45 protein-coding genes (2 of these 45 only partly in view) are annotated in these 57,671 nt (G+C 45.6%); 22 read left to right on the top strand and 23 right to left on the bottom strand.

The annotated features are described in order from the left end of the window. Together ABDW33_RS02780 and ABDW33_RS02775 are read right to left on the bottom strand one after the other, a co-directional pair. Positions 1-424, bottom strand: the 5' portion of a protein-coding gene (locus ABDW33_RS02780; protein ID WP_343688543.1) for a C4-type zinc ribbon domain-containing protein. 332 nt of this gene lie to the left of the window's left edge; the window shows 424 of its 756 coding nt (coding positions 1-424); it begins with the start codon at positions 422-424; the stop codon falls past the left edge of the window. Between the two features lie 9 nt (positions 425-433). Further along, on the bottom strand, positions 434-1,528 hold the full coding sequence (locus tag ABDW33_RS02775; protein ID WP_343688542.1) for a Nif3-like dinuclear metal center hexameric protein: 1,095 nt from the start codon (positions 1,526-1,528) through the stop codon (positions 434-436). Positions 1,529-1,578: 50 nt separating this feature from the next. Here ABDW33_RS02775 and ABDW33_RS02770 point away from each other — a divergent pair, with 50 nt between their 5' ends. Continuing rightward, positions 1,579-3,087, top strand: a complete 1,509-nt coding sequence (locus ABDW33_RS02770; RefSeq protein ID WP_343688541.1) for a carboxypeptidase M32 — start codon at positions 1,579-1,581, stop codon at positions 3,085-3,087. Positions 3,088-3,215: 128 nt separating this feature from the next. Here ABDW33_RS02770 and ABDW33_RS02765 read toward each other — a convergent pair whose 3' ends face one another. Beyond that, positions 3,216-3,842, bottom strand: coding sequence for a rhodanese-like domain-containing protein (locus ABDW33_RS02765; RefSeq protein WP_343688540.1), 627 nt, complete (start codon positions 3,840-3,842; stop codon positions 3,216-3,218). Between the two features lie 248 nt (positions 3,843-4,090). On the opposite strand from ABDW33_RS02765, the gene ABDW33_RS02760 reads away from it, so the two are divergent. From ABDW33_RS02760 to ABDW33_RS02745, 4 genes are all read left to right on the top strand, one after another. Continuing rightward, positions 4,091-8,956, top strand: coding sequence for a PKD domain-containing protein (locus ABDW33_RS02760; RefSeq protein WP_343688539.1), 4,866 nt, complete (start codon positions 4,091-4,093; stop codon positions 8,954-8,956). A gap of 38 nt (positions 8,957-8,994) precedes the next feature. Next, a complete protein-coding gene (locus ABDW33_RS02755; protein ID WP_343688538.1) occupies positions 8,995-10,026 on the top strand; it encodes a PorP/SprF family type IX secretion system membrane protein in 1,032 nt (343 codons plus the stop codon). Positions 10,027-10,074: 48 nt separating this feature from the next. Then, positions 10,075-10,545, top strand: a complete 471-nt coding sequence (locus ABDW33_RS02750; protein WP_343688537.1) for a redoxin domain-containing protein — start codon at positions 10,075-10,077, stop codon at positions 10,543-10,545. Between the two features lie 251 nt (positions 10,546-10,796). Further along, positions 10,797-11,114 carry a T9SS type A sorting domain-containing protein gene (locus ABDW33_RS02745; protein WP_343688536.1) on the top strand — a complete coding sequence of 106 codons (318 nt, stop codon included), beginning with the start codon at positions 10,797-10,799 and terminating at the stop codon, positions 11,112-11,114. A 99-nt stretch (positions 11,115-11,213) separates the two neighbouring features. Here the strand turns inward: ABDW33_RS02745 and ABDW33_RS02740 are convergent, their stop codons facing one another. Then, on the bottom strand, positions 11,214-12,386 hold the full coding sequence (locus tag ABDW33_RS02740; RefSeq protein WP_343688535.1) for a class I SAM-dependent rRNA methyltransferase: 1,173 nt from the start codon (positions 12,384-12,386) through the stop codon (positions 11,214-11,216). 296 nt (positions 12,387-12,682) lie between these two features. Here ABDW33_RS02740 and ABDW33_RS02735 point away from each other — a divergent pair, with 296 nt between their 5' ends. The 4 genes from ABDW33_RS02735 (at position 12,683) to ABDW33_RS02720 (ending at position 16,868) form a co-directional block, all read left to right on the top strand. After that, complete coding sequence (locus ABDW33_RS02735) at positions 12,683-13,240, top strand: nucleotide exchange factor GrpE (protein ID WP_343688534.1); 558 nt, start codon at positions 12,683-12,685, stop codon at positions 13,238-13,240. A gap of 66 nt (positions 13,241-13,306) precedes the next feature. Then, positions 13,307-14,467, top strand: a complete 1,161-nt coding sequence (gene dnaJ / locus ABDW33_RS02730) for a molecular chaperone DnaJ (RefSeq protein ID WP_343688533.1) — start codon at positions 13,307-13,309, stop codon at positions 14,465-14,467. A gap of 130 nt (positions 14,468-14,597) precedes the next feature. Further along, positions 14,598-15,542, top strand: a complete 945-nt coding sequence (locus ABDW33_RS02725) for a class I SAM-dependent methyltransferase (RefSeq protein ID WP_343688532.1) — start codon at positions 14,598-14,600, stop codon at positions 15,540-15,542. 279 nt (positions 15,543-15,821) lie between these two features. Further along, a complete protein-coding gene (locus ABDW33_RS02720) occupies positions 15,822-16,868 on the top strand; it encodes a glycosyltransferase (protein ID WP_343688531.1) in 1,047 nt (348 codons plus the stop codon). Here the strand turns inward: ABDW33_RS02720 and ABDW33_RS02715 are convergent. From ABDW33_RS02715 to tgt, 13 genes are all read right to left on the bottom strand, one after another. Then, entirely contained in the window at positions 16,855-17,976 is a 1,122-nt protein-coding gene (locus ABDW33_RS02715) for a glycosyltransferase family 4 protein (RefSeq protein WP_343688530.1), read from the bottom strand. The two genes, ABDW33_RS02720 and ABDW33_RS02715, sit on opposite strands and share 14 nt — an antisense overlap. 182 nt (positions 17,977-18,158) lie before the next feature. Further along, positions 18,159-19,952, bottom strand: a complete 1,794-nt coding sequence (locus tag ABDW33_RS02710) for a von Willebrand factor type A domain-containing protein (RefSeq protein WP_343688529.1) — start codon at positions 19,950-19,952, stop codon at positions 18,159-18,161. A gap of 123 nt (positions 19,953-20,075) precedes the next feature. Continuing rightward, entirely contained in the window at positions 20,076-20,618 is a 543-nt protein-coding gene (hpt, locus tag ABDW33_RS02705) for a hypoxanthine phosphoribosyltransferase (protein ID WP_343688528.1), read from the bottom strand. A 22-nt stretch (positions 20,619-20,640) separates the two neighbouring features. Then, the gene (locus ABDW33_RS02700) at positions 20,641-22,413 is read right to left on the bottom strand and encodes a glucosaminidase domain-containing protein (protein WP_343688527.1); all 1,773 of its coding nucleotides are present in this window, start codon (positions 22,411-22,413) and stop codon (positions 20,641-20,643) included. Positions 22,414-22,531: 118 nt separating this feature from the next. Next, the gene (locus tag ABDW33_RS02695) at positions 22,532-23,185 is read right to left on the bottom strand and encodes an O-methyltransferase (protein ID WP_343688526.1); all 654 of its coding nucleotides are present in this window, start codon (positions 23,183-23,185) and stop codon (positions 22,532-22,534) included. A gap of 194 nt (positions 23,186-23,379) precedes the next feature. Continuing rightward, a complete protein-coding gene (locus ABDW33_RS02690; protein ID WP_343688525.1) occupies positions 23,380-24,078 on the bottom strand; it encodes a TIGR00730 family Rossman fold protein in 699 nt (232 codons plus the stop codon). A 540-nt stretch (positions 24,079-24,618) separates the two neighbouring features. Continuing rightward, positions 24,619-25,194 carry a hypothetical protein gene (locus tag ABDW33_RS02685; protein ID WP_343688524.1) on the bottom strand — a complete coding sequence of 192 codons (576 nt, stop codon included), beginning with the start codon at positions 25,192-25,194 and terminating at the stop codon, positions 24,619-24,621. Between the two features lie 142 nt (positions 25,195-25,336). Further along, positions 25,337-26,359: a PorP/SprF family type IX secretion system membrane protein gene (locus ABDW33_RS02680; protein ID WP_343688523.1), complete on the bottom strand. Its 1,023-nt coding sequence runs from the start codon at positions 26,357-26,359 to the stop codon at positions 25,337-25,339. 5 nt (positions 26,360-26,364) lie between these two features. After that, positions 26,365-30,036 carry a PKD domain-containing protein gene (locus ABDW33_RS02675; protein ID WP_343688522.1) on the bottom strand — a complete coding sequence of 1,224 codons (3,672 nt, stop codon included), beginning with the start codon at positions 30,034-30,036 and terminating at the stop codon, positions 26,365-26,367. Between the two features lie 312 nt (positions 30,037-30,348). Beyond that, a complete protein-coding gene (gene recG / locus ABDW33_RS02670) occupies positions 30,349-32,466 on the bottom strand; it encodes an ATP-dependent DNA helicase RecG (protein ID WP_343688521.1) in 2,118 nt (705 codons plus the stop codon). 186 nt (positions 32,467-32,652) lie between these two features. Further along, positions 32,653-33,972, bottom strand: a complete 1,320-nt coding sequence (locus ABDW33_RS02665; protein ID WP_343688520.1) for a citrate (Si)-synthase, eukaryotic — start codon at positions 33,970-33,972, stop codon at positions 32,653-32,655. A gap of 196 nt (positions 33,973-34,168) precedes the next feature. Beyond that, positions 34,169-35,251, bottom strand: a complete 1,083-nt coding sequence (locus ABDW33_RS02660) for an LptF/LptG family permease (protein WP_343688519.1) — start codon at positions 35,249-35,251, stop codon at positions 34,169-34,171. A 22-nt stretch (positions 35,252-35,273) separates the two neighbouring features. Next, positions 35,274-36,404, bottom strand: a complete 1,131-nt coding sequence (gene tgt, locus ABDW33_RS02655; protein WP_343688518.1) for a tRNA guanosine(34) transglycosylase Tgt — start codon at positions 36,402-36,404, stop codon at positions 35,274-35,276. 176 nt (positions 36,405-36,580) lie between these two features. On the opposite strand from tgt, the gene ABDW33_RS02650 reads away from it, so the two are divergent. From ABDW33_RS02650 to ABDW33_RS02630, 5 genes are all read left to right on the top strand, one after another. Continuing rightward, a complete protein-coding gene (locus ABDW33_RS02650; protein WP_343688517.1) occupies positions 36,581-37,714 on the top strand; it encodes a glycosyltransferase in 1,134 nt (377 codons plus the stop codon). 110 nt (positions 37,715-37,824) lie between these two features. Then, on the top strand, positions 37,825-38,448 hold the full coding sequence (gene rsmG / locus ABDW33_RS02645) for a 16S rRNA (guanine(527)-N(7))-methyltransferase RsmG (protein ID WP_343688516.1): 624 nt from the start codon (positions 37,825-37,827) through the stop codon (positions 38,446-38,448). Positions 38,449-38,592: 144 nt separating this feature from the next. Beyond that, entirely contained in the window at positions 38,593-39,141 is a 549-nt protein-coding gene (locus ABDW33_RS02640; RefSeq protein WP_343688515.1) for an RNA polymerase sigma factor, read from the top strand. Between the two features lie 10 nt (positions 39,142-39,151). Beyond that, positions 39,152-39,568 (top strand): hypothetical protein, encoded by a 417-nt coding sequence (locus tag ABDW33_RS02635; protein WP_343688514.1) that lies wholly within the window; start codon positions 39,152-39,154, stop codon positions 39,566-39,568. A 49-nt stretch (positions 39,569-39,617) separates the two neighbouring features. Further along, positions 39,618-39,827, top strand: a complete 210-nt coding sequence (locus ABDW33_RS02630) for a hypothetical protein (RefSeq protein WP_343688513.1) — start codon at positions 39,618-39,620, stop codon at positions 39,825-39,827. A gap of 126 nt (positions 39,828-39,953) precedes the next feature. On the opposite strand, the gene ABDW33_RS02625 is transcribed toward ABDW33_RS02630, so the two are convergent. The 5 genes from ABDW33_RS02625 to ABDW33_RS02605 all read right to left on the bottom strand — a co-directional run bounded on the left by ABDW33_RS02625 (position 39,954) and on the right by ABDW33_RS02605 (position 45,517). Beyond that, complete coding sequence (locus tag ABDW33_RS02625) at positions 39,954-41,849, bottom strand: M1 family metallopeptidase (RefSeq protein ID WP_343688512.1); 1,896 nt, start codon at positions 41,847-41,849, stop codon at positions 39,954-39,956. A 156-nt stretch (positions 41,850-42,005) separates the two neighbouring features. Beyond that, entirely contained in the window at positions 42,006-42,704 is a 699-nt protein-coding gene (gene rsmI, locus ABDW33_RS02620) for a 16S rRNA (cytidine(1402)-2'-O)-methyltransferase (RefSeq protein ID WP_343688511.1), read from the bottom strand. Positions 42,705-42,835: 131 nt separating this feature from the next. Continuing rightward, entirely contained in the window at positions 42,836-43,081 is a 246-nt protein-coding gene (purS, locus tag ABDW33_RS02615) for a phosphoribosylformylglycinamidine synthase subunit PurS (RefSeq protein WP_343688510.1), read from the bottom strand. 208 nt (positions 43,082-43,289) lie between these two features. Next, a complete protein-coding gene (locus ABDW33_RS02610; protein ID WP_343688509.1) occupies positions 43,290-44,057 on the bottom strand; it encodes a CDP-alcohol phosphatidyltransferase family protein in 768 nt (255 codons plus the stop codon). Between the two features lie 167 nt (positions 44,058-44,224). After that, on the bottom strand, positions 44,225-45,517 hold the full coding sequence (locus ABDW33_RS02605; RefSeq protein ID WP_343688508.1) for an aminopeptidase P N-terminal domain-containing protein: 1,293 nt from the start codon (positions 45,515-45,517) through the stop codon (positions 44,225-44,227). 280 nt (positions 45,518-45,797) lie between these two features. Here ABDW33_RS02605 and pckA point away from each other — a divergent pair, with 280 nt between their 5' ends. The 4 genes from pckA (at position 45,798) to ABDW33_RS02585 (ending at position 51,411) form a co-directional block, all read left to right on the top strand. After that, a complete protein-coding gene (pckA, locus tag ABDW33_RS02600) occupies positions 45,798-47,399 on the top strand; it encodes a phosphoenolpyruvate carboxykinase (ATP) (protein ID WP_343688507.1) in 1,602 nt (533 codons plus the stop codon). Between the two features lie 361 nt (positions 47,400-47,760). Beyond that, entirely contained in the window at positions 47,761-48,648 is an 888-nt protein-coding gene (gene folD, locus ABDW33_RS02595; protein ID WP_343688506.1) for a bifunctional methylenetetrahydrofolate dehydrogenase/methenyltetrahydrofolate cyclohydrolase FolD, read from the top strand. Positions 48,649-48,761: 113 nt separating this feature from the next. Then, complete coding sequence (locus ABDW33_RS02590; RefSeq protein WP_343688505.1) at positions 48,762-49,388, top strand: 7-carboxy-7-deazaguanine synthase QueE; 627 nt, start codon at positions 48,762-48,764, stop codon at positions 49,386-49,388. A gap of 127 nt (positions 49,389-49,515) precedes the next feature. Further along, positions 49,516-51,411, top strand: coding sequence for an OmpA family protein (locus tag ABDW33_RS02585; RefSeq protein WP_343688504.1), 1,896 nt, complete (start codon positions 49,516-49,518; stop codon positions 51,409-51,411). Between the two features lie 69 nt (positions 51,412-51,480). Here ABDW33_RS02585 and ABDW33_RS02580 read toward each other — a convergent pair whose 3' ends face one another. Further along, positions 51,481-52,269: a 5'-nucleotidase, lipoprotein e(P4) family gene (locus tag ABDW33_RS02580; RefSeq protein WP_343688503.1), complete on the bottom strand. Its 789-nt coding sequence runs from the start codon at positions 52,267-52,269 to the stop codon at positions 51,481-51,483. Positions 52,270-52,315: 46 nt separating this feature from the next. Here ABDW33_RS02580 and dprA point away from each other — a divergent pair, with 46 nt between their 5' ends. The 4 genes from dprA to ABDW33_RS02560 form a co-directional block, all read left to right on the top strand. After that, on the top strand, positions 52,316-53,419 hold the full coding sequence (dprA, locus tag ABDW33_RS02575; protein ID WP_343688502.1) for a DNA-processing protein DprA: 1,104 nt from the start codon (positions 52,316-52,318) through the stop codon (positions 53,417-53,419). A gap of 212 nt (positions 53,420-53,631) precedes the next feature. Continuing rightward, positions 53,632-55,104, top strand: coding sequence for an IMP dehydrogenase (guaB, locus tag ABDW33_RS02570; protein ID WP_343688501.1), 1,473 nt, complete (start codon positions 53,632-53,634; stop codon positions 55,102-55,104). A 328-nt stretch (positions 55,105-55,432) separates the two neighbouring features. Then, a complete protein-coding gene (gene lnt, locus ABDW33_RS02565) occupies positions 55,433-57,028 on the top strand; it encodes an apolipoprotein N-acyltransferase (RefSeq protein WP_343688500.1) in 1,596 nt (531 codons plus the stop codon). Between the two features lie 92 nt (positions 57,029-57,120). Beyond that, positions 57,121-57,671, top strand: partial view of an alpha/beta hydrolase gene (locus ABDW33_RS02560; protein WP_343688499.1) — the 5' portion only. Its footprint extends 241 nt past the window's final position; 551 of the gene's 792 nt are visible here — the first part of the coding sequence; its start codon is at positions 57,121-57,123; its stop codon lies off the right edge, out of view.

Raw genomic sequence — 57,671 nt, 5'->3', positions numbered from 1 at the left:
CAATCGTTCTTTTTGCAGCTTCCAGGGTACGGCTCTTGTCCTTTACCTCGTCATTTGCATCACGAATGTGTTTCTCAGCCAGCTTGATCTCCAGAGACTGCATTTCCAGCTCTTTGGTGATAGCTTCGAACTCACGGTTATTTTTTACGTTATCCTGTTGCTTCTCGTATTTCTTAATCAGGGCTTCTGATTCCTTGATCTGATTTTTCTTGTTAGAAATGAAGTCCTGAATGCCACGGATTTCGTCTTCCACATGGGACAGACGTGTGTTTAACCCTTCGATCTCGTCTTCCAGATCTTTAACTTCCATCGGCAACTCCCCCTTCAACACCTGGATCTCATCCAGTCTGGAGTCCATCTTCTGTAGTCTAAGTACAGACACCAATTTTTCCTCTACGGAGTAATCTTTATTTACAGTAGCCATGTAATGTGTTTATAAATAATTTACCGGGTTTGTTCGAATGGTAGATTTAAGAGGCGCAAAATTAGGGAATTTTTCAGTCAATATATGAAAAAATAAGTCAACCGTAAACTGCTCACTCTCGAAATGTCCAACATCCGCTATAACTATTTGATTTTCAGCGTCAAAAAACTCATGATATTTAAAGTCTGCCGAAATATAAGCATCGGCTCCTGCCCCAATTGCCCTTTTCAGGAGGAAACTTCCGGCTCCGCCACAGAGTGCCACCCGTTTTACCGGCCTGCCCCTGAGGGGGGTATACCGAACACAACCTGTATCGAACTGTTGCTTTACGAATTGCAAAAAGGCCATCTCGTCCATCGGCGCTTCCAGCTCTCCTATTAAACCGGAGCCTACCTGCTGGTACTCATTTTCCAGTTTCACCACATCGTAGGCCACTTCTTCATAAGGATGGCTGGCTAATAGTGCCTTGATCACATATTGTTCCAAATATAAGGGAAAAATAACCTCCACTTTCGTTTCTGCCTCAGAATGACGGCTTCCTATCTCCCCAACATAAGGCTGGGTGCCCGTTCCGGCCTTGAAAGTACCCTCTCCGGCCCCATTAAAACTACATTCGCTATATGCGCCAATATGGCCGGCACCTGCTGCAAATAATGCAGATCTGACCTTTTCGGCAGCCGCCTGCGGTACAAAAGTGTATAATTTCCTTAATAATTCCTTTTTAGGTGCCAGTACCCGGGTATTTTTCAGGCTCAACCGCTGCGCCATCCTATCACATACCCCGTTTCTTACATTATCCAGGTTAGTATGGGCAGCATATATGGCGATATCATGCTTGATCGCCTTGATGGCTACCCGCTCTACATAGTTATTACCATTGATCTTCTTTAATCCTCCAAATACAATAGGATGGTGTGCTACTATCAGGTTGCAACCCTTGCTGATGGCCTCTTCTACCACAGCTTCGGTAGTATCCAGGGACAGTAGCACCCCGGTTACCTCCCAATCGCCATTGCCGAACAGTAAACCGGCATTGTCATAGCTTTCCTGGTATTGCAGTGGTGCAAATGCGGCAATTGCCGCTGTGATCTCTTTGATTTTCATGACAAGCAAATATGATGGGAATTATTTAAAATTGCAAAAAACTAACAGGCATGACGACACAATCCTCGGGAGACTTGTACGGATCGTACAAAACGAAAATGCAACAGATCGCCGATATACGCAATGCTATTGCTGTGCTGGGATGGGACCAGGAAACGCACCTGCCCGAAAAGGGAGCTGCTTTCAGGGGTCAGCAGATCACTACGCTCAGCACCCTTGCCCACGAGTTATTTACAGAAGACAAGCTGGGCGATTTGCTGCAAGACCTGCATACCCGCCAGGACCTGGACATCATTGCTACCAAAAACGTTGCCCTCTCCCTGGAGGACTACGAGAAAAATAAAAAGTACCCGGCCAGCTTCGTTGCCGAACTGTCTACCACCACCAATGAATGTTACCATGCATGGATCAAGGCCCGGAAAGCAAACGATTACAAGATCTTTGAACCCGTACTGGCCAAAATGGTGGCGCTCAAAAAACAGGAAGCAGCCCTCCTGGGATATAATGGTCATCCCTACAATGCCCTGCTGAATGAATACGAAAAAGGTGCTAACACCGCTATGCTGGATACCATCTTTGCCGATGTAAAGTCAGCACTGGCCCCTTTATTAAAGAACATCGAATCCCAACCACAGATCAATAAAGACTTCCTTCATCTTCATTACGAACGGAATGCTCAATGGGAATTTGGTATCGAAATACTGAAAGCAATGGGTTATGATATGAATGCCGGCAGACAGGATATTTCAGAACATCCGTTTACGACCAGTTTCAATCCACAGGATGTGAGGGTCACCACCCGGATTGATGAGAAAGACTTCGGTAACATGACCTGGAGCTGTATTCACGAAGGTGGCCATGCTTTATATGAGCAGGGCCTGCCGGTATCTGAATATGGATTACCCTGTGGAGAAGCTGCCAGCTTAGGTATCCACGAATCACAGTCAAGGCTCTGGGAAAACAATGTAGGCCGCAGCCTTCCCTTCTGGCAGCATCATTATGCTGCGCTGCAGGCACGCTTTCCTGACAACCTGCAAAACGTATCGCTGACAGATTTTTATAAAGCGATCAACCAGGTACAACCTTCCCTGATCCGCACGGAAGCCGATGAACTGACTTATCACTTCCACGTGATGATCAGGTATGAAATAGAAAAAGGATTACTGGATGGTACTTATTCCACCAAAGACCTGAACGAGGTATGGAACAGATACTACCGCGAATACCTGCACGTGGAGGTGCCTGATGATAATCAGGGAGTACTGCAGGATATTCACTGGTCACATGGTAGCTTTGGTTATTTCCCCACTTACTCGCTGGGCAGCCTGTATGCTGCACAATTCTTTTCAGCAGCACAACAGCAGATCCCTGGATTGATTGAGCAGATCACCAAAGGAGATTATAAACAATTACTGGCATGGTTAAGAGAAGAGATCCATCACCACGGCAGGTACTACACCAGTAATGAACTGTGTGCGAAAGTAACAGGGGAACCATTGGCATTCAAATACTTCCTTGATTACGCAACTCAAAAATACCATCACATTTACAACGTATAAAAAAACAAAAAGCTTTTGCCAGGTGGCAAAAGCTTTTTTGTTTGGATAATGGCTTGCTGGTATAGGGATACGGTCCAGCTAATAGCAATAAAATGAATTCAATTGGCTTCGGCCTGCCATAGATGACATTAGTTTAATGCAACGATGCCTGTTTTTCTCCAGACTTCCTGCCCTTCCTTATAAAGGATAAATGTAGGTAAGGTTGTAGCACCCAGGGTTTTAATTACGTTAGTATCCTTGCTACCGTCTACTTTCAACAGTTTTATACCAGGATTTGCTTTTAAGTAACCAGCTACAACCGGCTCCATTTTTTGACATGGAGGACACCAGTCAGCCCCGATTTCGATGAGTACATCTCCTTCAGAAACCTTCCCGGTAAAATCAATTAATGTAAGTTGTGGCAGGTTATTGCCGCCTTCAACCGTGAGTCCTGCGCCTTTCCAGGCAGTCAGACCACCATCCAGTTCGACTACATTAGTGAACCCCTGGTCACGCATTTGCTTTGCAGCAGCGCTACTACGTGGACCACTCAGGCAATACACATACACGGGCTGGTTCTTATTCAGGTCTTTAATTCTCTCATTAAATTCCTCTTCCCGTGCAAAGTCGGCCTGCATAGCATGCGGCAGATGCCCGCTGCTATATTCGGCTAAGGTACGTACATCAAATACCTGTACTCCCGCTTGCTTAATTCCTGTCTCAAAAACGTCAGGTTTTACCACATTGTTATTTTGAGCAAATACAGCAGTACTCATGCATAAAAGGAAAATGCATATAATAAATTTACACATCGTAAATTTGCCGTATATTGTTGAGCTCGTGCCAACAGATAAAGCTGGAATAACTTTTGTGTGATTTTCTTTTCTACTCTGAACCATTAACAATTTGTTTACGTTTACTTAACGTTGTGTGGATGCCAGACTAACGTTAAAAAATTGAACCTTTATTATTTAAAAACCTATGCTACTGTCGAATGCCGAACGACATTAGCCATATCCGGAGAATGAAACACCAACGCCTAAGCCCTTATGTCCGCACATGGTATGCCCTTGCATACACATGTGTGATCGTCCTGCTCTCTGCCTTTAGAGCCCAGGCGCAAAATACAGCAGCATTTACTGCTGATAACTTTACAGGATGTGGGACTGCCTATGTACAATTTATCAATCAGTCTACTACAGGAGGCTCTGCTTCCTGGGATTTCGGGGATGGAGGAGCCAAATCGACCCTCTGGAACCCCACTCGTTCCTTTACAAAACCTGGTACATACACTGTAACTCTTACAGTTACGTTCACCGATGGTACGAAAGGGACTGCTACCCACACTGTAAATGTATATAAAAAACCAACAGCTCAGTTTACTACCAATGTAACCAGCGGTTGTACTCCCCTGCCAGTACAGTTTACAGATCAATCATCTGCCAACGACGGAACGATTACCAGTGTGAACTGGGACTTTGGTGATGGTAATGGTGCCACCGGGAGTACGGCTAACTATACATATGCGATTGGCGGCGATTATTCAGCCACCACTATTGTAACCAATAGTTATGGCTGTACTAATAGCTACTCCCAGATGATTCACGCCAATGCCACTCCTGAACCGGCATTTACGAGCAATACGCAGGGAAGCTGTAAAGCGCCACTCACCGTGAATTTCACCAACAATACCACCATTAAGACAACCGGAAATCCGGCTGTTACCTACCTCTGGGATTTTGGAGATGGTAGTACCAGTACTGACCTGCATCCGATTCATACCTATACAACTGAAGGAAAATTCACAGTTACTTTAACAGCAACGTCCGGCGGCTGTTCAAAGACGATTACGCAAACAGCCTATATACAGATCGCTACGATCGATGCCGATTTCACCATTTCTGAGAGCCCTTGTGTTGGTACGACTCTTCACTTTGTCAATAAAACCCAGCCAGCGCCTCAGAGTGCTACCTGGACTTTTTCTGACGGGGACGTGCAAAATACGATTGACGCAGTCAAGACTTTTGCTACTACAGGCACTTATACCGTTACCTTACAGGCATTGACACAGGATGGCTGCCAGGCAAACGTAACCAGGACATTTACCATCTCTGATATTCCTACTGCATCTGTTACCGTCGCTCCTACTACGGCCTGTACCGTGCCTGCGACTTTCAACTTCGGCGGGGTAACTACCGGCGCTACTGCATGGAAATGGGATTTTGCGGACGGTACCTCTTCCAACGTACAGAACCCAAGCCATGTCTATAATGCAGAAGGTGCATTCACTGTATCTCTTGTAGCTACCAATGCTGCAGGCTGCCAGGCTGTTGCCAACAATACTATCAGGATACAAAAACCTATCCTGAGCATTGATGGTATACCAAACGGTTGCGTCCCCCTGGTGGAAAATTTCACGCCTGTTATCTCCAGCGTTGATCCGGTGATAGACTGGGCATGGAATTTTGGCGATGGCAGTACTTCTACACAAAAAACCCCTACACATACTTTTACAGCACAGGGCGATTACATCGTGACCCTGACAATCACTACAAGGGGTGGTTGTACTCAAACGGCTACCTATCCTGTTAAAGTGGGTAATCCTGTTAATGTGGATTTCACTGTAGACAAGACTACTGGCTGTCAACCGACCAACTTCCAGTTTACCAATACCTCTACCCCTGCAGGTACTGAATGGGAATGGACTTTCGAAGAATCCAACGGCAATAACGGCTCTTCTTCTCTCGAAAATCCAACACATGTATGGACAACTATCGGTACACATGATGTGATTCTGACAGTGATCAATAATGGTTGCCGGCAGACGTTGACAAAGACGGATCTGATCACGATCTATCCACCATCAGCAGCATTCGTTGTAGCCACACCTAGTTGTACGAATGTTTATGAAAGGGTATTCACAGACAAATCTGATTTTGGAGCCAGCACTACAAAGCTCTGGAACTGGGATTTCGGGGATAACCAGACTTCCAACGTTCAAAATCCTACTCACGTATATGCTGCGAGTGGTACATATACTGTAACGCTCACTGTTGATAATGGTAGCTGTCAATCTAAATTCACAACGACGGTTACCATCATTGATGAGAATCCACATATCTATGCTACTCCAACTACTATCTGTAAAAACGGTAGTGTTACACTGACCCTGGACCCTATGATCGCCACTCATTTTACGGGCTTTCTGTGGAATTTTGGGGATGGTGTTACCTTTCCAATGAAAGGTCAGGGACCAGCTGTTCATGAGTATACTGCACCAGGTGATTATATCACCAGCCTGGTTGCTACAGATATCTATGGCTGTCAGCATACTTCCAATACTATTCCGGTCACTGTGAATGGTGCAAATGCTAAATTCGACATTCAGACCAAACAGTGTAAAGGCATCGCGATCACTTTCACCGACCAGTCTACCACCAGGACGGGTAACACCATTGTATCCTGGACATGGGATTATGGAGATGGCAGTGCACCTGAAGTATTTACGACTGCTCCTGTAAGTGTAACGCATACTTATTCAGCGATCAACGACTATCCTGTCACCCTCACTGTAAAAGATAATACCGGTTGTGAAGACAGTTATACAGCTACTGCACGTGTAGCCAATATTATTGCAGCCTTTGGTGGTCCGGATAGTATTGCGTGTCTGAACGTACCTTACCAGTTTTCTAATTCTTCCATCACCACACCACTGACTTACCAGTGGGATTTCGGTGATGGTACTACAAGTACAGATGCAACCCCGGCACATACTTATACAGCGCCTGGTAAGTATACTGTATCACTGATCATAGAAGGTAGTACTGGTTGTCGCGATACAGTTACAACAGTTGACTACCTGCGTGTACCGAATCCGGTTGCAGATTTCAGTTTCCCTCCTGTTGCTGCAGATGTATGTCCGCCGGTAAAGATTCAGTTTACCAACAACTCTTCTGATTATGTAAGTTCTGCATGGAGTTTTGGGGATAACAGTTCATCGACAGAGCAGGATCCGCTGCATAACTATATCAAAGCAGGTAGTTTCGACATCACCCTCACCGTTTATTCGCAGGGTGGTTGTGCAAGTGCTGTGGCAGGGCCTAAAAATATCACTATAAATGGACCGAATGGAACCTTCTCTGTAACACCTGAAACAGGTTGTTACCCGCTAACGGTGGGCATGACGGCCAGCTCAAACGCTGCTATCAAATATATCTGGGACTTTGGAGATGGTCATTCAGTAACCACTACGACGCCTGCTTCGCCTGCCTACACTTATCCACAGGAGGGCGTTTACTTCCCGGTTGTATTGCTGGAAGATAACAGGGGTTGCCGGGTAGCCGCAGATGGTGATGCAAAAGTAATTGCAGATAAAGTAACGGCGAACTTTGGTACTGACGTTACACAGGCCTGTGATGGAGGTACTGTCTTCTTCTCAGACTCGTCTCACAGCGTATCGTCAGAACTGGGTATGGCAATGACTTATGCATGGGATTTTGGTGTCACTACCAAATCTGATGATGTGAGTACAGCGCAGACACCATCGTATGTCTATGACGCACCAGGTACTTACAATGTGACATTGACCACGACCACAACTTATGGTTGTGTCAACACAATTGAGAAAAAGATTGTAGTAGAGCCTAAACCAGCGGCATCTATAGATACCCTGGGGCCACTGTGTACCGGAGCTACCGTACAGGTGAAAGGCCATGACGGGAAGAACATACCAGGGACCAAATGGAGCTGGCAGATACTGGGGCAGAACTACCTGGTGCAGTCACCGCCAGCTATCAGTTTCAACCAGGCAGGTAACCAGCTCGTCTCACTGACCATTACGACTGCCAGCGGTATTTGTAGCAGTACAGCTACCCGTGTGGTGGGTGTATTTGATTACCCGGCATTGCATCCTACTCCTGCAAGTGCATCTATCTGCCGTGGTGCCAACCTTACACTCAATGCCAATACAGATGCGGGTGTAACGATCGATTGGACCGACTATAAGATCAATGATATACATAGTGCAACGCCGGTAGTAAGTCCGGATATAGATACCACCTATCATGTAAAAGTGGCAAATGCGGCGGGTTGTATTACAGAAGGAGATGTTTCGGTAATGGTTTCTCAACCGTTCCAGGTAGCAGCTTCAGATACCTTTATCTGTAAAAATGGTTCAGCACAGCTGCATGCTTCCGGGGCGGTGACCTATTCCTGGTCGCCGACTACAGGCCTGAGCAATCCTACTGGTCAAAATCCAATGGCTTATCCTGATACTACTACTACTTACACCGTAACAGGATATGGTAAGGATGCCTGCTTTACATCACAGGCACAGGCGGTGGTAACCGTACATCCGTTGCCAGTAGTAAATGCAGGTCCGGATATTACGCTGGCCACCGGGGACAGTTATCAGATTCCGGTAGTAGGCAGTGATGACATTACCAAAGTGGAATGGTGGCCGGTGAATTACCTGGATTGTGTAGACTGCCTGAAGCCAACGGCAACGCCTAAGTCAACCACGACGTATACAGTATCAGCAACGAATGCTTTTGGCTGTGTGGGTGTAGATGATATCACAATCAAGATGGTTTGTGAATCGGGTAATACCTGGCTACCGAATACGTTCACGCCTAATAACGATGGACAGAATGATATATTCTACATCAGGGGTCGCGGTATTAAGACAATCAAATCATGGAGAATATATAACCGTTGGGGACAATTAGTATTTGAAAGGACAAACTTTAATGTAGAGGATCCTACGAGCGGATGGGATGGGAAAGTAAAAGGAGTACCTGTGAACCCGGATGTGTTTGTATATGTAGCCGAAGTGGTCTGCGATACGAATGAGGACTTTACCCTGAAGGGTAACGTAATGCTGTTACGATAAACAGCGATTACCATATTTCTATTTAAAATCTGCCAAGCATGAGAAGGATCTGTAGAAAACTGTTTGTGGCATTTTGTTTATGTCTGAGTTCCAGACTAATGGCCCAGGATATACACCTGTCGCAGTTTTACGAAACACCCATTTTGCGTAACCCTGCGCTGATCGGTTTATTCAACGGTGATTACCGTGTACAGGCAGTGTACAGGAATCAGTGGAATAGTGTGACCATCCCCTATCAAACGGGTGCTGTAAGTGGAGAGTTGAAGTTTCCGGTAGGTCGTGGGGAGGATTTCCTGACCACGGGTGCACAGTTTACTTACGACAGGGCGGGCACTGCCAAATTGCAGGCGGTACAGATTCTCCCGGCAATTAACTATCACAAGTCACTGAGTCAGGATAGAAACATGTTCCTGTCTGTGGGTTTCATGGGTGGATTTGTACAAAGGCAGTTCGACGCTACCAAGCTGACATTTAATAACCAGTATACCAATGGGCGGTATGATCCCACCATTGGCTCCGGCGAAGAAGGCCGGCTCGCCCTGCGTGGATATGGTTATTGGGATGCCGGTGCAGGTATTAGTTTCAATAGTACCATTGGCGAGAATGTTAACTATTACATAGGGGGTGCGTTGTTCCACTTTAACCGTCCGAGGGTTTCGTTTTATAAGGACAACAGCATTACTATGGATCCCAAGTATACGTTCAATGCGGGTATTACCATTCCGATGGAAGACAGGTTAAAGCTGATAGCCCAGTATAACGAGATCCATGAGGGTGCGTATTCGGAGTATAATGGTGGTGCGATACTGGGGTATATGTTGTACAATGAGGGGCTGGAAAGTACGAGAGGGATCTATGGGGGGTTATTTGTACGCTGGGGAGATGCTGTGATTCCTACGATGAGGCTGGATATGGATAAATACGAGATCAGTATGACATATGACTGCAATATCTCCAAACTGAAAACGGCGAGTCAGAGTTTTGGGGGATTTGAGCTGGCCCTGGTATTCAAAGGTTTCCTGAACAGTCGGAATAGCACGCTGGATGCGGTGCATTGTCCAAGATTTTAACAGCCTTATTAATCCTTTACTATATTTGCCCGTCTAAAAAATTACAAAATGAGCATTGCAATCGGCACAAAAGCGCCCGCATTTTCTCTCAATGATACTGAGAAGAAAAAAGTAACCCTGGAAGATTTCAAAGGACAGAATCTGGTGATCCTTTTCTTTCCGTTGGCATTTACCAGTGTATGTACAGCAGAACTGTGCAGTGTAAGAGATTCCCTGGCTACGTACAATAGTTTGAATACGGCGGTAGTGGGTATCTCTGTAGATTCTCCGTTTACCTTGGGTAAATTCAAGGCAGAGCAGAACCTGAACTTCCCTTTATTGTCTGACTTCAATAAGGAAGCATCTCAGGCATATGGTGCTTATTATGACAATTTCGTACTGGACCTGAAAGGGGTTTCCAAGAGAGCAGCGTTTGTAGTGGATAAAGAAGGTATTGTGAAGTATGCGCAGGTATTGGAATCTGCTGGCGATCTGCCTGATTTTGAAGCAATTAAGAAGACACTGGCTGATTTACAATAAAATTTGCCGAAAAGCGTTAATTTTTATTAAAAACTAATGGCAGTGCTTCCTTTTTGGCCTGCCATTTGTTATTTTTACAGTAGCAGAAATTGAATAACGCGGGGTCTCACTATAATAATATATTATGTAATATGATAGGTTATTTTATTGTGTCGGTACCGCTATTTTAGAACGAAAAATATTAGATATTCGAAAAAATCTTTATCTTTACGGGTATGTTGAAAACCTTTACTCTTTTACTGACATGCTTTATGCTTCTGACCACCCTGAATTCCAGGGCGCAGACGTATAAACCTGCTTCATCAAGCACTGATGGGGGAAGTAAAATTGTGAAGTTGTACCCTAATCCTGCATCTTCCCGGATAAATTTTGAATTACAGCATAATAACGAACAGGTTTATGATCTTATTGTATTCAATTTTTTAGGAAAGATGGTCAGCCAGATAAAGAATGTGAGTAACAAGACAACTGTGGAGCTGGATGGTTATTATAGCGGGTTGTACATTTTCCAGTTGAGAGACAGGCAGGGTACGCTGATAGAGTCTGGGAAATTCAATGTGGTGAAGTAAAAACAAAGATATTAAGTAAGCCGGCTGCAAGCCGTTATCAAAATAAAAAAAGCTTTTGCCAGTGGCAAAAGCTTTTTTTATGGTAGTTTATCTTGCTACTTATTGAACTTCCACGATCAGGAACTTCAGATAGGTGGTATTTTCGATATTCCACAAGATCGGGTGATCCTGTGCCTGTGTCTGGAAGGTGACCTGTCTCAACTTCTTCTTGGCATCTTTCGCTGCCATGTCAATGATTTCCAGGAACATAGATGGAGGAACCAGGTTGGTACAGGAGGCTGTTACCAGGAAGCCGCCTGGCTTCAGTAACTTCATTCCTCTCAGGTTGATTTCTTTATACCCTGTAATTGCCTTCTGGATATTTTCCCTGCTCTTGGTGAAAGCAGGCGGATCCAGGATGACCACATCAAACTTCTTCTCTTCCCTGGTCCACTGCTTCAACACATCGAACGCGTTGACAGCCTGGAACTTACACTTATCCTGCAGGTTATTCAGCTGGGCATTTTTGCGGGCTGTGTTGACTGCATGTTCAGAGATATCCAGTCCTAATACGCTTTTAGCGCCATAATGGCCTGCGTGACAGGAGAAGGTACCTGTATAGCAAAATGCTTCCAGTACATCTGCATCTTTTACGATATGCTGAATAGCGCGACGGTTATCCTGCTGGTCGAGGAAGTAGCCTGTTTTCTGGCCATTTTCAATATCCACATGGAATTTCAGTCCATTTTCGTTCAGGATGATATTGGTATCGAAAGGTGCGCTCAGGAAACCTTTTTGTTGTTGCATCCCTTCCAGTTCTCTTACGGGCACATCGTTCCGCTCATAAATGCCTTTTGGAGAGAAGATCCTGTTCAGGGCATCGACGATTGCCCCTTTCCATTTATCCATTCCCAGTGCCAGGGTCTGCAATACGAAGTAGTCATTGAACTTATCTATGACCAGGGCCGGCATTTCGTCAGCTTCACCAAAAACAAGCCGGCAGTTTTCCACATACCCCAGTTGCTGGCGATATTTCCAGGCTTTCAGGAGACGGCGGTAAAAGAACTCAGCATCGATGGTTTCGTCTTTGTCACGGGTGAGGAGGCGGACGAGGATCTGGGATTGCGGGTTGATATAACCCCTACCCAGAAAGAAGCCCTGGTGTGTGAATACATCCACAATGTCACCTGCATCTACTGGTCCCTGGATTTCACCGACTTCATTTCCAAAAATCCATGGATGGCCTTGTAGTACGCGGTTCTGTATTTTTTTCTTTAAAAAAACTTTGGTCATTATCAATAGTTCGAAGGCGCAAAGGTAAGAAACGGCAGGGATATTCGGAGGAAGGGGTATGGCTCAGTCGAAGAAGCGTCGAAGAAGCGTCGAAGAACAGTCGAAGAACAGTCGAAGAACAGTCGAAGAAGCGTCGAAGAAGTCCTGGTATAATTCTACGAAGCAGCCTTCCTTACTTCCAAAATGACACATTCAGCAAGTACCTTTGTCATTTTGGCGGCAATTGACTGCTTGGCAAGTTAATTGTCTGACGTACCTTTGTACATTTACAATTAATAAACGAAAACCATTAACATATGCAGACAAACGGACAGGACACCGAAAACGGTAAAGGCATGCCAGATATTAATGCAGACGAGAACATGGCCGGCACTACCCACCTTAACGATGCCTTGGCGGATGAAAGCGAATTCGACAAGAAACAACAGGAGCTGGATGAGATGAAGGACAAGTACCTTCGCCTGGTTGCAGAGTTTGACAACTTCAGAAAGCGCACTGCCAAAGAAAGGATCGAGTTGATGCAGACTGCCAATAAGGAGACGATCATCGCCCTGCTGGACGTACTGGATGACAGCGAACGTGCTGCCAAACAGCTGGAAAACACCACCGACATTACTGCCATCAAAGAAGGCGTTATGCTGGTATTCAATAAATTGAAATCAACACTACAAGCAAAAGGCCTGAAACCTATGGAGAACCTGCATACTGAATTCAATGCAGACCTTCACGACGCTGTCACAGAAATTCCTGCACCTACAGAAGAACTGAAGGGGAAAGTACTGGACGAGTTGCAAAAGGGTTACCTGTTGAATGACAAATTGATCCGTCATGCCAGGGTTGTAGTAGGTAAATAAGGTGACTTTCTGACAGAATAGTTTTTCTTTAACCATGCCGGCGCAATGCCGGCTTTAGTGCGATATATGTCTACCAAAAGAGATTATTACGAAATACTGGGCGTCGCCAAGTCTGCCTCCCAGGATGAAATTAAAAAAGCTTACCGTAAGGTAGCTATGCAGTACCATCCTGACCGCAATCCCAATGATAAGGAAGCAGAAGAAAAATTTAAGGAGGCAGCTGAAGCCTATGAAGTATTGAGCGATGCGGATAAACGCGCCCAGTATGACCGTTTTGGTCACGCGGGTATGGGTAACCGCGGTGGTTACGGTGGCGGTAACATGAACATGGATGATATCTTCTCCAACTTCGGGGACATTTTCGGAGACGATATCTTCGGCAGCTTCTTCGGTGGAAACCGTGGCGGTGGTGGTGGAGGCAGGCGTGGCAGAGGTACACGTGGCTCCAACCTCCGTATTAAGATCCGCATGACCTACGAAGAGATCGCTAAAGGTGCCAATAAGAAAATCAAGGTCAAAAAACATGTACCCTGCCAGCATTGTGGCGGACTGGGTGCAAAAGATAAAAACGCTTTCCAGACCTGTAATACCTGTCATGGTTCCGGTCAGGTAAGAAAAGTAACACAGACTTTCCTGGGTCAGATGCAGACAGTTGCCACCTGTCCTACCTGCCATGGAGAAGGCCAGATCATCACCAGCAAATGTGGTCACTGTAAAGGTGAAGGCCGTATGTATGGCGAAGAAATGGTCAGCATCGATATACCAGCTGGTGTACAGGAAGGTATGCAACTGAGCATGAGCGGTAAAGGAAATGCCGGTGAAAGAGGCGGTGCTCCCGGGGATCTGCTGATCCTGATCGAGGAAGAACCACATCCGGAACTGCAAAGGGATGGGCTGAATGTAGCCTATGACCTGTATATTTCCTTCCCTGATGCGGTATTCGGTACTTCTGTAGAGGTGCCTACCATCGACGGTAAAGCAAAGATTAAAATCCCGGCAGGTACCCAATCTGGTAAGATCTTCCGACTGAAAGGAAAAGGATTCCCTTCCGTCAACTCTTATGAGAAAGGTGACCAGCTGATCCATGTGAATGTATGGACCCCCCAGCAGGTGAGCAACGAAGAGAAGTCTTTCCTGGAAAAGGTGGCGAATTCTGATAACTTCCAGCCAAAGCCGGAGAAGTCAGAGAAAGGATTCTTTGAGAAAGTAAGAGATATCTTTAGTTAAGTACCTTAACAGGGTGATCCTTTTAAGACTATAGACGATAACTTGCGGCAAGTCACTTGCCCGGACGAAAATCCGTTGATAGCTATGCGATCAACGGATTTTTCGCTTTTTAGCCATAATTTTACCGTACATGTTCGATCCTTCTAAATTACAGATGCTAGAAAACCGGCTGGTAAAAGTTTATCGCCATATTGGTAAAATCGCCCGCCGCCAGAATATCACCTGCTTCCGGGTGTACGATGATGATATCAATGAATTTCCATTCACTATAGATCGTTACGATGACCATATTTACGTGTCAGAATACACCCGCCCGCATGGGATGGATGAGGAGACACATGAGGCATGGCTGGATAGTTCGCTGGAAGTAATAGGCAAAGTGCTGGATGTACCGCTCAGTAAGATCTGGGTAAAACAAAGACAACGAAAAGTAAGCAGACAGGAACAGTATGAAAAGGTCTCTTTCGAAAACCATGAAGTAGTGGTGCATGAAGCCGGCCTGAAGTTCAAAGTGAACCTGTCCGATTACCTGGATACAGGGCTCTTCCTGGATCATCGCATTACAAGAGGCATGGTAAGGGAAGGTGCAAAGGATCTGAAGGTATTGAATCTCTTTTGCTATACAGGTTCTTTTTCTGTGTATGCAGCTGCCGGCGGAGCTAGCGAGGTAGTATCTGTAGACCTCTCCAAAACCTACCTGGCCTGGGCGGAAGAGAATATGCAATTGAATGACCTGAAGGGCAACTTCCAGTTTGTACACGCTGACGTGCTGCAATATCTCGATACTTTGCCTGCTGATTATTTTGATCTGGTAGTACTGGATCCGCCTACATTTTCTAACAGCAAGCGGATGAAGGAGTTCCTGGATATACAGCGGGATCATGTGGGCATCCTCAATAAAGTATTGCATGCTACAAAACCGGGAGGCGTTATTTATTTCAGTAATAACTACCGGAAATTCCAGCTGGAGACAGCACAAATCCAGGCAAGCCTGATCAAGGATATTACCGCGCAGACAATGCCGTTTGATTTTCAGCAGAAGCTGATCAGGAAATGCTATAAGATCACCAAATGACCTTTTAACGATATTATACTGTAGCTGATCAGGAAATGCTATAAGATCACCAAGTGACCTTTTAACGATATTTATACTGTAGCTGATCAGGAAATGCTATAAGATCACCAAGTGACCTTTTAACGATATTATACTGTAGTTGATCAGATAATATTATAAGATCACCAAATGACCTTTTAACGATATTATACTGTAGCTGAACAGATAATATTATAAGATCACCAAATGACCTTTTAACGATATACTGTAACTGATCAGATAATACTATAAGATCACACGATGAGAATATTGGTAGCCGGAGATTTCGAACCAGACTACAACCGTACGAAAATTATCCTGGATGGTTTGCGCACCATTCCAGCTGTATCCCTTTCTTTTTACAACTATAAGGAACAGTCCAAATGGAACTTCCCAGCCCTGCGCAAAGCCTGCAGGGATGTGGATGTCATCTTCCTGCCTGCTTTTACCCACCAGGACGTGGCGATCATCAGGCTACTCTCTGGCAAGCCTGTATTATTTGATCCGCTGATCTCCCGTTATCTCTCTAAGGTATTTGATTATAAAAAAGTAAGCAGGTTCTCTCCCAGGGCATTGAAGAACTACCTGAAGGACAAAATATCTATGCAAATGGCGGATCTGGTTATTTGCGATACATCCTGTCATCGCGATTATTACCATTCCACTTTCAATATCCCGCTACACAAACTGCATGTAGTGCCGGTAGGTGTGAACACCGATGAATTTCCACCGGCGCCCCCATTGCCCTTGCACGATACTTTTGTGGCAGGTTTTTATGGTGGCTTTATTCCCTTACAGGGAACACGCATGATCGTAGAGACAGCCAGGATTTTAAAAGATCATACAGATATACATTTCCGGTTGATAGGAAATGGATTTGAGTTTGCAACTATCCAGCAATTAGTAAAGGCTTATGAGTTGAATAATATCTCGTTGCCGGGTTGGGTGGCTTATGACCAACTGGCTGCTGAGATGAATAACTTTGATATCTGCCTGGGGATTTTTGGGGAGACATTGAAAGCGGACCTGGTAATTCCGAATAAGATCTTTCACTATGCGGCGCTGGCGAAAGCGATCATTACAAAAGCCTCTCCTGCCATCAGGGAGGTATTTGAAGATAGGAAGGATGTTCTACTGTCAGAGAATAAGCCAGCGGCCATTGCTGAAAAGATCCTGCTATTAAAAAATGATATGCAATTCAGGCAGCGATTGGCAGCGGGGGCTTATGAAACGATTCACACAAAGTATAATCACCGTGCAATTGGAAAGATGGTCTATGATCTGGCTGTTCGACTTATGCATTCGTAGCCTGCATATGTGGTTTTGATTTTTCAAAAGCAGCCAGGTCAATCCTTGTTCCCATCTCATACAGTAATTCCAGATACGAACGGGTAATGCACGACAAACTATGCCGCTCTGTCGTATATGCAAATGCTCTTTTTGCGACCGACTCTCTCCTGGCAGGTTCTTCCAGTAACGACTGAATGCCAGCTGCCAGCTGTTCCGGCTGACGCACTTCGCAGGAAACGGCTCTTCCTCCCTGCACCAGGTCCGACAGACCACCTGCATTTGTAGATACGACCGGCACCCTGTACATAAAGGCATCCAATACACTACTACCTAACCCCTCCTGTTCAGAGCTCATGGTAAAGATGTCCAGTACGGAAAAGATGTCTTCCACATTCTCATAGAACCCCATCAGTTTATACACATCTTCCAGTCCATATTCTGCGATCTTATCGCGCATTTGCCCTTCCAGCTCCCCTATGCCAAAATGCAGGAATACAAAGTCACGACGAACCGCTGCCAGTTTGCGGATGGCTTCGATCATGGTCAACGGATCCTTATGTTGTACAAGGGCGGCCGTTGTGCCGATCAGGTGTAAAGAAGGATCCACTCCCGCGTCCCTGAGGATCAGTTCGGCCCTTCGTTTATCGAGTTTTTTAGCCATGATGGCACTGGAGATCAGGCGTACATCTTTTGCACCGAAATTTGTGAGAATATGTTTGATAGCGCTGCTAATGGCTATAACCTGATCAGTCAGTTTGTATTTGAACAAGGTCATTTTACCATGTGGAACAAAATCTACACGGCGGGTGAAAATAATCTTGGCTCTGTGAAAAGGCTTGGAAAGAATCGCATAAGTGAGAATATGAGAAGATTGCGCATGAAGTACATCATAACGGTTACCCTTGAAGATCAGGAAGAAGAGTGCGCCAAAAATATTGGCAAATGAATGTGTTTTGAAACCTTTCTCATTTGCCTTTTTTTCCAACGGGTAGTTTTTTCTACAAAGCAGTTCTACGTTGAGACCTGCATCCCTGAACCCAGACATGGTATACATCGTCTGCCGTTCGCCTCCACGCCACCCACGCTCGAAGTTTAATTCAAGAATCTTAACTGATTTGCTATGCATAAGGTCTCCTAATTTTAGTTCATGTTCGCAATAGGTTACAATTACATGAGGTTAGATAATCTATGTAAGCAAAGTTTAAACCGACGTAACAAGGTTTAACAATGTTTAACAGTTGAGGTGGTAATTCCACTACGAAGCAAACCAGGTAGATAAGTTGGCAGTTTTTTGATGTAGTTGTCAGGCTAGTTAATACTCTTGTTCTTTTTGAGGTCTTTTACCAGCCGGATGAATTCTTTCCTGTAATCGCCAGGATCGTCACCCAGTGCGTTTTTTGCAATTTCTAATACCATTTTGCTATCGCCATCGCCCTTATAGGCAGAATGACGCAATAGCATGCCGCATAATGCGACGGAGGATGCAAACCGGAAATCGGTATCAGCGTCATCGAAACCGATACAGGAATAAGGGATCTGGTGCCAGAGTAATTGGGCTGATGTATCTGCAGGGAGTTGGTAGCTGATTTTTATTTTTGCCAGCAGGCTATCGGCGCTGTTAAATACGACATCTGTATCGCGTAATGTTTGGCCCTCACTTCCGGGGACTATTTCGTACATAGCGAGGGCGCAGTGCCCCGCACCAACAATTCCTCCTGACACACGGCCACCGGTCGTATCTGCGTTGCTGATCACTTTGTTTTCATACCCGATGAGGCGGTAAGATTTGACCATTGCAGGATTGAAATATACTTCTGCCTGTACATTTTTCGCAACTGTAAATAACGTTCCTCCGAACTCACGGGCAAAGATCTTGCTGGCTTCTTCCAGATTATCAATGTAGGCAAAGTTGCCGTTCCCCTTGCTGGACAGCGTTTGCAACTTACTATCCTTATAATCACGCATGCCGAATCCCAGGCAGGTCAGTAATACGCCGCTCTCTTTTTTGTTTACAATCAGCTGTTCCATATCCACATCACTGGTCTGCCCGACATTAAAATCCCCATCTGTTGCCATGATCACCCTGTTGTTACCATCTTTGATAAAATTGTCCTGTGCTAACTGGTAAGCCAGTTTGATCGCAGCTTCTCCGGCAGTTGCACCACCCGCACTGAGATTGTCAATGGCATTGAGGATCTTATCTTTCTGATCACCGGGTGTACTGGGCAGGATAATGCCGGGAGCACCTGCATAAGCGACAATGGCAACGTGGTCATTCTTACGCAGGTTATTTACAAGAATGCGGAAAGCAGCTTGCAATAAGGGCAGTTTATTGGCAGGTGCCATAGACCCGGACGCATCGATCAGGAATACCAGGTTACTGGGCGGCAGGCTGTCGGTATGGATCACGGCACCTCTTACTGCGATTTGCAGTAGCCGGTGTTCCGGTTTCCAGGGGCAGGTCGCATAGCTGGTATAGATGGCCAGGGCCTGGTCTTTTTTTGGTGGGGGGTAGTGATAGGTAAAGTAGTTGAGCATTTCCTCAATACGCACTGCATCGACCGGGATCTTTTCCCGGAGGTGAATAAAGCGGCGGATGTTGCTATAGGCGGCCCTGTCTACATCTACAGCAAAGGTAGAGTGGCTGCGGATCAGGGTTTTCATGAACTGATTCTCGTAGAGGGTGCCATAGGTCTCATCGAAGAAGACACGGGTGCCCATCCCGGCATTGCCATAATTGGGATTTGAGCCACTTGAAGAGCGGTCACGGGCAATTGCTTTGGCCTTGGCGATAGCATCCTGGGGGTTGTCGAGTACGTCGAGTTGAACGAGGATGCGGTTGTACACACCTACAGGCACCCTTTTTGGGCGGTATTTGTCCAGTTGGAAGAGTAAGATAGCGTCCTGGGAAGGCACCGCAATCCGAAAAAGACCGTACTGATTGGTAGCGACTTTCGCGGTATCATTGACCACTGAGATTAATACACCGGGTAAGGGATTGTGTGATATACTGTCCTCTACGGCTCCGGTGATGTAAATTTTCTGTGCATTCGCAGGTACAAGGATTAGCAGGCTGCCTAGCAGCATCAGGAGCTTTTCCATGGGGATTTTGCATCAGTTAATGTAATATAAGCAAAAAAATCTCTTCTGTTTTTAGGCAGAAGAGATTTTCTGAAATATTAGATGAAGCTGCTGCTGCAGGGAAATTTCCTGTGGATAAAACCCTTATGCCTGCTCTACCAACTGATAAATTTCCGGCAGGTTTCTACCTAACCCATCATAGTCCAGACCGTAACCCAGGAGGAACTTATTAGGCACACTGAAACCAAGATAATCGATCTTAATCGGGTATTTCATGGCCTCCGGTTTGGTGAGGAGTGAAGTTACCAACAGCTTTTTAGGCTGCTGATGTTCCAGTTGTGGCAGGAACTGGCTCAATGTTTTTCCTGTATCGACAATATCTTCCAGGATGACCACGGTACGGCCGAAGAGGTCTTCGTCCAGTCCGATGGCCTGTATGACGTTCCCGGTCGACTTCATGCCTTTGTAAGAAGCGAGTTTGATAAACGAAATCTCTGCTTCGATGGTCAGGTATTTAAAGAGATCAGCGGCAAACATAAAAGAGCCGTTGAGGATGGCGATGAATAGTGGTTTCTCACCCTTCAGATCGTTGCTGATAGCGGCTGCTAATTCCTGGATACGCGTCTGCAGCTTATCTGTATCGATGTAGGGTGTGAATTGCTTGTCATGAACCTGTATAACAGACATGTGTTTCCTTATTTACGATTGATTAAATTTTTCCTACTAAAAGCCGCTGACCGATTTTGATGTCATAGGCTTCCAGGTGATTCCATTCCCGTAACTGTTCTACGGTCACATTATAGCGCTTTGCGATACCATAGAGTGTTTCTTTTGAAGTAACGTCATGGTATAACAAACTACCTACCTGAATAGTTCCCTCAGGTAATCCACCGGTTGTTGGTACCGGGGGAGTCTGTTGGTTAGCCGGTGTAGCGGTAGCTGGCTGGGATGGTTGTGTGGTAGCAACTGGCTGTGAAACGGGAGCGGCGGGCGCTGTACCGTTAGTTGCCGGTGTAGTAGCTACAGGTTTTGAAACGGGAGCGGCAGGGGTTGATCCACTAGTTGCCGACGTAGTAGCTACAGGTTTTGAAACGGGAGCGGCAGGAGTCGTTCCGGTACCGGCAGTGGTTGTTTTAGCTGGTGTTTCAGTTTCTTCCTCCTCATCGTCTGCTACTGGTTGTGCTGTTGGTGCTGGTTTATTAGCTGGCGGTGTAGTGGTTACAGTACCTGTTGCCACGGGTGGTGCCGGGTTATAAGCAGGTTTGTTAGCTGAACTCGTGTTAGCTGGTGCCGGATTATAAGCCGGTGTTGTTTTAGCTGGTGTGTTGGTATTTTTTGTTGAAGTGCTATTTCCCGCAGGTGTTACTTCGCCGATCTTCTTCAGATCATCTACCATGCCATCAGGTAATTTATTCACCTGCTGTTGTGACTGTGCCTGTTGTTGCTGCGCCTGTTGCTGTTGTGCCAGCTGTTGTTGACGCTCCATTTCAGTCTTCACATCATCTACTATCTGCTTAGGGTTCAGGTCTCCTTCAGTCGGATCTTCTGCCGGCGGGATCTTTGACAGTTCAGGCTTTGCGCTTGCATATCCTGCCAGTGCCAGTTTCTGGCCGGCAGCCGGCTCCTCTCCTTCTTTCATTTTATTACGGCGGCGTAACCAGCGTAATTGTATTCCTTCTGCCTGGGAAATATCGTACATGGTCTCCCCTTGTTTCACTACGTGAAAATCATTCTTTCCTGACTTACCTTTTTTCTCCAGAAAGATATAATTGCTCTTCGGTAGAGGATCATCATTTTTCAGATCATTATACTTTACCAGGTTGCGGAGTTTAATATCCTTTTCATTGGCAAGCTGGATCAATGCAGTACCTGCCTGTGCGTACATTACTTTGCGGCCATTGATTTCAAACACACCTGAAGGAATTGGTTTCTCCGCTGCAGGTGCATTTACTTTCCCGGTGTTAGTAGAAGGTTTTGTTACTACAGTAGATGGTGCAGACCTGGGCACACGCCCTTCTCCTTCCATTGTATACTGCTGTAAGTTATAATCTTCAATCACCTTGATCAGCTGCTGTGGATAGGTTTTGCTGGTAGCATAACCTGCCTGTTTAAGACCATATGCCCATGACTTATAATCTTCCATTTGAAACTGAAAGAGAAAAGAATAACGGGGATTATTTCTCAGGAAGTCTGAGTGATCTTTGTAGGAATCAGCAGCTGAATTGTATTTGCGAAAACATTCCTGGCGGGCATCATCATCATAGTTCACTGTTTGTCCGGTCCAGTTGTTTTTACATTTGATACCAAAGTGATTGTTGGAATTCTGTACCAGCCAGCTATTGCCCGATTGGGTTTCCAATACACCCTGTGCAAGGGTGATGGACGCCGGAATTCCGCTCCGCTTCATTTCGTCGATCGCGATATCCTTATACATCGCAATATACTGCGGCGTCGATGTGGTCTGTGCTTTCGCAAATGGCATGCAGCCAATTAGAAAACTGACCGTAAAAAGGCATCTCCTTAGTTGCATGTATATGAATTTAATGGGTAAGTCTTTTTTGAATAAATGGCGACTGCTGGTAGTTCGCAGAAACGCCCGGTCATTTTTCCCCGCTACGTTTCCTGATCATCAGCAGACCATCTCTCAGCGTCAGCAATAACTGTTCCGAACGCCCGTCTGCAGCGACTTTTTCACAAAACCGAACCATTGCTTTCGCGTTATTACTCTGCTGTGAAGTCTCCAGCAAGGTCTCTCCATGAAACAATACGTTATCTGCTAAAATGATTCCGCCGGGACGTAATTTTTCCCACACGAGATCATAATATTGCTCATACCCCAGCTTATCTGCATCAATAAATACCAGATCGAATACCTCGTCCAGCTGCGCAATGATATCAGCTGCCTTGCCGATATGCATTTTTATCTTATCAGACACGCCTGCCTTTTCAAAGTAACGCAGGCACATATCTTCTCTTTCTTCGTTTATATCAATCGTATGAAGGATACCTCCGGGAGTGAGTCCCTGTGCCAGGCAAATAGCGGAATACCCGGTATATGTGCCCAGTTCAAGTATCCTTTCCGGGCGCAGCATATGGCTGACCAGGCTTAGGAACTGCCCCTGCAGGTGCCCGCTCAGCATATGTGGCTGGTCTACCTTCAGATTTGTTTCCCTGTTCAACTGTCGCAACACCTCGCTTTCCGGTGTGGTGTACTTCTCTGCAAACGCTTCTACGTTGGCTGGAATTATATCCATTACGCTTAATTTTTGCAAACCTACAGAAAATACCCCGAAGGATAGTGCTTTTAGCCGCCTGTTCCTGTTGTAACATGCACGCAAATATGCATGCTGACAAAGGATTGATCCCTTGGGGATCTATCCGCAGAATGGAACAACCTGGCATATGGGCTGGCAAATCAGCCAGCATTGCGTATTTAGCAACTTATTTTTTAGAAGTTCGGCCGCAGTTTATTCGTCGTGTAAAATACCCTGAAATACTCTACCACTTCGTCTGCCGTATCAAATAACTTCAGCAGTCCCAGATCTTCCGGCGATATATTGCTTTCCTTCTCCATCATCGTTGTACGGATCCAATCCAGCAGTCCACTCCAGTACTCCTTACCTACCAGTACCATCGGCGTTTCCGTCATTTTCTTTGTCTGGATCAGTGTGGCTACCTCAAAAAATTCATCCATGGTACCAAATCCGCCTGGCATCATTACAAAGCCCTGCGAGTACTTGGTAAACATCACTTTGCGTACAAAGAAGTAGTCGAAATGAAGGTTTTTGTCGTGATCTACATATGGATTGGGGAACTGTTCGTGTGGTAATGTAATATTTGCACCGACGGATTTACCCTTAGCTTCCTGTGCACCACGGTTAGCTGCTTCCATTACACCCGGGCCGCCACCGGTAATGATACCGAAGCCTTCATCTGCCAGGCGTCTGCCTATTTCGTGCGCGAGTTCGTAATATTTATTGCCAGGTTTAGTTCTGGCGGAGCCGAATATGGAGATGCAAGGCCCCATTTTGGCCATTGCTTCGAAGCCTTCTACGAATTCAGCCATGATCTTAAAGATCTGCCAGCTGGAATGTGCTTTGGTTTCTGTCCAGTCCCTTTCTTTCAAATTCATTAAACGATCGTTCATTATAGCTATGGATTTTTTTTATATAAAGCTAAAATACTAAACAATTAGCCTGCGGCAGCCAGGGGAAGGAACAAATTTTAAGAAGCAGGTAACTTGAAAGAAACCTGCTTAACATTTAACACGTTATGAACATGCAGCAGCCTATAAGGCCCACCGCATTATCTTACATATCTTTATACCGGATTGACACATTAATTATTTACATAGCATAGCAAAACACAGCACAGGTGCTGAGCAATTCAGGTTTTCTTACATAGTAATATGCTCTCTGCCGCAGCAGCGTTGTATACAGTACAATGCTTTCATTCTAACGTGGTTTATCTTTGGCCAGGCAACGTGGAAGGCCAATTTGTACAAAAATTACAGATAATAACCCATAAAAACAATTATGATACTGAAATAATCACAACTGCTGTGATAACAAGTTTTATATCAGTGTCAATTATACAATTTATCTAAGCTAAAACACAGCTGGTAAAGGGAATAAAAAAAAGGGCTGACCCGAAAATACGGTCAGCCCTTTTTGCGAATCTTGTATGTTTATAATCCCAATGTTGCACCCACCCGCAGGATGATGCCATTGGAATAGGGGGATCTGCCATCCTGTATCACATCGTATAATGCCATGATATTGATAGCTGCCCTGTCACTGATTGGCTGCACATAACCACCACCCATCAGCAAACTAGGCACTCCATAATGATCTGTGTATGTCTCCTTCGGATTATACAGCGTTGTCTTTACATTGATAAAGTTATACTCCGGCTGTACATGGATAAACATGAAGTCGAAGGGATAAAAACGCCCCCAGAGCCCGCCACCAAATATAGAATACTGGTTACGCTGGGAGGTGGTACCGTCATAATAGCGGAATCGTTCAGCACCGTATTGCGCATTGATTGCAACACCCGCGGCAAACATCTCGCTGATGCGGTAACCGAGCAATGGAGAAAAATCTATATTAGTATAATCCCCGAAAGCAAGTCCTACTGAACCCCCGATCACGAGACGGGATGCATCAAACTCTTTCTTTCTTGCGGTGTCTGTTTTGTAGTACTGCGCCTGCGTAAGGTGAACAGTACCTAACAGGAATAAGCAAAACAATAATCGTTTCATAATATACTTTGAGTATTATTTGATTGTTGAAACCACCAATAGTTTAACGTTGATAACAGGGAGCAAGTTACAGTATTTGCTATTATGAAAAAACTCGCCTTTACCTGCGGTAAAAGCGAGTTCCGTATGTATTAAAAAGCTATTAGAAACTTGGACAGATCGTCATTCGCTTCGCACCGTTAAATGCCCTGTTAGGATATAAACCGGTATACACAATTCCTATTTCATATGCGCCCCTGCGGTTATTGGCTGCTGCCAGTGAAGACGTGGTTGCATCGTAACTAAACATCATCTTCACTCCTTTGAGCTGATATCCCACCAGCACTACAGCCGCATCTTTCACACGATAATATACGCCGCCGTACAGCTGTGTCTCTCCATGTTCAGATAAGTTGTACGCGAGATGACCTCCCATTACTACCTCATTCGACCCTGCCTGTCTTGCATAATAAGCAGAAGGATTAATGATCACCTTATCACTCATCTTGATACTTGCATTGATAAAACCTGTGTAGAGCCGGGGAATGATGTTATTGCCTTCATAAAAACTCTCACGAGGTTTATTCACGTGCTGTGCAGAAACGCCTGCGTTTATATAGATATTATCAGTAGGGAAATAAGCATAGTTCATACCTACCTGCATATCATAATAGGTTACACTCGTTGCATTGAAAGGTTCTGCTGTGGGCACCTGTGCATCAAAGAATTTTCCATTCCACTGGTCTCCAAATGTCAGCTTTGTCACATCCACTCTTTTATTTGCACTTCCCACATTAAAACCCAGTGACAACAAACTACTCTGTCCTAACAACTGGTGATACGCGACAGAAGCATATGCTTTGGTAGATGTGAGATTGCCTGAACCTGCCACATCACGCAGCAGTACTCCTCCTACGCCTACCCAGCCATATTCCAGTTTGTCACGAAACAACTGGAAATCGCCAAAGGCAGACATCGTCCGGTAAGGTACAGGAATACTTGCCCACTGGTCGCGGTAAGTCACGCCTAACCGGTAATTACCGTCGGGAATAAATCCTGTATTTGCCGGGTTAGTCAGCAATGGAGCATTGAAGTACTGCGAGAAATGCATGTCCTGCGCATTTCCCTGTAATGCTGTTCCCAACAGCATGGTACAACCCGCGATAAATTTTACAAACTGCTTCATGTACGTCATCTTAACAAGGTTACACTACCATTCTTGGTTGCCGAAGTGCCATCACTGAACTGTACATTGATGACATAGGCATAGGCATCCATTGGCTGGTATGCTCCAGCATATGTACCGTTCCAACCAATATTTGCATCATTTGATTCAAATATCAACCTGCCTACGCGGTTATAAATTTTCATGTTAAACTTAGCGATACCAAATCCTCTTACCAGGAACACATCGTTCACCCCATCTCCATTCGGAGAGAAGGCTGACGGAATATCAAATAATGGTATCACCAGCGCACTGACCTGCTTGATGGCAGTATCCTTACATCCGGCTGCATTGGTCGCTATCAGGTACACATCATATACACCTGTTGCTTTATACTGATATACCGGGTTCGTTTGTGTTGAAATATTACCATCTCCATACTCCCATTCAAAAGCGATCGCATCTGCTGAAGACTGGTTCGTGAATGTAATCGGTGTGTTCTCTACAGGCGTTACCGGTGAATAGGTAAAGTTCGCTGTAGGTGCATCGAATACATGTATTGTAACGGTGGTATCATCTGTCTTGTTACAGGTGTTATTATCCACTGCATGCAGCGTTACGTTGTAATCACCTGCTGTATAATAAGTGTGCGTTGGATATGTATCTGTAGATGTAGTGCCATCACCAAAGTCCCACGTAAATGTTTCTCCACCTGCAGTTGTGTTATTAAACTCCAGCGTAGCCGGCACACAGGAACTATCCGGTACTACAAATGAGGCTTTCACGTTAGCGGCCACGCGCAAGGTGAGCGTGCGCACATCAGGTGCATTACAATAATTCGTATCTACCAGTGTCAGTGTTGCATTGTAAATACCGTCCGTTGCATATGCATGTGCATAAGGGAAGTCTGCCGGGCCTACAGTTACGGCACCGCTACCATCACCAAAATCAAGTTTGAATGAATTATTCTGATAGGGTTTGGGCGGTGTACTCACCAGGTTAAACAGGTAACTCCGCGATTCACATGGTGGTTGCCTGGTGGCTGTCAGGTTGAACACTGCTTCATCGGTTCTGATACGCAGATCCAGTGTTGCTGTATCACAACCGTTGCAGCTGGCAGGATCACATTTGATCAGGGTCACCTTATAGTTGCCGGGATTTTTGTAGTTATGTGCGATCGTATCGTTAGTACCGGTTACTGAAGGGGAACCGTCTCCAAAGTTCCAGGTCCAGGTCACAGCTTTTGTACCGGTCGTATCTATGAATGTGATATCAGCAGGCACACAATAATTTGTCTTTCTTTCCAGTGTTTTGATACCTGCTCTTACGCCATCGAGGTTGAATGCAATTTTGAGACAACCCAGGTTACATTTGTTATCTGGCGGTGCAGTGGTAGCATATGCGCCGGGGGTTGTAGGATATCTTGGCCGGAAGCTGGAGCTGGTTCCGCACCATGCACAAATACCCTGGTAGATCACACCATTCCTGTCGAAGCGGCTGGTACCGCCATCTACGTGTTCATAAGTTCCGTTTCCACCAAAGTAGCTGCCAAAGAGGATATCTTTTGCATCCCGCTCCAATACAAAGAAGTAAAAGTCCTGGCTATCGGTTGATCTTTGCAAGGCATTTTTAATGGGCATTCCCCTTGTGTCAGAGTTCGGATAGCGGAGGCTGATATCGATACCGCCTCCCCAACCGGATACATAGACATTCTCACAACGGTCTACCAGGAAAGCTACCGGAGAAATGCTTGGGGTAGAGGCGGCTTTACCAAAGGTAGTACTGTATACAAATGCAGACAGATCGGGTTGAAGTTTTGCAATGAACTGCCTGGAGTTATCATTGTAGAAGGAGGTTGTACCTGTGGGTTGTACCACCGGCCAGTCACCTTCTGTTGTACCCATTACGTATACAAATCCTTTGCTGTCCATCTGTATACCGTACACCTGGTCAGCGGCAGCTGTGTTAGCTCCCAGGAAGGTACTTTGTGTGATGCTTGTACCATCTGTGGTAACATGTGCGATCCAGCCATCACATGCACCTCCCCTGAATGTTTTGTACAACCCGTTTCCTTTGATAGGGAAGTCATTGCTGGCTGTGCCACCCGCTACATATAAGCTACTGGTGCCATTCAGTGCCAGTACATAAGCAGCATCTTCATTGCTGCCGCCTATAAATGTAGCCCAAACCAGGTCAGAACAATCAGGTGTTATCTTCATGATGACACCATCCTGTTTACCCCCAAAAGTAGTTTGCAATACGCCTGTTGTAACCGGGAAACCGCTACCGCGTGTACAGCTGGCTACATAGATATAACCGTTATCGTCGATGACTACTTCACTACGTGCGTCGTCGCCGTAGTTACGCAGTAATAAACTGGGTCCTGCCTGTCTGTTTTCACGGATGTTTACACCATCATCCTCGCTCGAAGCAATCATGAGTGAACCAATATAACCAGAGCCATCAGCATTCAGTTTAGTCACCACAATATCCCAGCCGCCCCTGTTTCCGATCAACTTGGAATAAGGATAATCGGTGGAGGTGGTTCTACCTGAAATGACGAGGTTATTATTTGCATCTACGAATAAGCTATGCGGTTGTTCCTTACCATTACCACCTATGTAGGTGGCATAGATAAGCTGACGTCCATTAGACGAAAATTTACTGATCCCGATATCGAAATCGCCCCCATTGCTGGATGACTGGAAAGCGCCTTTAGTAGCAGGGTATCCGTTTCCGAATACAATACCACCACCATAGAAGTTACCTGCTCCGTCATAGGTAGCGGTAAAGCCCCAGTTGTCAGCAGTAGAACCTGTTACAGTCGAGAAGATATAACTTGGATCAATGATCAGAGGATAGGCCTTGTTATAGTCCCCGCTGATTTTATATTTCAGTTTAGTGCCACTCAGTGAGTAACTGACCTTTACAGATATACGTTCGTTATCAATATACTGATAAGCCGTTGGCATCTGTTCCGTAACGGTACCTACAGAGGTGGTGATGATCAGGTTACCTTTCTTTACTTCCACTTTATCTGCACCGGAATATTCCATCTGCACCTGGGAAGGGTCGGCACCTGCCGCTACGATCAGGTCATATTTCAATACACCTGCATCTGAATACACCTGCATATCAATACCGTTGTACAGCGATTTGTAATTGACCAGTCCATAGGATTTCACATGAGAAGCCCATTTGGATTTATCATTGCCGATGAGGTAATTGGAGTAGGTATCTTCCGCTTTATCAGCTGAGATGTCCGGATTATTCGCATTGAGGAATACCACTTCATAGGCATGGCTTCTGATAGCCGGGAGTGCGTCAGTAGTCGTATTACCTGGAGAAGAGGAGGAAGTACGGGAATTGATGTTTGAGCCGGTAGTCACTGTACCTGGCACGAATTGCCAGGTGGTATCACCCAAACCTGCATGACCATGCATTTTTTCTGCCAGTGCAAACATGTCGTCCTTGTTCTTTAGTAAGAACATAAAGCCGGTGCGCTTCAGGAACACAGCACCGCCACCCATATCTGCCTTGTATAGGAAATCACCCGTCCATTGCCCTTTATTCTCTGTGAATTTCAGAGCTCTGCTATAATACATTTCCTGCGTCGTCGCCGTCTGTGCCATTACTTTTTCGCCTGCAAAAAGGGAAATAATAAAAGCTAAGCAGCCTATAGGGAAACTACATTTCATCCGTGTTGTATATTTCTTGTTTATATCCAATGAGATATCAATGGATAAGGAGTATTTTTATTGTTGATCAATGTCACTAAGCTTTAACGCAGAAGTCGGTAATATGTTACCGCAATAACAGCGCCAACCTTTAGCCTGGATGATCCCAACCTGCCTGCTACGGGAAATTAGATCTATAAATCCCGAGGGAGTTTAAGTTGATTTTTTTTTATATCAATAAAAGGGGGCGCATTTTATAGATAAACGTAAAACCCCCGTAGTAAATTTTGCATACGCAGGTTATTTTCTGACAATGGCAATGTGGGTAATGGTTCAGGAGATCTTGCTCCACTGAGATTTTCCCTGTTGTACAGCCAGATATCGCTGTAATGGCTGATTTTCAGGCAATGTGAGGTCAGGATCCTCCTGTAAAATTTTCTCCGCGCTGGCACGGGCGGCTTCCAGAATGGCTTTGTCGGCCACGATATCAGCCAGTTTTAAGTCCAGTATACCACTCTGGCGGGTACCTTCTATATCACCAGGTCCTCTCAGCTCCATATCTTTTTCTGATATGATAAAACCATCGTTGGTTTGTACCATCACGTTGATACGTTCTTTGGAGTCGGCTCCCAGTTTGTTGCCGGTCATAAGGATACAATATGACTGTTCTGCACCTCTGCCCACACGGCCTCTGAGCTGATGCAGCTGGGAAAGTCCGAATCTTTCGGTGCTTTCAATCACCATAACGGAGGCATTGGGCACGTTTACCCCTACTTCTATCACGGTGGTGGCCACCATGATCTGGGTATCCCCGGTCACGAAACGCTGCATATTGGCTTCCTTCATATCTACCGGTTGTTTGCCATGGACCATGCTGATGTAGAACTGCGGCTCCGGGAAGAATGCTTTCACCTCTTCATACCCTTTCATGAGATTCTCATAATCAAGTGTTTCAGACTCTTCGATCAATGGGTACACAATATAAGCCTGCCGTCCTTTTCTGATCTCATCTTTGATAAAATTCATTACTGAAGGGCGCTGCCATTCCGTGCGGTGCACGGTGGTGATAGGCTTACGGCCGGGCGGTAGTTCATCGATGACAGACACATCCAGATCACCATACACCGTCATAGCCAGTGTACGGGGGATGGGTGTTGCGGTCATAACAAGGATGTGTGGCGGCATGGTGTTTTTTTGCCATAGCCTTGCACGCTGTGCGACTCCAAATCTATGTTGTTCGTCTACAATGGCGAGGCCCAGGTTGCGGAAGACCACCTGATTTTCCAGCAGGGCGTGGGTGCCGATAAGTATATGGATCTTTCCTTCTTCTGTATCCTTCAAGATCTGCTTTCGGGCTTTGCCTTTTACATTGCCGGTGAGCAGGGCAACCCGGAGGTCCATTTTTTCAAGCAATTCAGCAATACCTTTATAGTGTTGCTGAGACAGGATTTCTGTGGGAGCCATCAGGCAGGCCTGAAATCCGTTGTCGATGGCGAGCAGCATGGTAAGCAGGGCGACCATGGTTTTGCCGCTACCTACATCCCCCTGAACAAGGCGGTTCATCTGACGGCCGGTGGCGGTGTCCTGCCTGATCTCTTTGAGTACTCTCTTTTGTGCCCCTGTCAGGTTGAACGGCAGGTGTTCGTTATAAAATGTATTAAACGTTTCACCTACACTTGTGAACAAAAATCCGTGTGAGGCTGCCTGCCTTCTGATTTTGAGCCTACAGATGCGGATCTGGGCGAGGAACAGTTCTTCAAATTTCAGTCTTCGTCTTGCCTGTGCAGCATCGTCTTCACTAGCCGGGAAGTGAATTTTGAAGAAGGATTTAGCTCTGTCCATCAACCGGTATTGCTGGATGACCGGCAGAGGTATATTCTCCGGGATCTCGTGTGGAGACAATTGTTCCAGCAGGTTTTTAGTCAGCTTGCCAATGGCTTTGGCTGATAATCCCCTGGCTTTTAATTTTTCGGTAGTAGAATAGACCGGTTCCAGTGTGGCTTTGCCGGTGGCAGTTTCTTCGGTGACGAGGTCCATTTCCGGGTGGGACATTTGCAGGTAGCCATTGAATACGGAGAGTCGGCCGAATACAAGGTAACTGGCATGTAGCTGGAGGGATTTTTCCATCCACTGATGTCCCTGGAACCAAACGAGTGGTATTTCGCCGGTATCGTCGCGCAGAGTGGCCACGAGTCGTTTTGCACGTTTTTCCCCGACGGTTTCTATCCTGGTAATACGGCCCCTGATCTGCACAAAATCCATCTGCCCATGCAGGCTGATGATCTTTTCCACTTTGGTACGGTCTACATAGCGAAATGGAAAGTAGTTCAACAGGTCACTGAAAGTGTGGATGTTTACTTCCTTGCGCAGGAGTTCTCCCCGTTGAGGGCCGACGCCTTTCAGGTATTCTATTGGATTGGATAATATGGCAGTTCTAGCGGAGGATTCCATGATTTTGTGAAATACAAAAATAGCGGAAGTGAGAACTATAAAAAAGCCATTTATCTTTTTGCCTCAAACTTGCACGGGCTTAAGGCAAATAGAAAATATCCAACGAAGATCTGCATAAAAAAAGCGAACTAATGGAAGTATTACCTTCATTAGTTCGCTCTTTAAAAATGTATGTAACAGACAGATTTACTCTGCTTCTACTTTTCCTTCTACAAACTGCTTCATCCACTCGGTAGTTACGCTCTTTGGTCTTTCCAGAGAGAAACCAAGTGCACGATCCCAGCAAAGCGAGGCTAAAACGCCCAATGCGCGGCTTACCCCAAACAATACTGTATAGAACTCATACTCTACCAGCCCGTAATGTACCAGCAGCGCACCGGAATGTGCATCTACGTTAGGCCATGGGTTCTTTACCTTACCCAGATTTTCGAGGATAGGAGGTACAGTTTCATAAATATTCCATACGATATTCACCAGTTCATCGTCAGGCAGGTGCGTTTTGGCAAACTCCATCTGAGCAGTGAAGCGGGGGTCAGTCTTACGCAATACAGCGTGACCATAACCTGGTACTACTTTACCTTCTGAGAGGGTTTTACGTACATACTCTTCAATCTGTTGCTTGCTAGGCGCATTAGTACCCAGTTCTTCACGCATGCTCAGTATCCACTTGATCACTTCCTGGTTAGCCAGCCCGTGCAACGGACCTGCCAGACCATTCATGCCTGCAGCAAAAGACAGGTATGCATCGCTCAGTGCAGACCCTACCAGGTGGGTGGTATGTGCACTTACGTTACCACCTTCATGGTCAGCGTGGATTACCATGTACAGACGCATCAGCTCTTTGAAGCCCTCGTCTTCATAACCCAGCATGTGAGCAAAATTGCCCGCCCAGTCTAACAGGCCATTCGGCTGGATATGCACATTGTTCTTGTATTTACGACGGTATATATAAGCAGCGATACGAGGCAGACGAGCAATGAGATCCATTGAATCGTCGTACATATAGCTCCAGTAATCTTTCTTATTAATGCCCTCCGCATAAGCTTTGGCGAAGGCAGATTCTGTCTGCATTGCCATCACCCCAACAGTGAACATGGTCATTGGGTGTGCGCTTACCGGCAGTGCATCGATCGCAGCAAATACATGGTTTGGCACATGCGAACGACGTGCAAACTGGCTGGACAGATGTTGCACATCTGCTTCGGACGGCAACTCCCCTATTAACATCAAATAAAACAGTCCTTCCGGTAATGGTTCCGCTCCCCCTTTCACTTTCGGCAAATTATCACGCAGTTCCGGAATGCTGTAGCCCCGGAAACGGATACCCTCATTCGCGTCCAGTAATGAAGTTTCAGTAACTAAACCAGTAATGCCGCGCATACCCTGGTAAACCTGTGCAAGTGTTACATCCTCAATCTTTCTGGTTCCGTGGTTTTTAACAAGGTCTTTAATCTCAACGTTCAGCTCATCGGCTTTGACCTTAAATTTTTCTTTTATATGACCCATTTTAAACTGTTAATTGGTAATGATAACAAAAAGACGATCAATTGTCAAAAGTAATGATTTGTTAATGAACTTAACATTAATATGATCAGCCCCAAAAGGACATGGTTTCATGCGAAATACTATAACCTACTGGCTATCAAAATACTAATAAGTAAAGAATGCTAAATTCAATAAATATTAAAGAAATGTGAATTTTTTATTTGGGTGCCCTCATATACAGGTAGAATCCAAGTGCTCCGAATACGAAGTTCGGTATCCATACTGCCAGCAAGGGGTTCAGGTTTGCTTTGATGGAAAACACGGTGGAGAACTGCAACATAATGATGTAGGTGGCGCTGATCACGATACCTACGGCCAGGTGCAATCCACTACCTCCACGTACCTTCTTGGATGCGATGATTCCTCCGATCAGGGAAAGGATCACCACTGCTGCGGATGAGGCGGTACGACGATACTTTTCCACATAGAATACGTTCAATCCTTCGGCGCCACGCAGGTTTTCCCTATCTATATACCGGGTCAGCTCGGGCGTGGTCATTGCCTCCTGCATGTTCTTTTCTTCATGCATTTCAGCGGGGTTCAGGGCCAGTTTGAGTGTAGTATCCCTGGTTTTGAACCAGTTCTCCTTCAACCCGTTAATTTTACGAACCGTTACGAGGTTAAGTTTCCACTCTTTCTTAACAGAATCCCACTCAATTCGTTCAGCTCTCAGCTTCATACGCAGTTCCTGCCCGTGAATATCTTCCAGTTCGAAGTTACCGCCACTTCTGTAGTTAGGGTCATAAGAACCGAAGGTCACATAGGTGAAGCTATCAATACGGATACTTTTGTCGTACATGCTTTCCGAAGCGCTTCGCTTGTTTACGTATGTGTTTTCGAACTTGGTACGGATCTTATTCGCGATCGGTACGGTCCAGAAGTTACCCAGCCAGAGTATGCCACCGAACAGGAATGCACCCATCCAGTAGGGCCGGAGGAAACGTCTGAAACTCACACCTGCACTCAGGATGGCAACGATCTCTGTACGATACGCCATCTTTGACGTGAAGAAAATTACGGAAATAAATATAAAAAGCGGGAATAACAGTGCTGCAATGTGCGGAATAAATCCAAAATAGTAGTCTACGATGATCCGGTAAACAGATAAGTTACTGTTCATGAAGTCGTCCACCTTCTCTGTAATATCTATCACAACAGATATTATAAGCAGGATAGAGAGGGAATAAATGAAGGTACCTATGAACTTACGTAATATATACCAATCTATTTTAGTAATCATATAGCGGCAAAATAATAAAAATCTAAAGTCTTTGTTTCAGCTGCGGCACCATTCTGTTCTTCCACTGGGCATAATTTCCTGTTAAAATTTGCTTCCGTGCTTCTTTCACCAGTTCAAGATAGAATGCCAGGTTATGAATGCTGGCCAGGGTCATGCCCAGGATCTCTCCTGCTACGAACAGGTGGCGCAGATAGGCTTTGCTATATTGGCTGGAAGCGAAGCAGGCACTATTTTCGTCGACTGGTGAAAAGTCGTCTGCCCATTTTTTATTCTTGATATTGATGACACCGTTCCAGGTGAAGAGCATACCATTGCGACCATTGCGGGTAGGCATCACGCAATCGAACATATCCACACCTAAAGCAATGTTTTCCAGGATATTCCATGGAGTACCCACGCCCATCAGGTAGCGGGGTTTCTCTTTGGGCAGGATATTACATACCAGTTCGCACATTTCGTACATATCAGCTTCAGGTTCGCCCACACTAAGGCCACCGATCGCGTTACCGGCACATTCGCGGGCAGCAATTTCTGTGGCAGAAATGGTACGGAGGTCTTTGTAAGTACTACCCTGTACGATAGGGAACAGGGTTTGTTCATAGCCATAAGCCGGTTGTGTATCCCTGAGCCGGGCAATACAGCGGTCCAGCCAGCGGTGCGTGAGCTCCATAGACTTTTTTGCGTAGCGGTATTCCGACGGGTAGGGCGGACATTCATCGAAGGCCATGATGATATCGGCGCCGATGGTACGCTGGATGTCCATGACATTTTCTGGTGTGAAAAGGTGACGGGATCCGTCTATATGACTTTGAAAAAGGCAGCCTTCTTCTTTGATCTTTCTGTTGGCAGCCAGGGAAAATACCTGGTATCCGCCGCTGTCTGTGAGGATAGGGCGATCCCAGCCGTTGAACTTGTGGAGCCCACCGGCTTTGGAAAGAATTTCCGTGCCCGGGCGCAGGTAAAGGTGATAGGTGTTGCCAAGGATGATCTGTGCCTGGACATCATTTTTAATCTGCTCCTGGGTGAGGGCTTTTACACTGCCTACGGTGCCTACAGGCATGAAAATAGGCGTTTCAATCACGCCGTGACCGGTGGTAATGACGCCGGCACGGGCTTTACTTTCACTATCAGTTGTTGTCAGTTCGAATATCATCTGGCTATTTTCAGGGGGCAAAAATAAGGTAACTTCCTTTCATTAGCGTTTTTTAGGGGAGAATCCGCTTTTTCTGCCTCGTGCCGGTTAAGGAAACCTGTATTCCCGGCTTGCTGAAAAATCTTTTTTTCCACAGCACTATACAGATAATTGAAATCATATATATTTGCTACGCTATGTTGTATAACTTAGGCTTATTAGCCTTTTACAGTTTTGCTACCGTTGCAGCGATACAGATTCTCTATTACCTGATCGTCTTTTCCAGGGTAGCTTTTTATCGCCGTACCTTCGACGTTGATGCAGAGCCGGAATCTAAGTTCTCAGTAATTATCTGTGCCAAAGATGAAGAGCTGAACCTTCAGAAAAACCTGCCCTCCGTACTTTTACAACGATTCCATGGTAAAAAAGACCCTTCTTATGAGGTCATTGTTGTAAATGACAATTCAGAAGATGATACAAAATATTACCTCCGTTCCATAGAAGCTGGTTATCCACATTATCGCCATATTGAGATTAAGCAACCCGCCAAGTTTATTCCTGGTAAGAAGTTTCCGCTCTCTATGGGTATCCGTTCAGCTAAGTTTGAAAACATCCTGCTTACGGATGCCGATTGTAAGCCGGGCAGTACTTATTGGTTAGCATTGATGAGCCAGGGTTTTACTGATGGGAAGGAGATTGTGCTGGGATATAGTCCTTATGTAAAGAAACCGGGGTTGTTGAATAAAGTGATCAGATATGAAACTTATTTCAGTGCATTGCAGTATTTAGGTTTTGCCCTGAGTGGGGTAACTTATATGGGAGTGGGCAGGAACCTGGCTTATAAGCGGGAATTGTTCAATCGTCAGAAAGGGTTTACAGCACATCATCATATTGCATCGGGCGATGACGATCTGTTTGTAAATGCGGCGGCGAACAGGCAGAATGTGGGAGTGGTGATCAATAAACAGGCGTTTACGTATTCTGAGCCGAAGACGAGCTGGCGGAAGTGGTTTCATCAGAAGACGCGGCATATGTCTACAGGAAAGCATTACCGGTTTAGTCATAAGTTGCTGCTGGGGTTGTTTTCTTTGACACATTTCCTGTTTTACCCGCTGTTTATAGCCAGTCTCTTTTATCAGCCGATGATGATTTTTGTGTTGTCAATCTTTGGGGCGAAGATGTTGTTGCAGAGTGTGATTACGTTTATGGCAATGAAGAAGCTGGATGAAGGGGATCTGTTTAAGTTTAGCTGGTTTATGGATCTGTTTATGTGTTTTTATTATGTGATCTTTACACCGGCGTTGTTGTTTAAGTCGAAGAACAGGTGGTAAGCTCTTGTTCATCAATTAATAAGGAAAGATACCTTTCAGCATAAAGATTTTATAATGCCCGGAGACGATACGTTCTCCGGGCATTTTTTTAAATATCTTTGCACCCACATATGGACATCATTCAAAAATACTTCGGGGACTTCACCCCTACTCAGATCGACCAATTCTCCCAACTGCTCGAACTCTACAAAGACTGGAACGAGAAGATCAACGTCATCTCCCGCAAAGACATCGATGCCTTATATGAAAAGCACGTCCTTCACTCCCTGGCGGTTGCTGCCGTTGCTGATTTCCCGGACGGCTATGAGGTGATTGATCTCGGTACAGGCGGTGGATTTCCCGGCATTCCGCTGGCCATCTTCTTTCCGGAAGTAAAGTTCCACCTGGTAGATGCCATCGGGAAAAAGATCAAAGTAGTACAGGGTGTAGCTGATGCATTGGAATTAAAGAATGTGACCACCGCTCATTCCAGAGCAGAAGATATTAAGGATAAAAAATTCGACGTGATCGTATCACGTGCAGTAGCGCCTTTAAAAGACCTCTGGCGCTGGGGAAGACCATTGTTGAAAAAGGCGCCCGCTCACCTGCAGCAAGCCGGCCTCATTTGCCTGAAAGGTGGCGATCTGGCACAGGAAGTACAGGAAAGTGGCCTCAGACCCCGCCTTACCAGCGTTTACCAGCTATTCCCTGAAGAATTTTTCCGGGAAAAATACGTGGTAGTGGTAAACAAGTAAAATAAATCCTCTTTTAAATTATTGATTTTCATTATTTATAAGCTAAATTCAAAAAAACTTTCCTGAACTTTAAAATATCCTGCATTTTCCTTCGTCTCCAATAGTAAGATGAAAGATTTGCTCCTAACAAAAACGCCTCTAGCTATGGCTGCTGAACAAAATGAGCGCATACAGGAAACGGTGCGTAAGGAGCGGCAACGTCTACTCCATTTCATCCGTAAAAGGGTGAATAATGTGGCGGATGCAGAAGATATTTTACAGGACGTTTTGTATCAGTTTACAGAATATTCCCGGCTGGGTAGTCAGATCGACTCTATCACCGCCTGGTTGTTCACCGTAACCCGCAATAAAATTACCGACTGGTTTCGCAAGAAACGGGAGACTACCTTCAGCGATCATACACAGGAAATAGATGGGGAAGAGACTTTGTTCCTATCCGAACTGATAGCCGATCAGGATGCCAAAAGTGACGCACCACTCACACGAAAAGTATTAGCAGAAGCCATTATGGAAGCCATAGATGAGCTGCCGGAAGAGCAGCGCTATGCATTTATTCAGCATGAACTGGAGGGAAAATCCTTCAAGGAGATGTCTGCTGAAACCGGCATTCCCGTGAACACCCTATTATCGAGAAAGCGCTATGCTGTGCTGCATCTCCGCACAAGGCTGGCACAATTGTATGAAGAATTGTAAAACACATTATATGTTTAAGAGAGGACGAAAGCCGAAGGCTTTACATATTTTGAAGTTCATTGTCATGGGGGTAGTTTTTATCACCGCATTGGGCTTCGGTATCCGCGAGTTATGGAATTGCCTGATCCCGGATTTATTCCACGGACCTGTGATCACATTCTGGCAGGGCTTAGGCCTGTGCCTGTTGGGAAAACTGCTCTTTGGATGGCATGGTGGTCCCGGCGGAGGTTTCAAAAGAAACAGAAGGGCGTGGGATGAAAAGTTGAAAGAACGCTATGCAAATATGACACCGGAAGAAAGAGAAAAGATGAAAGAAGGACTGAAGAACTGGTGCCGCCCGAATAACCGCTTCAGCCGTTGGTATGATGATACTGATGTACTGACCAAACAGGAAGAAACAAAACCAGATACAGGAACCAATATATAATGTAGCCATGCACTCGTTAGCCATTCAACCACCTATAACTTTTAATGCTATGATTGGAATATTCAAAACTAATATAGCAACGCCGGAAGAGAGAACCCATGTACTCCATGCGATCCGGAATAATTATGAAGTAGGTCAATGCCATGTGGACCTGGAAGATTGTGACAAGGTATTGCGGATTGTGAATATGAAAGTGGAAGAGGACGAGATAATCAGGTTTGTACAGCAGCAGGGGTTTAATTGTGAGATATTGGATTAACGAAAGCGCAGCAGAAAGAGATTGAAGTACAGAAAGCGATGATCAAAAATAGTCATAAAAAAGCGCCTGTATCTTTCATGATGCAGGCGCTTTTTTTATAAATGTCATTTTAGTACATGCTCACTTTTACTGCTGGAATTTCAGTTTATTATTGCTCCGGTTAATATCCGCCAGGCGCATGCTCGGGTCAATTTCAATCTCCCCGATGTCTCCTATTGGCGTATCGATCACCACATCGTAGGTAGGACTCGTCCATCTCCATGCATCATGCACCGAACGCATAATATTCCCATCCTCATTGGGCTTGGTGCCGTACATGAGAGAAAGCGGTATATAATGCAACACTTTCTTACCAGCTTTTGTGGTCACCATCAGGTCTATCGGCATCGGGAAGTTATCTATCCTGCGTAAACGGATCACTGTTTTATTATTATCATTCGTGAACACGGTATCGATACCATAATCAATATGCTTTACAGAATACACCAGGTATTGCTTATACCAATCCAGTGCGATCCCGCTTTCCTTCTCCATTTCACGAATAAAATCGTTTGGATTCGGATGTTTGAAGCGCCAGTCACTGTAGTAACGCAGTAATCCTTTATCCCTGTTTTCAGCACCAATCACATAGCCTAACTGTTCCAGGAACACAGCACCTTTATTGTAAGCAGTCTGTGTATATCCATAGTTCGTATTGTAATGATCAGCATGTGTGCTCATCGGCTCTTCAGCTCCGCTCTTTACAAGGTTGAAATAACCATTGTAAGAACTTTCCTGTGCAAAAGCTTCTTTGGTTGAATCCAAGGTATGATACAATACATTGTTCTCTGCAAATGTGGTAAAGCCTTCATCCATCCATGGATACAGGCTTTCGTTCGTACCCAGCATACCCTGATACCAGCTATGCATCCACTCATGCACACCCAGTCCATACAGGCCTTCCAGCTTACCATTCCCCATGATCAATGTTGCCATAGGATATTCCATGCCCCCATCACCACCTTGTATGAAGCTATAGCTCTTGTAAGGATAAGGACCATAATGAGCTTTGATGTATTCATATGCACGTGGAATCATCTTGGCAAATGCAGGCCAGGTTTCCTTTGTGATATCATTTTCAATGTAGAAAAAATGTGCCACGAAGCCATCTACCTGCTGTGTGATATGCTTATAATCAGGATCTGCAGCCCATACAAAATCATGCACATTATTTGCAATGAAGTGCCATGAAAGCTTCTCTCCCGCAGGACGGATCACTTTTGTACCCGGCATTTCATACCCATAACCAATCTGGTTAGGATTCTGCAAATATCCGGTAGCTGCGATCACGAATTTTTTATCCATCGTGATCTTTACATCGTAATCACCCCATACACCGTAGAACTCACGGGCAATATAGGGGGTTGCATGCCAGCCTTCGTAATCATATTCACACATCTTAGGATACCACTGCGACATGGAGTAATCTACTCCTTCGGAGTTATTACGGCCGCTACGACGGGTTTGCACAGGCACCTGTGCTTCAAATTCCATTTCGAATGTCGTAGTGGAATGAGGAAGGATCGGTTTTTTCAAAGGCACTTCCAGAATGGTTTCCAGCATATTAAAGGGCTGCGGTACACCATCACGTTTCAGGGAAAGTACATGTTGATAGCCTATCTGTTCAGGGGTGAATTTAGAGATCTTGTCTGCCACGCGGTAATCCCAGTCTCTTTTTTCGTTGCCTTTGGAATCACGCCCTATGACGATCTTGCCCAGCTCACGGCTACGCACGTCCATCATGCTACCTGGCTGAAATGCATTCCAGTAAAGATGATAGAACACCTTGTATAAGGTATCGGGTGAGTTGTTGGTATATTCCAGTTTTTGCTTGCCTGTAAAGCGGTTAGTGGCTGCATTTACATTCACATCCATCACATACTTTACCCGTTGTTGCCAACGGTCAGGCTGTGCCTGCGCAGGCGCGAAACCTGCTGCCAACAGGCACACCATCAGGCCTTTAACTACTGACATGTGCTTCATTTCCTAATTCAATTTTTGTTATATGACAAATACGGTACATCCCCCTGCTGGGGTGTGAGCTGTAGGCCGCTTTATATGCCAGTTTAGATGCTATATTACGTCTTACGTTTACGCGAGGAGATACTGCAAATCTCCTGCCTCAATGAAGATACTGAGTTATTCTTCTTCTTCCTGCGCTTTTTTCTTCCCTATGGCGCCTTGCAGGATCAGGACGATCTCCCCTTTTACTCCCTTCTCTTTATAGTAATCATGTACTTCCTGCAGGGTACCACGCTTGTTTTCTTCGAACAGCTTGGTCAGTTCGCGGCTTACACAGCATTGTCTGTCAGCACCGAAGTAACCGATCATGTCTTCGAGGGTCTTTACGAGACGGTGTGGAGATTCATAAAAAACCAGGGTACGCTCGTCTGTAGCCAATTGGGTAAACAGTGTATGGCGGCCTTTTTTCAAAGGCAGGAAGCCTTCAAATGCAAACCGGGTCATAGGTATCCCGCTATTGACAAGGGCAGGCACAAAAGCGGTAGCACCGGGCAGACACTCCACAGGTACCCCGGCACGTACACATTCTCTTACCAGCAGGAACCCGGGATCAGATACACCGGGTGTACCGGCATCGGTGATCAGGGCCATTGTTTTGCCGGCCTGTAACTGCTGTAACAGGTGCTGCAATACTTTATGTTCATTGTGCTGATGATAAGGCGTGATAGGTTTGTTGATGTTGTAATGCTTTAATAGCACACCAGATGTACGGGTATCTTCCGCAAGCACCAGGTCTGCCTCTTCCAGTACTTTTACAGCGCGGTAAGTAATATCGGCAAGATTGCCTATGGGAGAAGGAACGAGATAAAGCTTCATAAAGATCGAATGGCGCAGGGCGTACCGGCAACATCCACCGGGCGTACTGCTTTCCTGAATAAAACACGTAAGGCTGACTTCTGGCAGCTAAATTCAATTCTAGCGGCGTGAAAGTCAGCCTTATTAATTACTTATTGAATAGTTACTTCAAAAGACTCCATTACCTGGTTAGCCAGCAGCTTCTGACAAGCGTTCTCTGCCAGGGTCTGTGCTTCTTCTTTTGTAGCAGCTTCTATGTGCAGGGTAATATGTTTTCCGATTCTCACATCATTGATCTGTGTCATGCCAAGGTTCTTTAATCCACTCATGACCGCTTTTCCCTGAGGATCCAGCAATTCTTTCAGTGGCATCACGTTGATATGTGCAGTAAACGTCATTTTTTCTAAAATTTTGACGCAAACCTAACACATAAATCGCAAAAAACAAGCTGGGATTGTTCGAAGAAGGCGGCAGACAATCCTTTAATCGCCGGGAAAAACGGCTTTTCTGCTACGGTAAATAACATTTTTCCTGGTTGCTTAAAAAAAGTACTGGCCGGCATCAGCATGCCGGCCAGTACTTTTTCTGTATTATCATCAGTGCGCTTTATTTCGTTGCTGTCGCAGGGCGTGATGCCATTGACAGGATCACATATACAACAAAAATAAAAGGTACAGTTGCAAATTTCAATACTGGTATAGCCAATAATGCTAATATCAACAACAGGAACCTCGGCCAGTTCTGCGCAGGGTTGAAATTCTTGAACTTCATGCTCAACATCGGCATCTCTGCCACCATCAGGTAACAAAGCAACCCGATCATGATATACAGGATCCAGATATTCTGCAGGTAATGCGCCAGATTATAAGGATTATACAGCATAATCAGCGGAAAAGATGCTACCAGCAGCCCTACAGCCGGCGTAGGCACCCCGATGAAATTCTCTGACTGACGGGTATCCAGGTTGAACTTAGCCAGGCGGAATGCAGCAAAACAAGGTACCAGCAAGGCCGGCGCCAGGTTAATATAAGATACATCAAATACATCCGGCATCTGCATGTATGCACTACGCAATAACCGGAAGAAGATCATACCAGGCACTACTCCAAACGTCACCATATCAGCCAGTGAATCCAGCTCCTTTCCAAATGGTGAACCCAGTTTCAACAGGCGCGCCGCCATCCCATCCAGAAAATCGAATATCGCTGCCAACACTACCAGCGCAGATGCCCAGTAGACAGGCTCAGGATTCGTTACGGCGTAGTCATGTCCATTGAATTCAGCGATGTATTGCGGTGCATGCAGGATGTAAATGATTGCCAGCGCACCACAAAACAAATTACCCAGTGTAAGGATGTTAGGAAGTTGTTTCATTGTGATAGTCCATAAGATTGTCTCAAATGCAGCCTGAAAAAATCTGCATGATTTCATACCCGCAAATACCCGGATAAGACCGGGTAAAATTTACATTTGAGACAACCCCTGTGGTGTATTTTTTGGTAAATCTAACGCTAATATTACGCAATAGCGTACACATTACCTTATTTTTTCATTAAAGCTTCGATTTCATCTGCAGTCACAGGAATATTTTTCATCAGGTCAATATTGCCATTTGCAGTTATCCACACATTGTTTTCAATTCTCACGCCCATCTGCTCTTCCTCAATGTAAATACCAGGCTCAATGGTCAGTACCGCACCATCCGGGATGGGCTGCCAGAAAGAAGGCCCCAAATCATGTACACCCACACCGAGGTGATGGCTGATACCGTGGTACAGGTACTTGCGATAAGCAGGTGATTCCGGATCCTGGTTTTTGATATCCTCTTCTTTCAGCAGGTTGATCTTCACGAATACTTTACCAGCTTCCTCACCCATCATCTCATGATACCTGGCAATGGTCAGGCCCGGCTTCAGGATTGATTTAGCATAGTTATGCAGGTGCAGACAGGCATCATACACTTCACGCTGGCGTGGTGTGAATTTACCATTCACCGGTACAGTACGCGTCAGGTCAGCATTGTAACCACCATAGGCAGCACCGAAGTCCATCAGTACCAGTTCACCATCTTTACACTCCTGGTTATTGAACACATAATGCAGGGTGCGTGCACGGTCGCCGCTGGCAATGATAGATGTATAGGCTTCTCCGTCAGAACGGTTAGAGAGAAATTCGTGTACGATCTCTGCCTGGATCTGGTGCTCAAATACACCCGGACGGATGAATTTCAGCAAACGACGGAATGCACCTTCTGTAATATCCATCGCAGTCTGCAGCACCTTGATCTCCTCAGGGGTTTTCACCGCACGCAGTTTCTTAAAGATAACAGCAGCTCTCAGGTAATTGTGCAAAGGATAACGCGCACGCATTTCCTCCGCATACCTGTAATCTCTTACAGCGATGAGGCTGGATTTACGGTTATTCTCGTTTGTATTTAAATAAATATTAGTAGCCTCGTGAATCCACGGTTGTAATAATCCATCCAGCACATCCAGCCAAACAACTGTACCAATACCCGATACCGCCAGTGCTTCATCTTTACGCAGACGGTGGCCATCCCATTTCTCTTTTAACTCATTTGGACGTACCAATACCAACACTTCCCTGTACTTAGGATCCGGATTATCAGGGTATAAAATGAGCATTGTGTCTTCCTGCTCAACACCTGTTAACCAGTACAGGTCATGGTTTTGCTCAAATCTGTACAAAGCATCTCCATTACTGGGCAACTCATCATTTGAATTGATGATCGCAATGGAATTAGGTTGCATCTCCGCTATAAAACGCTGACGGTTTTTAATGAAGATCTGTGAATCCAGTGGCAAATTTTTCATAATTGATCCTATTGATTAAAACGCGCGTCAAACCTACTGAAATTTTAGGAAGTATCCCCTAACGGGTGAATATGCGGGTACAATGGATGAGGATAAGTGTATCAACAGCCCATAATTCCCTGCTGTTTCCTACAAAACAGTCCCAGCCATTTTAGAATTTCTCTAATTGATTATCCATTTAGCATCTATTTTTTCTAAATTTATGTTAACAAGGGGCTATTAATTTGATAATTTCAAAAAAAGGCGCAGCTTTGCTTTAACACACCAAAACAATCTTACTATGCAAGTCAGCAGCGTAAGGAACCCTGTCGCTATCCTATCAGCTATAGGAATAGACCAACCAGCCGCTATCTATTATCAGGCAGCACCAGCCGTGCTGGTGTCGCAAACACTGGCACGGAAACAGGGAGTCCTCACCGCCAACGGAGCCTTGTCCGTAAACACCGGAAAATTCACCGGCCGCTCTCCAAAAGATAAGTTCATCGTAAAAGATGCGCTCACTTCTGCAACTGTGAACTGGAATGACTTTAACATTCCTATGTCCGCCGATCACTTTGACCGGTTGTACACGAAAATCACTGCATACTTTAAGGGAAAAGAGATCTGGGTGCGCGACTGCGTTGCCTGCGCGGATCCTGCATACCGTATCGGTATCCAGGTAGTGACTGAAACCCCATGGGCCAATCTCTTTGCTTACAATATGTTCATTCGTCCTACGGCTGAAGAAGCAGAGGACATGCATACGGATTGGACCGTGATCCAGGCACCCGGCTTCCTCGCAGATCCTGCTACCGATGGTACCCGCCAGGAGAACTTTGCAGCTATCAGCTTTGAACGCAAAATAGTGCTGATCGGTGGTACCGCTTACACCGGCGAGATCAAGAAAGGCATTTTCACTATACTCAATTATATACTGCCGCAAATGCATGGTGTATTGTCTATGCACTGTTCAGCCAACCAGGATGAACACGGAGATACGGCCATCTTCTTTGGCCTGAGCGGTACAGGAAAAACAACACTCAGTGCAGATCCTGCCCGTAAACTGATAGGTGATGATGAGCATGGCTGGTCTGCAGATCATATCTTTAACTTCGAAGGCGGCTGCTATGCAAAATGTATAGACCTCAGTGAAGAAAAAGAACCTCAGATCTTCAAAGCCATCCGCGAAGGAGCACTGCTGGAAAACGTCTCGTGCTACGAAGGGACTAATAAAGTAGACTTTGCCAATAAATGTATCACAGAAAATACGCGGGTATCTTATCCGCTGGATTATATTGACAACGCGGTAATACCTTCCGTAGGAAATGTCCCTTCCAATATCTTCTTCCTGACCTGCGATGCATTCGGGGTGTTACCTCCTATCTCCAGACTCACACCGGCACAGGCCATGTACCAGTTTATCTCCGGCTATACTGCCAGGGTAGCGGGTACAGAAACAGGTGTGACCGAGCCGACCACTACCTTTAGCACCTGCTTTGGGGCACCGTTCCTGCCACTGCACCCTGTGCAGTATGCACAACTGCTGGGGCAGAAACTGAAACAGCAGGAAGTGGCAGTATGGCTGATTAATACCGGATGGACAGGCGGTCCTTACGGCACAGGTCAGCGTATTTCACTGAAATACACAAGGGCAATGGTCGCTGCAGCACTCAACGGACAGCTGGACAAAATTGCGTATAAAGATTTTCCGTTCTTTGGATTTGGTATACCGGAACACTGTCCGGGAGTGCCGTCAGAACTGCTGGATCCCCGCAATACCTGGGCTGATAAGGATGCTTTTGACAAACAGGCAGAAGACCTGGCAGACAGGTTTATCCAAAACTTTAAGAAATACGTGGCGCAGGCTGATCCGGAAATTTTATCCGCATCTCCAAAAATTTAATTATATTACACTTCTTAGCCGCCTTTAAAATTTCCACTATTATTTAATCAAGTTCTATTTTAGAGCAAGACAAGTGGCCTAAATTTGAAATTTTGAAGGCGGGACACTTGTTTTGCGGAACTTGTGAGCGATAAATACCGGGATTAAACTAATCGTATATATGAAACGCTTTTGCCGATTGGCAAAAGCTTTTTTTGTTTTAAGACGGCCCGAAATAGCTGGCATCCCACAGCAGTTGCCGGCCGGTGAATAAGGAAACCGATGCGGATACTGTAAGTACCCGGTACCCTTGCCCGGAACAAACCCCCAATGAGTCCATTTAATATTTAGAAAATTTTCCTAATTAAGCCTACCTTTGCGCATGCAAATTTTAGACGGTAAACTTGTATCAGCGGCTATTAAAGCCCAACTGGCAGAAAAGGTAACTGAACTGAAGGCTTTAGGCAAGAAAGTTCCTCACCTGGCTGCTATCCTGGTAGGTAACAACCCTGCCAGCGAAACATATGTTGCTTCCAAAGTTAAGTCCTGCGCAGAGATTGGCTATCACTCTACCCTGCTGCGTTTCGATGAAAAAATCTCCGAAAAACATCTGCTTGACAATATCACCCTGCTGAATGAAAATGCAGATATTGACGGTATTCTCGTACAGTTACCACTTCCTAAGCATATCAATGAAGAAGTTGTAATCAATACCATCGATCCAAGCAAGGACGTAGACGGTTTCCATCCGGTAAACGTAGGTAAAATGGTCAGTGGACTGCCTGCTTTCATTCCGGCTACTCCTTACGGCATTATGCTGATGCTGGAACACTATAATGTTCCGACAAAAGGTAAACACGCTGTAGTCATTGGCCGCAGCCATATCGTAGGTACGCCTATCAGCATCCTGCTGAGCAGAAACAGCAATCCTGGCAACTGCACCGTTACCCTCACACACTCACATACACACAACCTGAAAGAACTCTGTCTCCAGGCAGACATCATCGTAGCTGCTATTGGCCGTCCGAATTTTGTGACCGCTGATATGGTGAAAGAAGGTGCTGTGATTGTGGATGTAGGTATCAACCGTATCGAAGATGCCACCAGGAAATCTGGTTTCAGATTGGTAGGTGATGTCAATTTCGACGAGGTAGCCGGGAAATGCAGCTACATCACGCCGGTTCCAGGTGGCGTTGGTCCTATGACCATCGCGGCGCTCCTGAAGAACACCTATCACGCTGCGGTAGGCCAGAAAGGAAATATGAACTAATCACAGGGTGATCCATTTGCTTTTTATTACAGGTTGTAAATAAAATGCGAATTGAGTCACCATCAATTATACGGTACGCATAGTGCTAACGGCAATATGCGTACCTTTGCATAATGTCAACTACTGCTACATATCCAAACGTACGTACACTCCCGGTAATGGAGCGCTTTTACACAATTCAGGGTGAAGGCAATTACCAGGGCTGTGCAGCTTATTTCATCCGCCTCGGTGGTTGTGATGTAGGTTGTCACTGGTGCGACGTGAAAGATAGCTGGGAAGCAGACCGTCACCCGCAACTGGAACTGACTGACATCGTACATGAAGCTGCCAGCTATCCCGGCCGGATAGCCGTCATCACCGGTGGTGAACCGCTCATGCACAACCTGGATGCATTGACAGCTGATCTGCATGCTGCCGGTTTCCGTACACATATCGAGACTTCCGGCTCCTCTCCCCTTTCCGGCAACTGGGACTGGATCACCTTGTCCCCCAAGAAATTCAAGGCGCCACTGCCAGAGATCTGTTCACTTGCCCACGAACTAAAAGTGGTGATCTTCAATAAGAGTGATTTTGCCTGGGCAGAGAAATATGCTGCGCTGGCCGGTCCTCATTGTAAACTGTATATCCAGCCGGAATGGAACAAAGCCGCTGAAATGACCCCATTGATCATCGACTACATCAAGGATAACCCCAAATGGCAACTCTCCCTGCAGGTACACAAATATATTAATGTACCATAAGTGCAATACGGGTTCAGATCATAACGTTTATTGAGAAAAAAATATGTAATCGCATTGATTATCTGATAGAAAGGTAATCATCTGGCGATTTTTTCATATATTGGACCCACATTCCCAATCATAAGTTATGGCCAAATTCCCAATATTGCTGAGTTGTCTTGTGATTAGCCTGGGTGTGCATGCTCAGGTGGTGACCTATGATAACGCTAAGAAAAAAGCACAGAAGAGTTTTGACAATGCACAGTTAGCGGTTTCGGAGTATAAAACGGAAGATGCTATTATATATTTGCAGGAAGCGGTACGAGCTGAGCCTGGATTTACAGACGCCTATGGGCAGATGACTATTTCCTATGTAGAATTGAAGAAATACAATGAAGCCATCACGGCTTTTGAAACACTGAAAAGGCTGGATAGTGCATCTATCCGACCGGCCCTGCTGGCTTACTCCAAAGCACTGGGTGGTGTAGGCAGATTTGCGGAAGCCCTGGCCAGTATCAACCTCTACATTGCCACTACCAAGATTAAAAATCCAAAAGCAGAGGCCCTGCAAAAGACTTTTACCTACGCTGCCAGAGAAGCCCTACACCCGGTACCTTTCACACCAATCAACCTGGGAGATAATATCAATACCAAGGATGGAGAATATTTCCCTTCACTGACCATCGACAACCAGATGCTGGTATTCACACGCAGGGTAAATGGCAAGAACGAGGATTTCTACGTGTCGGAAAGAGATGACAGCATGCACTGGAAAAAAGCTTATAACCTGGGGCAACCAGTAAACTCTACGGCTTTCAACGAAGGTGCACAGAATATTTCGCAGGATGGTAACATGCTGGTATTTACAGGATGTAATTTCCCCAATGGACGGGGTAGCTGTGATATTTACTATGCCCTCAGAACAGAAGAAGGACTGTGGGTAGAACCGATCAACATGGGCAACCCAATCAATACAAGGGACTGGGAGTCGCAGCCTTGTCTTTCTCCTGACAAGCAAACATTGTATTTCGCAAGAGAAACAGCGGATGCAGGTTCCGATATCTTCAAAAGCGAACTGCAGGCCAACGGCAGATGGGGTACTCCTGAAAGACTGGGACCTAACATCAATACTCCTGGTGATGAGAGTACACCTTTTATACATGCAGATAACCAGACGTTATACTTTGCTTCAAACGGACACCCGGGCTTTGGAGGCATGGACCTGTTTTATTCCCGCAAACAACCGGATGGTTCATGGGGACCTGCGGTCAACCTGGGTTATCCCATCAATACGATGGATGAAGAATCGAGTCTGGTAGTAGCAGCAGATGGTAAAACAGCCTATTATGCTTCTGATCGTACCGATAGCCGCGGCTCACTGGATATCTACAGTTTTGAGCTGTATCCAGCTGCAAGGCCACTGAAGACGCAGTATGTAAGAGGATATGTGTATGACCAGAAGAGCCAGAAACGCCTGGTAGCGAATATTGAGTTACAGGACCTGGAAACAGGGGAAACAATGGCGAATATCAAGAGTGACCTCATGGGTAACTACCTTGTGGCCTTGCCTGTGGGCAGAGATTATGGCCTGAATGTGAACAAAAAAGGATACCTGTTCCATTCAGAGAACTTCTCATTGAAAGGTGCGGATAAAGATACCGGCTATTTCAGGGAAGTACCTTTAGTACCACTGGATACAAGTGCTATCATGGTACTGAATAATGTGTTCTTTGCAAGCAGGGAATATGCATTGAAACCAGAGTCTTTTGTAGAGTTAAACAGACTCGTAGGGCTGATGAAAGAGAATCCGACCATGATCGTGGAAATAAGCGGGCATACAGATAATGTGGGTAATGATCAGATCAACCTGACATTGTCAGACAAACGTGCGCAGGCCGTGGTGCAGTACCTGGTGCAGAAAGGGATAGCGACGGAAAGGCTGATAGCGAAAGGATATGGTGAAAGTAAGCCGGTGGCAGATAATGAAACACCGGAAGGAAGGGCACAAAACAGGCGGACAGAATTCAAGATTATCAAACTATAGAAACAAAAAAGGCATCTTCTCCGAAGATGCCTTTTTTGTTTCTATAGTTTTGAAGGTGCTAATGCAATCTTAGTAATTCTTCAATTGTGTTTGCAATATTGAATCGATATTCTGCTTGTAATTGTACTGGAACATGGCTGGCAACCAATCGCCATACATTGGATTGGGCAATACAATAAACCGGTTTCCAAATTCAGCAGCAGACTGCCTGGTAGCAGCATCTCTTTTGTCCACCGGTTGCTTTTCGAAGATCGCAGAGAAGTCTCCCAGGTTATCGCCCATCAGCAAAATGATCTCATGTGTTTTTGCGACCTCGAGGCGTCGGTCTTCTTTGCTGGAAGTCGTTGTCTTTGGTATCAGGTGTTCATTATCTGCATCAGGAAAATTCCAGCGTTGTAAATTCTGTAAGGTGACTGCACGTTCTGCAGCGGAACGGTTGGTGATGTAATATACATGTACCCCCTTTTCAGCAGCGTATTTCAGGAAAGACAATGCACCGGGCACCGTATCTGCAGCGGCTTTGCTGGTCCATTCCTGCCAGGTTTTATCACTATAATTTTCCCCTTTCAATGCAATGTGTACATTGTATGGACTGTTGTCCAGTACCGTTTCGTCAATGTCCGTGACAATCGCCATAGGCCTGGCAGCACCGCGCTGCAGGTCTTCGTTGAGACGAAGGCGGGCAATGTTGTATGCCTGAAAGCAGAGTGCTTTATATTCGGAAGAACGTTGTTGCCATAAAGCCGCAAATGCAGGTCCATAAGGCAATAGCGCCATATGTTGTGCAGCTGGTCCGGGTGCCTTGCAGGCGAATAAGAGGGAAAATGCAAGGGGAATGGTGAGGCGCTTGGAAAACATGAAAATAAATTTGTAACTTAAGAGAGTTGACCACAAAAGTAGGAAAATGCAGGAAGAAACACGTTATCAGATTGCACTTACAAAAATACCACAGATCGGAAATAAGATAGCCCAACAGTTGATGACTTACTTTGAAAATGCCAGTAACATTTTTAAAGCAGGCAGAAGGGAACTGGAATGTTTACCGATGATGGGTAAAGTAAGGGCCAATGCCATCAAAGCGTTTGACAATTTTCGCTGGGTGGATAAAGAGATGGATTTCCTGGAAAAGTACCGGATTGCCGCAATTAGCTATCAGTCACCATTATATCCGCAAAGGTTACTGCACTGTTATGATAATCCTTTTCTGTTATATTATAAAGGAAATGCAAATCTCAATGCCACCCGTATCATCAATGTAATTGGTACACGCATGCCTACTGCACATGGCAGGGAAGCGTGTGCCAGCCTGATAGCCGGGTTACAGGCCAGTAATGTGATGGTGGTAAGCGGACTGGCGTATGGCATTGATGTGCTTGCCCACCATACAGCATTGCAATATGGGATGCCTACGGTTGGTATTCTGGCGCATGGGCTGGATAGGATCTATCCGGATGTGCATGCGGGTACAGCAAGGCAGATGGTGGAGCAGGGAGGATTGCTGACTGAATATACCAGCGAAACAACACCTGATAAACCTAATTTCCCAAAGCGCAACAGGATTGTGGCAGGTATGTCAGATGCTACGGTGTTGATAGAAAGTGGTATAAAAGGAGGTTCAATGATCACCGCAGATATTGCCAATAGTTACAACAGGGACGTATTTGCAATACCCGGCCGGGTGGGTGATCCCAAATCAGCAGGCTGTCATCAGCTCATAAAAAATAATCAGGCCATGTTGATCACAGACGCAGCAGATATATTAAAGGCGATGAACTGGGACGATGTGGTAAAAAAGCCAGCCATGCCCCTGCAGCAGGAATTAGGTGTGGGGCTGAAAGATGATGAACGACAGATATTATCGCTTTTTAAAAAGAGTGAAGACTATCATATAGATCAGATCTATCGGCAATCCCCTTTGCCGGAGAGCAGGGTAGCCTCCGTGATCTTTCAGCTGGAAATGAATAAATTATTAAGAAGCATGCCAGGACAGCGTTATCAGCTGGTTTAAGACGAACATAGCCAGTTATAACTATTTGATTCCAACCCTACTTGCCGCAGCCTCCTGACCAATTTCCCGGCGGCTTTTGTGCCGCAAATTACCAGTATTAACCTGACGAAAAATGATCCTGGCATATGACCGGCGTCACAACAATTTTTGTATTTCCTTAAATAGCTGTACATTTGCGTGCAATTATTTAATAACTGACAAATAGTTGCAACATGCCTGCCGGAAAATCAAAACCGAAATTTGTAGAGGACGGACTTACCTTTGACGATGTACTTCTGGTTCCAGCCTACTCTGAAGTCTTGCCCAGAGACGTTAATATCAGCACGCAACTTACTAAAAACTTACGCCTGAACATTCCAATGGTATCTGCTGCCATGGATACCGTTACAGAAGCCAATCTGGCCATCTCTCTGGCGCGCCAGGGTGGTATCGGTATTCTGCACAAGAATATGTCCATTGAAAAACAAGCGGAGCAAGTACGTAAGGTAAAGCGTAGCGAAAACGGGCTGATCCTCGATCCGGTAACCCTGCATGCAAATGCATCTATCGGAGAAGCACTCCGCCTGATGAAAGAAAACAGCATCGGTGGTATTCCAATCATAGATGAGCAAAACAAACTCGTTGGTATCCTTACCAATCGTGATCTGCGCTTTGAAAGGAACATGAAACGCGTAGTAAGCGAAGTAATGACTTCTCAGAACCTTGTTACTGCACCAGAAGGTACTGATCTGAAGAAAGCAGAAAAAATCCTTCAACAGAATAAAATTGAAAAATTACCGGTAGTTGGTAAGAATGGTAAACTGGTAGGTCTCATCACTTACCGTGATATCCTGCAGCTGACCAGCTATCCCAATGCTGTGAAAGATGAATATGGTCGCCTGCTCGTAGGTGCCGCATTAGGTATCACACCTGATGTACTGGACAGAGCTCAGGCACTCATCAACGTTGGCGTGGATGTAGTATGTCTCGATAGCTCTCATGGTCACTCAGTAGGTGTACTGAATGGTCTGAAAAAGCTGAAAAAGACCTTCCCTAAATTACAGGTAATAGCAGGTAACGTAGCTACCGGCGATGGTGCACTGGCACTGGCAGAAGCAGGTGCAGATGCAGTGAAAGTAGGTGTAGGACCCGGTTCTATCTGTACCACCCGCGTAGTAACCGGTGCTGGTTTCCCTCAGCTGTCTGCAGTTATGAATGCGGCAACTGCACTGAAGAAACTGGGTGTTCCCGTAATTGCAGATGGTGGTATCCGTTATACCGGTGATATGGTAAAAGCAATTGCTGCAGGTGCCTCCTGCGTAATGGCTGGTTCTATCTTTGCCGGTACTGAAGAAAGCCCCGGAGAAACTATCATCTACGAAGGACGTAAGTTCAAGTCTTATCGCGGTATGGGTTCTCTGGAAGCAATGGTAGAAGGTTCAAAAGACCGCTACTTCCAGGAAGAAGATGATATCAAAAAACTGGTACCAGAAGGTATCGTAGGTCGCGTACCTTACAAAGGCATGCTGGCTGAAGTCATTCAACAGTATGTAGGCGGTCTGCGTGCAGGTATGGGTCTGACTGGTTCTAAAGACATCAAAGCTTTGCAGGGAGCACAGTTCATCAAGATCTCTCCGGCAACTGTAAAGGAAAATCACCCGCATGATGTGGTGATTACCAAGGAAGCACCGAACTATAGCAGATAATTAATTAAAAGATAATGCCAAAGGGCACCTCGTCTTAACGACAGGGTGCCCTTTTTCTTTTGCCAACAGCCCCAGATCACATCCTGGCGATACGATAGCTTCAGTACTAATTCGTTACCAACCTATCACTATAAGGGCACAAATATATCACCTGTATATCGATTGGATATTGAGGTGATATATTGGTGCCCTTCTGGTACCCTTTTAGTGGACTTTTGGATATACACCCAGCCTATATCTCTTCTATTTTAAAACAAGCCCTTTCCTCCCAATGAGATCATCTCCTTTTTATCCTGATGCTGCTGATAATCCTTATTTTTGACCCGCTATGGCAAAACGTTATTTACCCGCAATTGTAAGCCTTACCGGCAGCCTGCTCCTCTGGGCAGCCTGGCCAACGTCTCCCCTTACCTTTCTGATCTTTGTCGCATTCATTCCCCTGCTTAGGCTGGCGGATATTGTTGAGAACAGAGCCCGCTTTTTCGGATGCGCTTTCCTGTTACTCTTCTGCTGGAATGTGGCAACTACCTGGTGGGTAGGTAACACCACTGTGCCTGCAAGCGGTGTTGCAGCCAACCTGCTCAACACCCTCTTTATGCTCGTACCCGTCATGGGATACCGCAGAACCCGCAAATGGGTCAGCCCTACCCTTGCCTACTTTACTTTCATTGTATACTGGATGACCTTTGAATATATCCACCTGCAATGGGAACTAAGCTGGCCATGGCTCAGCCTCGGCAATGCTTTTGCCATGCACCCCGGCTGGGTACAATGGTATGAGTATACCGGCGTCAGTGGTGGTACCTTGTGGATACTCGCTACCAACCTGGCGATTTACCATGTGTGGTTTCAATATCGGTTTTACAAACGCCCGATTGCAAAAATGATCTGGGTACCACTGGTTATACTGGCAGTGCCTTTTGCTATCAGCTTCCTCATCACTTCCCGGTTGCAAATGCCAACAGGCCCTGCTACTGAAGTTGTCGTGGTGCAACCCAACATCGATCCCTACGATAAATTCGCCGATGAAAATGAATCGCTGGAAGTCGATAAAATGCTCCAGCTCACTGCGTCTAAAATCGATGCTAATACATCTTTCATCGTATGGCCTGAAACCGCACTGTTTGTACACGGAGCATGGGAAAATAAACTCACTTATGAAGAATATACCAGGAAGATCAGATTGTTGCTACACCGGTATCCTAAAGCCAGCCTGGTAAGCGGCGCTGTCACATTAAAACGGTATGATGCCGGTAATGATGACATTCCAACATCAGCCCGCCGCAACTCAGATGGCGATATGATCTATGACGTATTCAATGCCGGTGTACTGATTGATACTTCGAACATTGTGGAGGTATATCATAAATCTAAACTTGTGCCGGGTGTGGAACTCATTCCCTATGTACATTACCTGAGTTTTATGAACAACCTGGCACTCGATTTTGGCGGTATCAGCGGTAGCTATGGCCGTACACCGGGCGTAGAATTAATGGAAAACAAACAGACACACATTAAAGTATTCCCTACTATCTGTTATGAATCGGTATATAGTGAGTTTGTAGCTGAGCATGTACGAAAAGGTGCGAACATTCTTTTTATTATGACCAATGATGGCTGGTGGGGAAATACGGAAGGTCATCGTCAGCACTTACAATATGCCCGTCTCCGTGCCATTGAAACCCGCCGCTGGGTGGCCCGCAGCGCAAATACAGGTATCTCTGCTATCATCGATCCCCAAGGGACGATTACCGCATCTCTCCCATACTGGCAGGAAGGCGTTTTAAAAGCAAATGTAACACCAGGCGATGCTCTGACGTTTTATGTTAATTATGGAGACTTACTTTCAAAGGCAGCCGTTGTATTTTGTATTTTGCTGATCATTTACAGCTTCTTTTTGCGGCTGACACGTAAACGCTTATAAACATCAACAAAATCTGTTTTACGTTACCACCTGCATGTCAATAGATGTTGTGGAGCCTGCCCGAAAAGACCTTTAAATAAATTATTTTTCTGATGTCGAATAAACTTTCAACCCATAAAAATCATCTAAGTATAGGGAAGAAACCCGTTTTGGTACTCCTTCACGGATTTGCTGAAAATGCCGGTATCTGGCATATACAGCAGGAATATTTAAGTGAATTTTTTGAGGTGATTGCGCTGGATTTACCCGGAGTCGGCAATAATCCACTCACGACTGCGTTGACTATAGATAGCATGGCTGATAATGTTTATCATTCATTACAGGCTGCCGGTGTTGAAAAAGCCGTGATTGTTGGCCACTCTATGGGCGGATATGTCGCCCTTGCCATTGCTGAAAAATACCCGTCAATTTTACAGGGAATGGGCCTGTTCCACTCTACAGCCCTTCCTGACACTGAAGAAAAGAAAGACGCACGCCGAAAATCTATCAAACTGATGGAACAATATGGTAGTGAAGCATTTATCAGGCAGGCATTCCCGAACATGTTCAGCCCCGGTTTTAAAGCCAAACACCCGGAAAGTGTAGAAGCATACGTGAATATGGGCATCACCTGTCCCCTCGCTTCCCTGGAAGCCTATTACGA

The organism is Chitinophaga sp. (assembly GCF_039596155.1).
In the GTDB taxonomy this organism is placed as follows: Bacteria; Bacteroidota; Bacteroidia; order Chitinophagales; family Chitinophagaceae; genus Chitinophaga.
Note: the sequence above shows the minus strand (reverse complement) of the source record. Positions and strands in the feature narration are given on the sequence as shown.

What these genes read in the sequence shown, in the direction of transcription:
- ABDW33_RS02775 (WP_343688542.1), bottom strand. Translation starts at nt 1,528, where the DNA reads ATGAAAATCAAAGAGATCACAGCGGCAATTGCCGCATTTGCACCACTG.
- ABDW33_RS02770 (WP_343688541.1), top strand. Translation starts at nt 1,579, where the DNA reads ATGACGACACAATCCTCGGGAGACTTGTACGGATCGTACAAAACGAAA.
- ABDW33_RS02765 (WP_343688540.1), bottom strand. Translation starts at nt 3,842, where the DNA reads ATGAGTACTGCTGTATTTGCTCAAAATAACAATGTGGTAAAACCTGAC.
- ABDW33_RS02760 (WP_343688539.1), top strand. Translation starts at nt 4,091, where the DNA reads ATGAAACACCAACGCCTAAGCCCTTATGTCCGCACATGGTATGCCCTT.
- ABDW33_RS02755 (WP_343688538.1), top strand. Translation starts at nt 8,995, where the DNA reads ATGAGAAGGATCTGTAGAAAACTGTTTGTGGCATTTTGTTTATGTCTG.
- ABDW33_RS02750 (WP_343688537.1), top strand. Translation starts at nt 10,075, where the DNA reads ATGAGCATTGCAATCGGCACAAAAGCGCCCGCATTTTCTCTCAATGAT.
- ABDW33_RS02745 (WP_343688536.1), top strand. Translation starts at nt 10,797, where the DNA reads ATGCTTCTGACCACCCTGAATTCCAGGGCGCAGACGTATAAACCTGCT.
- ABDW33_RS02740 (WP_343688535.1), bottom strand. Translation starts at nt 12,386, where the DNA reads ATGACCAAAGTTTTTTTAAAGAAAAAAATACAGAACCGCGTACTACAA.
- ABDW33_RS02735 (WP_343688534.1), top strand. Translation starts at nt 12,683, where the DNA reads ATGCAGACAAACGGACAGGACACCGAAAACGGTAAAGGCATGCCAGAT.
- dnaJ (WP_343688533.1), top strand. Translation starts at nt 13,307, where the DNA reads ATGTCTACCAAAAGAGATTATTACGAAATACTGGGCGTCGCCAAGTCT.
- ABDW33_RS02725 (WP_343688532.1), top strand. Translation starts at nt 14,598, where the DNA reads ATGTTCGATCCTTCTAAATTACAGATGCTAGAAAACCGGCTGGTAAAA.
- ABDW33_RS02720 (WP_343688531.1), top strand. Translation starts at nt 15,822, where the DNA reads ATGAGAATATTGGTAGCCGGAGATTTCGAACCAGACTACAACCGTACG.
- ABDW33_RS02715 (WP_343688530.1), bottom strand. Translation starts at nt 17,976, where the DNA reads ATGCATAGCAAATCAGTTAAGATTCTTGAATTAAACTTCGAGCGTGGG.
- ABDW33_RS02710 (WP_343688529.1), bottom strand. Translation starts at nt 19,952, where the DNA reads ATGGAAAAGCTCCTGATGCTGCTAGGCAGCCTGCTAATCCTTGTACCT.
- hpt (WP_343688528.1), bottom strand. Translation starts at nt 20,618, where the DNA reads ATGTCTGTTATACAGGTTCATGACAAGCAATTCACACCCTACATCGAT.
- ABDW33_RS02700 (WP_343688527.1), bottom strand. Translation starts at nt 22,413, where the DNA reads ATGCCATTTGCGAAAGCACAGACCACATCGACGCCGCAGTATATTGCG.
- ABDW33_RS02695 (WP_343688526.1), bottom strand. Translation starts at nt 23,185, where the DNA reads ATGGATATAATTCCAGCCAACGTAGAAGCGTTTGCAGAGAAGTACACC.
- ABDW33_RS02690 (WP_343688525.1), bottom strand. Translation starts at nt 24,078, where the DNA reads ATGAACGATCGTTTAATGAATTTGAAAGAAAGGGACTGGACAGAAACC.
- ABDW33_RS02685 (WP_343688524.1), bottom strand. Translation starts at nt 25,194, where the DNA reads ATGAAACGATTATTGTTTTGCTTATTCCTGTTAGGTACTGTTCACCTT.
- ABDW33_RS02680 (WP_343688523.1), bottom strand. Translation starts at nt 26,359, where the DNA reads ATGAAGCAGTTTGTAAAATTTATCGCGGGTTGTACCATGCTGTTGGGA.
- ABDW33_RS02675 (WP_343688522.1), bottom strand. Translation starts at nt 30,036, where the DNA reads ATGAAATGTAGTTTCCCTATAGGCTGCTTAGCTTTTATTATTTCCCTT.
- recG (WP_343688521.1), bottom strand. Translation starts at nt 32,466, where the DNA reads ATGGAATCCTCCGCTAGAACTGCCATATTATCCAATCCAATAGAATAC.
- ABDW33_RS02665 (WP_343688520.1), bottom strand. Translation starts at nt 33,972, where the DNA reads ATGGGTCATATAAAAGAAAAATTTAAGGTCAAAGCCGATGAGCTGAAC.
- ABDW33_RS02660 (WP_343688519.1), bottom strand. Translation starts at nt 35,251, where the DNA reads ATGATTACTAAAATAGATTGGTATATATTACGTAAGTTCATAGGTACC.
- tgt (WP_343688518.1), bottom strand. Translation starts at nt 36,404, where the DNA reads ATGATATTCGAACTGACAACAACTGATAGTGAAAGTAAAGCCCGTGCC.
- ABDW33_RS02650 (WP_343688517.1), top strand. Translation starts at nt 36,581, where the DNA reads ATGTTGTATAACTTAGGCTTATTAGCCTTTTACAGTTTTGCTACCGTT.
- rsmG (WP_343688516.1), top strand. Translation starts at nt 37,825, where the DNA reads ATGGACATCATTCAAAAATACTTCGGGGACTTCACCCCTACTCAGATC.
- ABDW33_RS02640 (WP_343688515.1), top strand. Translation starts at nt 38,593, where the DNA reads ATGGCTGCTGAACAAAATGAGCGCATACAGGAAACGGTGCGTAAGGAG.
- ABDW33_RS02635 (WP_343688514.1), top strand. Translation starts at nt 39,152, where the DNA reads ATGTTTAAGAGAGGACGAAAGCCGAAGGCTTTACATATTTTGAAGTTC.
- ABDW33_RS02630 (WP_343688513.1), top strand. Translation starts at nt 39,618, where the DNA reads ATGATTGGAATATTCAAAACTAATATAGCAACGCCGGAAGAGAGAACC.
- ABDW33_RS02625 (WP_343688512.1), bottom strand. Translation starts at nt 41,849, where the DNA reads ATGAAGCACATGTCAGTAGTTAAAGGCCTGATGGTGTGCCTGTTGGCA.
- rsmI (WP_343688511.1), bottom strand. Translation starts at nt 42,704, where the DNA reads ATGAAGCTTTATCTCGTTCCTTCTCCCATAGGCAATCTTGCCGATATT.
- purS (WP_343688510.1), bottom strand. Translation starts at nt 43,081, where the DNA reads ATGACGTTTACTGCACATATCAACGTGATGCCACTGAAAGAATTGCTG.
- ABDW33_RS02610 (WP_343688509.1), bottom strand. Translation starts at nt 44,057, where the DNA reads ATGAAACAACTTCCTAACATCCTTACACTGGGTAATTTGTTTTGTGGT.
- ABDW33_RS02605 (WP_343688508.1), bottom strand. Translation starts at nt 45,517, where the DNA reads ATGAAAAATTTGCCACTGGATTCACAGATCTTCATTAAAAACCGTCAG.
- pckA (WP_343688507.1), top strand. Translation starts at nt 45,798, where the DNA reads ATGCAAGTCAGCAGCGTAAGGAACCCTGTCGCTATCCTATCAGCTATA.
- folD (WP_343688506.1), top strand. Translation starts at nt 47,761, where the DNA reads ATGCAAATTTTAGACGGTAAACTTGTATCAGCGGCTATTAAAGCCCAA.
- ABDW33_RS02590 (WP_343688505.1), top strand. Translation starts at nt 48,762, where the DNA reads ATGTCAACTACTGCTACATATCCAAACGTACGTACACTCCCGGTAATG.
- ABDW33_RS02585 (WP_343688504.1), top strand. Translation starts at nt 49,516, where the DNA reads ATGGCCAAATTCCCAATATTGCTGAGTTGTCTTGTGATTAGCCTGGGT.
- ABDW33_RS02580 (WP_343688503.1), bottom strand. Translation starts at nt 52,269, where the DNA reads ATGTTTTCCAAGCGCCTCACCATTCCCCTTGCATTTTCCCTCTTATTC.
- dprA (WP_343688502.1), top strand. Translation starts at nt 52,316, where the DNA reads ATGCAGGAAGAAACACGTTATCAGATTGCACTTACAAAAATACCACAG.
- guaB (WP_343688501.1), top strand. Translation starts at nt 53,632, where the DNA reads ATGCCTGCCGGAAAATCAAAACCGAAATTTGTAGAGGACGGACTTACC.
- lnt (WP_343688500.1), top strand. Translation starts at nt 55,433, where the DNA reads ATGGCAAAACGTTATTTACCCGCAATTGTAAGCCTTACCGGCAGCCTG.